This is a genomic window from Streptomyces sp. NPDC051183 (assembly GCF_040682455.1).
Classification (GTDB): domain Bacteria; phylum Actinomycetota; class Actinomycetes; order Streptomycetales; family Streptomycetaceae; genus Streptomyces.
Genome location: NZ_JBFBBA010000029.1, coordinates 56365 through 112149, shown reverse-complemented (window position 1 = coordinate 112149; position 55785 = coordinate 56365). Strand labels below are relative to the sequence as shown.

The window sequence follows — 55785 nt, the reverse complement described above, 5'->3', positions numbered from 1 at the left end:
AGCTGCCCCAGCGCGCGCTCGCCGTGCCGCAGCCACACCGCGGCCAGCAGCCCGACGCAGACGTGCCCGCCCAGCAGCAGCCACGGCGTCCACGGCCCGGGCGCCGCCAGCAGCGCCGCCGGATCGGCGACGGGCCCGGCCACCTCGGCCAGCGGGCCGCCCACCGGCGTGCCGCCGCACAGCTCCTCCAGCCCGAGCGCGCGCAGCGGACCCGATACGGGACCGCCCGCCGGGCCGTAGCAGACGTGCTGGCCGGCGGTGAAGACGGTGTCGGCCGCCAGCTCCAGCGGCACGAGCAGGCCGGCGATGGGGCCGAGGCCCCGCTCGCGGCCCGCGAGCGCGTAGGCGATCACGAACACGGCGGCGAAGGCGCCGCCCACCAGCAGGGGAGGCAGCGGTACCCGGGACATGAGGACGTGCGAGCCGGCCGAGAGCAGCACGACGAGCGCGCTGAACAGCGCGGCCCGCAGCGCCCTCGGTCCTGCCCCTGATATGTCCATCGCGGCGAGTCTGCCATGTGTCCCTGTGAAACCGGGTCCTGGGTCCCGGCGGACCAGGGACCTAAGGCATGATCCGGCCGTTGCGGAAGAGGTCCACGAAGATCTGGTGGTCGGCGCGGGCCCGGGCCCCGTAGGCGTGGGCGAAGTCCACCAGCAGGTCCGCGAAGCCCTCCTCATCGGCGGCGATGGCCGCGTCGATGGCCCGCTCCGTCGAGAAGGGCACCAGGGTCTGCCCGCTCTCGTCCGCGTCGGCGGCTCCGTGCATGGTCGCCGTGGCCCGGCCCAGGTCCGCCACGACGGCCGCTATCTCCTGCGGGTCGTCCAGGTCCGACCAGTCCAGGTCCACCGCGTACGGGGAGACCTCGGCGACCAGCTGACCGGCCCCGTCCAGCTCCGTCCAGCCCAGCCACGGGTCGGCGTGCGCCTGGAGGGCCCGCTGGGAGATCACCGTGCGGTGCCCCTCGTGCTGGAAGTAGTCCCGCACCGCCCGCTCGGTGATGTGCCGGGACACCGCCGGGGTCTGCGCCTGCTTGAGGTAGATCACGACGTCGTTCTCCAGAGCGTCGCTGTGCCCCTCCAGCAGGATGTTGTACGAGGGCAGGCCGGCCGAGCCGATCCCGACGCCCCGGCGTCCCACCACGTCCTTGACCCGGTAGGAGTCCGGCCGCACCAGCGACTCGTCGGGCAGGGTCTCCAGGTACCCGTCGAAGGCGGCCAGCACCTTGTAGCGGGTGGCCGCGTCCAGCTCGATCGTCCCCGCGCCGGGCGCGAAGCGGCGCTCGAAGTCCCGTATCTCCGTCATCGAGTCCAGCAGCGAGAAGCGGGTGCGCGAGCGGGCCGAGCGCAGGGCGTCCAGCAGCGGGCCCTCGGCGGTGTCCAGGGTGAAGGAGAGCACCTCCTCCAGCTTGGCCCCGGTGGCCAGGCGATGGATCCGCTCCCGGTAGGCGCCGGCGTAGGTCCGCACCAGCTCGCTGATCTGCTCGTCGCTGAGCGCCTTGGTGTAGCCGATCAGGGCGACGGAGGCGGCGAACCGCTTCAGGTCCCAGGTGAAGGGGCCGACGTAGGCCTCGTCGAAGTCGTTGACGTTGAAGATCAGCCGGCCGTTGGAGTCCATGTAGGTGCCGAAGTTCTCGGCGTGCAGATCGCCGTGGATCCACACCCGCCCGGTGCGCTCGTCCAGATACGGGCCGCCGTGCCGGTCGCGCTCCAGGTCCGCGTAGAAGAGGCAGGCCGTGCCCCGGTAGAAGGCGAACGCGGAGGCCGCCATCTTGCGGAATTTGACCTGGAAGGCAGCGGGGTCGGCGGCGAGCAGCTCGCCGAAGGCGGTATCGAAAACATCGAGGATCTGCTCGGCGCGCTGCTCGTCGGTCGTCTCGGTAACCGCCATGGCGGATGCCTCCTGGTGGTGCGGTGGATCGGCGCTTTTGATCGGGCGCTGCGGACAGGCGTCCTTGGCTCTGCAACGGATGAAGGTACCCGTCGGTGCCCCGGATGTGTCACCCGGGAGACGTAGGATTCGTAGCTGCCGCCCCTCTCTCCCCACCGGAGGACCCCCACCGTGACCAAGCCGCCGTTCACGCACCTGCACGTCCACACCCAGTACTCCCTGCTGGACGGTGCCGCGCGGCTGAAGGACATGTTCAACGCGTGCAACGAGATGGGCATGACGCACATCGCCATGTCCGACCACGGCAACCTGCACGGCGCCTATGACTTCTTCCACACCGCGAAGAAGGCCGGTGTGACCCCGATCATCGGCATCGAGGCGTACGTCGCCCCGGAGTCCCGGCGCAACAAGCGGCGCATCCAGTGGGGCCAGCCGCACCAGAAGCGGGACGACGTCTCCGGCTCCGGCGGTTACACCCACAAGACGATCTGGGCGGCGAACGCCACCGGCCTGAACAACCTCTTCCGGCTGTCGTCCGACGCCTACGCCGAGGGCTGGCTCACCAAGTGGCCGCGCATGGACAAGGAGACGATCTCCAAGTGGTCGGAGGGCCTGATCGCCTCCACCGGCTGCCCCTCCGGCGAGCTGCAGACCCGGCTGCGCCTCGGCCAGTTCGACGAGGCCCTGAAGGCCGCCTCCGAGTACCAGGACATCTTCGGCAAGGACCGGTACTTCCTGGAGCTGATGGACCACGGCATCGAGATCGAGCGCCGGGTCCGCGACGGCCTGCTGGATATCGGCAAGAAGCTCGGCATCCCGCCCCTGGTGACCAACGACTCGCACTACACCTACGCGAGCGAGGCCGGCGCCCACGACGCCCTGCTGTGCATCCAGACCGGCAAGAACCTCTCGGACCCCGACCGCTTCCGCTTCGACGGCACCGGCTACTACCTGAAGTCCACGGACGAGATGTACGCCATCGACTCCTCGGACGCCTGGCAGGAGGGCTGCGCCAACACGAGGCTGGTCGCGGACCAGATCGACACCGAGGGCATGTTCAAGTTCCGGAACCTGATGCCGAAGTTCGACATCCCGGACGGCTACACCGAGGTCACCTGGTTCCGCGAGGAGACCATGCGCGGCATGCACCGCCGCTACCCCGCGGGCATCCCGGACGACCGGATGAAGCAGGCCGAGTACGAGATGGACACGATCATCTCGATGGGCTTCCCCGGCTACTTCCTCGTGGTCGCCGACTTCATCATGTGGGCCAAGAACCAGGGCATCGCTGTGGGCCCCGGCCGAGGCTCCGCGGCCGGCTCGATCGTCGCGTACGCCATGGGCATCACCGACCTCGACCCCCTCACCCACGGTCTGATCTTCGAGCGCTTCCTGAACCCCGAGCGCGTCTCCATGCCCGATGTCGACATCGACTTCGACGAGCGCAGGCGCGTCGAGGTGATCCGGTACGTGACCGAGAAGTACGGCGCCGACAAGGTCGCCATGATCGGCACCTACGGCACCATCAAGGCCAAGAACGCGATCAAGGACTCCGCCCGGGTCCTGGGCTACCCGTACGCCATGGGCGACCGGCTCACCAAGGCCATGCCCGCCGACGTCCTCGGCAAGGGCATCCCGCTCTCCGGCATCCTCGACCCGCAGCACCCGCGCTACGGCGAGGCCGGCGAGATCCGCGGGATGTACGAGAACGAGCCGGACGTCAAGAAGGTCATCGACACCGCGCGCGGCGTGGAGGGCCTGGTCCGCCAGATGGGCGTGCACGCCGCCGGCGTCATCATGTCCAGCGAGACGATCACCGACCACGTGCCGGTCTGGGTCCGCCACTCCGACGGCGTCACCATCACCCAGTGGGACTACCCGAGCTGCGAGTCGCTCGGCCTGCTGAAGATGGACTTCCTCGGCCTGCGCAACCTCACGATCATGGACGACGCCGTCAAGATGGTGAAGGCCAACAAGGGGATCGACATCGATCTCCTGGCCCTCCCGCTCGACGACCCCAAGACCTTCGAACTGCTCGGCCGCGGTGACACCCTCGGCGTCTTCCAGTTCGACGGCGGGCCCATGCGCTCCCTGCTGCGCCTGATGAAGCCCGACAACTTCGAAGACATCTCCGCCGTGTCCGCCCTGTACCGGCCGGGCCCGATGGGCATGAACTCGCACACGAACTACGCCCTGCGAAAGAACAAGCAGCAGGAGATCACCCCGATCCACCCGGATCTGGAGAAGCCCCTCGAAGAGGTGCTCGCGGTCACCTACGGCCTGATCGTCTACCAGGAGCAGGTGCAGAAGGCCGCCCAGATCATCGCCGGGTACTCGCTCGGCGAGGCCGACATCCTGCGCCGCGTGATGGGCAAGAAGAAGCCCGAGGAGCTGGCGAAGAACTTCACCATCTTCCAGGAGGGCGCCCGGAAGAACGGCTACAACGACAAGGCCATCCAGGCCCTGTGGGACGTACTGGTCCCCTTCGCCGGCTACGCCTTCAACAAGGCCCACTCGGCCGCGTACGGCCTGGTCTCCTACTGGACCGCCTACCTCAAGGCGAACTTCCCGGCCGAGTACATGGCCGGCCTGCTCACCTCGGTCAAGGACGACAAGGACAAGTCCGCGATCTACCTGAACGAGTGCCGCCGGATGGGCATCAAGGTGCTCCCGCCGAACGTCAACGAGTCGGAGCCGAACTTCGCCGCCCAGGGCGACGACGTGATCCTCTTCGGCCTCACCGCGGTCCGCAACGTCGGCCAGAACGTCGTCGAGTCGATCATCAAGACCAGGAAGGCCAAGGGGAAGTACTCCACCTTCCCCGACTTCCTGGACAAGGTCGAAGCCGTCGTCTGCAACAAGCGGACCATCGAGTCGCTGATCAAGGCCGGCGCCTTCGACGAGATGGGCCACACCCGCAAGGGCCTGGTCGCGCACCACGAACCGATGATCGACAACGTCGTCGCGGTCAAGCGCAAGGAAGCCGAGGGACAGTTCGACCTGTTCGGCGGAATGGGCGACGAGGGCGCGAGCGACGAGCCGGGATTCGGCCTCGACGTCGAGTTCTCCGACATCGAGTGGGAGAAGTCCTACCTGCTCGCCCAGGAGCGCGAGATGCTCGGCCTCTACGTCTCCGACCACCCGCTCTTCGGCCTGGAGCACGTGCTCTCCGACAAGACCGACGCCGGAATCTCCCAGCTCACCGGCGGCGAGCACTCCGACGGCGCCGTCGTCACCATCGGCGGCATCATCTCCGGCCTCCAGCGCAAGATGACCAAGCAGGGCAACGCCTGGGCCATCGCCACCGTCGAGGACCTCGCCGGCTCCATCGAGTGCATGTTCTTCCCGGCCACCTACCAGCTCGTCTCCACCCAGCTGGTCGAGGACACCGTCGTCTTCGTCAAGGGCCGCCTCGACAAGCGCGAGGACGTCCCCCGCCTGGTCGCCATGGAGATGATGGTCCCCGACCTGACCTCCGCCGGGACCAACGCCCCGGTCGTCCTCACCATCCCGACCGTCAAGGTCACCCCGCCGATGGTGACCCGTCTGGGGGAGATCCTGCGCCACCACAAGGGCAACACCGAGGTGCGGATCAAGCTCCAGGGGCCGCGCACCACCACCGTGCTGCGCCTCGACAAGCACCGGGTCCAGCCCGACCCGGCGCTCTTCGGCGACCTCAAGGTGCTGCTCGGCCCGTCCTGCCTGGCCGGCTAGCGCGCAGACGCGAACGCGGAGCCGCGAACGCGGAGACGAAGAGCCGCGAACGCGAGACGTGAAGAGGGGCGCGCCCGGGATCCGGGCGCGCCCCTCTTCGTGCCGCTCGCGGAGGCGCGTCAGTTGTGGCCGAACCGCTTCGACTTGCCCTTGCGGGCCATGTCCATCGGGGTCGGTGCCGAGGACGCCGACTCGGGCGAGGACTCCGTCGAGCCCTTCTGGAGATCCTGCTGCGGCGAACGGCTCTGCTGCTTCTGCGGCTGCTTCTGGTTCTTGTTCTTGGCCATGGTGGAGCCTCCGTGAGGGTCTAGGGGCCAGGACCGCCTTCACACTCACACAGCGGCAGAAAGTGCGCATTTTGGATCATTACTGCGCGTAGTCGGCGGTCCTTTCCCCTCCCGCGCGAGATCCGCCACGCCGATGATCGAGTTCCGGCCTTCAACCCCCTTGCGGTCGGGCAGACTCGGGGAAACTCCAAGGACCCCCAGGGAAGAGGGTGGTACGCGTGGACCGCTGCGTCGTCCTGGTGGACGCCGGCTATCTGCTGGGCGCCGCCGCGAGCCTTCTCGCAGGGGAGCCCTCCCGCTCCCGGATCACCGTCGACCATGCCGCACTGATCCAGGGCCTGCGCGAGCGCGCCGAGGCCGACACCGAGCAGCCGCTGCTACGGATCTACTGGTTCGACGGTGCACCCGACCGGGTGCCGCAGCCCGAGCACCGCCGGCTGCGCGTCATGTCCCGGGTCACCGTCCGGCTGGGCGCCCTGACCCGCAGCGACGGGCGCTGGGCCCAGAAGGGCGTCGACGCCGCCATGCACGCCGAGCTCACCGAGCTGGCCCGCAACCGCGCCTGCTCCGACGTCGTCCTGGTCACCGGCGACGGAGACCTCCTGCCCGGCCTGATGTCCGCCAAGGAACACGGGGTCGCCGTACACCTCTGGGCCGTCCAGGCGGCCGACGGCGACTACAACCAGTCCGAGGACCTCGTCGCCGAAGCGGACGAGCGCCGCGTCCTGGACCGCACCTGGATCACCCGGGCCGTCCGCGCCCGCGACCTCGCCGGACTGTGCGCCCCGGCACCCGCCCCCCGGCCCGAGATCGCCGCCATCCTCTCGGCCCCGCTGCCCGAGGCGGCCCTGGCCGAGGCCGCGCGCAACGGCAACGGCGCCGCGGCCCCCGCCGCGCCCGAGGAGCACGGCACCCCCGTACCGGCACCCGCCGGCGCCGGCGGCAAGAGCGTCCCCACGCCCAAGGACCTCGCGGGCTCGCTGCGCGCCCCCGCACAGGGCGCCCCCGTGGGCGGCCAGAACAACGGCCCGCAGGCCGCCCCGGCCGGCAGCGCCCTGCGCTGGTCCTCCGACAAGGGCTGGATCGACCGGGCCGGACCGCTCGGCGAGCCCGCCGAGACGGCCTCCCTGCCCACCCTCGCCCAGCTCACCTCCGCCGAACAGCGCTGGGCGGACCGCGAGGAGGACATCACCACCGTCGGCGGCGACCCCTTCGAGGTCGGCCAGGTCTTCGCCCGCCGCTGGATGGAACGGCTGCCCGAGACCGTGCACCTGCAGAAGCTCGCCACCATGTACCCGCGGATCCCGCACCGGATCGACGGGGAGCTGCTGCGCTACGCCGCCCGGTTCGGCCTCCTGGCCCACAAGGACGACCAGATCGACGAGCACGACCGGTACGCCATCCGGGCCGGGTTCTGGCGCGAGATCGACGTACGGGCCGCCGCCGAGCACCTGTCCGCGACACCGGGCCAGGCCGCCCAGGCCCCCGTCCCGGCCGCCCCGGCAGCCGAGTAGGGGCGGGAACCCCGTAGGCTGCTCCCTCGTGAGTACGGGCACAGCACAGGCGGAAAACGGCGTGGCGGCGGCCGGGGGGTCCACCTCCGACGTGGTCTGCGCGGTGCGTGACCTGGTCAAGACCTATCCGGCGGTACGGGGACGGCGCGGGGCTCCCGCCCTGCCCGAGACCCGCGCCACCGACGGGATCTCCCTGGACGTCCGGCGCGGCGAGATCTTCGGTCTGCTCGGCCCCAACGGCGCCGGCAAGTCGACGCTGGTCCGGCAGCTGACCGGGCTCATGCGGCCCGACTCCGGCGCCGTGACCCTGCTCGGCCACGACCTCGTACGCCACCCCGAGCGCGCGGCCCGGCTGCTCGCCTACCTGGGGCAGGAGTCCACCGCCCTCGACGAGCTCACGGTGGCACTGGCCGCCGAGACCACCGCGCGGCTGCGCGGGCTCGGCGTACGGGAGGCACGGGCCGAGCGGGACTCCGTACTGGAGGAACTCGGGCTGACCGACATCGCCGGGCGGCCCCTGAAGAAACTTTCCGGCGGGCAGCGGCGCCTCGCGTGCGTCGCCGCCGCGCTGGTGGGGGAGCGTCCGGTGCTGGTCCTCGACGAACCCACGACCGGCATGGACCCGGTGGCCCGGCGGGCCGTCTGGGCGGCCGTCGACCGGCGGCGCGCCGAGGCCGGGGCCACCGTGCTGCTGGTCACCCACAACGTCATCGAGGCCGAGACCGTCCTCGACCGGGTCGCCGTCATCGACCAGGGCCGGGTCATCGCCTGCGACACCCCGGCCGGGCTCAAGGCGGAGGTCTCCGACGAGGTCCGCCTGGAGCTGGTGTGGCGGACCGCGCCGCCGCTGGAGGTGCCGGAGGTCGCGGCGCTCGCGCCGGCGGCCGCCGAGTCCGGGCGGCGCTGGGTGCTGCGGCTCGGCCAGGACGAGGCCCGGGCCGCGGTCGCCGCGGTGACCGGGGGGCCGGCCTTCGCCGCCCTCGACGATTTCACTCTGGCGACGCCGAGCCTGGAGGACGTGTACCTCGCGCTGGGCGGGCGTACCTCGAAGGGACTGGTGAAGGCGTGACGACCGCCCTTCCCGCTGTGGGTGTGCTCGCGCCGCGGGCGCGGTTCTTCCCAGCGCTGGCCGCGGTGTACCGGGCGCAGCTCTCGCGGGCCCGCGTGTCGCGGATCCCGCTGCTGTTCGTGGCCACCTTCCAGTCCGTCGGGATCATGATCCTGATGCGCGGGGTCGTCGACGGCGGCTCCGAGGCGCGCGCCGTGGTCGCCGGGTCCTCGGTACTGGTCGTCGCCTTCGTCGCGCTGAACCTGCTCGCGCAGTACTTCGGACAGCTGCGGGCCAGCGGGGGGCTCGACCACTACGCCACCCTGCCCGTGCCGCCCGCCTCGGTGGTGCTGGGCGCGGCCGCCGCGTACGCCTCCTTCACGCTGCCGGGGACGCTGGTGACGGCCGTCTTCGGGTGCGTGCTGTTCGGGCTGCCGATGGGCGGGCTGTGGATCCTGGCCGCGGTGGTACCGCTGGCCGGGGCCGCGCTGGCCGGCCTCGGGGCGGCGCTGGGGCTGCTCGCGCCGCGCCAGGAGCTGGCCACGCTGGCCGGGCAGCTGGGCATGTCGGCGGCGCTGCTGCTGGGGGTGCTGCCGCCGGAGCGGATGCCCGACGTGATCGTGTGGGCGCGGGACCTGCTCCCGTCGACGTACGGGGTCGAGGCGTTCGCGCGGACCTTCGCGCCGCACCCGGACTGGGCCGCGGTCGTCCTCGACCTCGGCGTGTGCGCGGCCGTCGGGGTGCTCTCGCTGGCCGTCGCGACGTGGGCGTACCGGCGGGCGTCGGTCCGCTGACGCGGGTACGGGCGCGGGTGTCGGGCACGCTGCCGGTGCCGGGCGGCGTCCGCCGTGCAGGACCTGGCACGATGTGGGGGTGACCGAAGCCGTGACCCCTCATGACCTGCCGCCGTCGCCGCTCCCGCCGGAGTCCGACGCGGCCATCACCCCGGCGGACATCCGCGACGGGGCCGCCGTCGCCCTGACGGTGGGAGTGGCCGGCGTACTGCTCGGGATGCTGTGGGCCTGGCTCGCGCCGCGGGTGCAGTACGTCTCGAACGGTGAGGCCGTCTTCCTGCGGAACACCGAGAGCGAGGCGCGGATCGGGTCCGACGGGACGTTCCTGCTGCTGTCGGCCGGGCTGGGCGTGCTGAGCGCGGTGCTCGTGTTCCTGTGGCGCAGGCGGGGCGGTGTCCCGCTGGTGATCGGGCTGGTGGTCGGGTCCTGCTTCGCCTCGCTCGTGGGGTGGCGGCTGGGGCTGTGGCTCGGGCCGACGTCGGACCTGGTCGAGGCGGCGAAGCGGGCGGGCAAGGGGGTTCCCTTCGACGCGCCGCTGGAGCTGTTGGCGCACGGGGTGCTGCTGGGGTGGCCGATGGTGGCCGTCGTGGTCCACCTGGGCCTGACGGCCCTGTGGGGCCCGCGGGATCCGGAGCCGCTGCCGGAGTGGCACGACGCCGTTTATCCGCCGGTGCACGTGCATGCCCCGGGCGCGGATGCCGCGCCGGAGCCGCCGCGCGGAGCCGCCTCTTAACGCGCCCCTCGCGCCGCTGCGCGGGCTTCGGCGCGCTGCGCCGGACTCCGTCCGTCGGGGTGCGGGGCGGGGCCGGGGGCGCGGGTTGCCGCTGCGCGGAGCGGTCCCCTACCCGCCCTTCCACCGTTCCCCGGGCTCTGCCCGGACCCGCGCCTCAAACGCCGGCGGGGCTGGATTTGGCTGATGCCGCCGGCCTGGCGGGCTGGATGCTACGGGCGGGCGATGGGGGCGAGCAGGGCGCCGGTCAGGGCGGTGAGGGCGGTCGGGGGGAGTTCGACCTCCAGGCCGCGGCGGCCCGCCGAGACGCAGATCGTGGCGTGCCCAGAGGCGGACGCGTCGACCACCGTGCGCAGGCGCTTGCGCTGCCCCAGGGGGGAGATGCCGCCGCGGACGTAGCCGGTGGTGCGCTCCGCCAGCGCCGGGTCGGCCATCGCCGCCCGCTTGCCGGAGACGGCCGTCGCCAGCGCCTTCAGGTCCAGCGAGCCCGAGACCGGGACCACCGCCACCGTGAGGACCCCGTCCACCTCCGCGACCAGGGTCTTGAAGACCCGGTCCGGGGAGACCCCCATGGCCTGCGCCGCCTCCTCGCCGTACGAGGGGTGCGCCGGGTCGTGCTCGTACGCGTGCACCGAGAACTCCGCACCGGCCGCCGTGAGGGCCGCGATCGCCGGGGTTCCGGCCGGCGGCTTCTTCTTCGCCATCAGTTCGGGCTCGTCGGGGTGCGCGTCAGGTCCACCGCCGGGAGCGACGGCAGGTGGCGGATCACCGCGGTCTCCGCGCGCAGCAGCTTCAGTTCCTCCGCGAGCCGGGTCGCGGTGTCCGGGGCCTGGAGCAGGCGCTGCTTCGCCGGGATGTCCAGCACCGCCGCCGCGGCCACCAGGTACGAGACCACCGATGGCTCGTCGGGCAGCTCCGTCCCCGTCAGGGAGCGTTCGCGGGCTCCGGCCAGTCGCTTCTGGTAGTTGCGGAAGGCCCGCAGCACCCCCTCGGCCAGCGCTCCCGCGCCGTCGCCGGAGTCCTCCGGGAGTTCCTCCAGCTCCGCCGTCAGGAACGGGCCCGAGGGGTCCACGGAGAGCAGCCGCACCCGCGTGGTGCCCGTCGCGAGGACTTCGAAGCTGCCGTCCTCCCGCTCCCGGATCGTCGCCGCGTCCGCGATGCAGCCGACGCGGTGGAAGGCCTGGATCGGATCGGCGCCGAAACCGGCGGCCGGACCGCGCTCGGGCACCGCGGTCTGGTCCGGCAGGCCCGGGGCGGTCGGCGCGACCTCGCGGCCGTCGCGGATGGCGACGACCGCGAAACGGCGCGGCTCTTCCTCGCCCGTCTTCAGCAACTCGCGCATCATGGCGCGATAACGCTCCTCGAAGATGTTCAGCGGGAGGACGAGTCCCGGGAACAGCACCGAGTTCAGGGGGAAGAGGGGCAGGCGAACGGTGGTCACGACGCACAGGGTAGTGGCCCGTGCCCTGGACCGTCTCTCCCGCCGGTCACCCCCGCCTCAGCAGCCGGGAGGCGCCCGCCGCCACGGTCGTGGCCAGGATCCACCCCAGGACGACCAGCGTCGCCGCCCCCCACTGCCATCCGCCCGACAACTTCCACTGGCCGTCCTGGCCGAGATCGATCACGGGCAGCAGGAGATCCAGGGCGAAGAGGGCGGCGTCCCACTGCGGATGCTCGTCCTCCTTGATCGCCGTGGGCTCGCCGTGCCAGGAGAAGAGCAGGGTGCCCGCCGCCCACAGGACGGCCATCCACAGCGCGGCCCGGCCCGGACGGTAGCCGTAGACCACCGTCCAGTCCTGGAGGTACCCCCACGCCTTCACCCCCGGCGGCAGCGTCGCCCGGCGTCTGCGCTGCTTGGCGAGGAGCACCTCGCGGGCCTCCGCGTCCTCCCCGGACGCGCGCAGGACCGCGGCGAGGCGCTCGTACGGTTCCGGCGAGTACTCGGGCGTGGCCGCCGCCACCCAGGCCAGCCGGCGGGAGAGGGGGAAGTGGCCGCGGGGCGCGAGGTTCTCGTAGACGAAGCCCTCGATGGACACCCCGCCCGGTCCCGGCCAGCTCGTGGCGGTGTCGACCAGCTTGACCACCTTGGCCCCGGACACCACCACGCGCCCGCGCTCCGGCCGCTCGCCCACGAAGCGGAACTCCGGGGTCTGGATCCGGCGCAGCGATATCTCCTGCTCGTCGGTCAGCACGAACCGCGCGCCGTAGAAGTCGATGGCGTCGCCGAAGCGCCCGTCGTCCACCCGCAGCCCGCCCCGGCACTCGAAGCGCTGCGCCCGCTGGCCGCGCGTCGGCGTCAGCCCCAGCCCGTACGGGGGAGTGGAGGAGTTCGTGCCGGGCACGTGGTCCAGGGCGATCGAGGTCAGGTACAGGGTCCGCTCGACGGTCAGCTGGGGCGCGTTGAGCGCGAACCGCCCGTACGGATTGCGCAGCCGGGCCCCGCGCAGGTTCATCGACACGCCGACCTTGGCGCCGCGCAGGCTCACCTCCCCGTACGTCTCCAGCAGCTCGCCCTGGAAGTCCTGCGCGACCGATATCCCGTCGGCGGTGATCGCCCGCCCCTTGTTGTCGCGCTGCACCACGGCCTGGCTGATCAGCAGGTCGGTGCCGATCTGCGCGTCGGTCAGCCGGATCCCGCGGGCCACCCGGCACCGCGGCAGGTGTAAGTCGCCCTCGGTGTGCAGCCGCGCCGCCTCCAGCCGGGGTACGGCGCAGTTCATCAGCCGCAGCGTGCCGAAGCGGGCCTCCGAGAGCTGGACCTCGCTGTCGAAGCGGCAGGACTGGAGTTCGACGTACGGGGAGACCGTGCCGCCGGAGAGGTCGAGGCGGCCGGTGATGCGCACGCCGCGCAGCTTCAGCGAGGCGACCCGGCCCGGGACCGGCGGCGGTCCGTGGAGCAGCAGCAGTGCCACCACCCGGGCGCGGACGGTGCGCTCGGGGCCCCAGACCCGGTCGCCGTGCGGATCGTCCTCAGCGGCTGCCCGAGTGCTGAGATCGCAGACGCTGCCCGTTCGGTACGCGCTCCACATGCGGCGTTCCGGTCCGGTCAGATCGGCCGGCTCCTCGTCCGCGCGTGTTTCGGCCATGGCGGCCCCCCTCCGCTGGTCAAACCCTTCGCAGCCGCTGCCCGCGCACTGCGTGTACACGAACGCTAACGGCCGCCGGTGACATCCGGGGCGTGTATCAACCAGTGATACGGGCGAACGGTGCCGTGAGGCGGTCTGAGAGAATCGGGGGGTGATCTCTCGTATCGACCTGCGCGGTGACGCCCTCCCCGAGGGTGGCGCCCTGCGCGATCTGCTGCCCCGTGCCGAGTTCGACGTGGAAGCCGCCCTGGACAAGGTGCGGCCCATCTGCGAGGACGTCCATCATCGTGGCACGGCGGCGCTGATCGAGTACGCGCAGAAGTTCGACGGAGTGAAGCTGGAGCAGGTCAGGGTGCCCGCCGAGGCCCTCAAGACCGCTCTCGACGAGCTCGACCCCGCCGTCCGCGCCGCCCTGGAGGAGTCCATCCGGCGCGCCCGGATCGTGCACCGGGGCCAGCGCCGCACCGAACACACCACCCACGTGGTCCCCGGCGGAACCGTGACCGAGAAGTGGGTTCCGGTGGAACGCGTGGGGCTGTACGCCCCGGGCGGCCGCTCGGTGTACCCGTCCTCCGTCGTCATGAACGTCGTACCGGCCCAGGAGGCGGGCGTCGAGTCGATCGCGCTCGCGTCCCCGCCGCAGGCCGACTTCGACGGCCTGCCGCACCCGACGATCCTCGCCGCGTGCGCGCTGCTCGGCGTGGACGAGGTGTACGCGGCCGGCGGCGCCCAGGCCGTCGCGATGTTCGCGTACGGCACCGACGAGTGCGCCCCGGCGAACATGGTGACCGGCCCCGGCAACATCTGGGTCGCCGCCGCCAAGCGCTACTTCACCGGGAAGATCGGCATCGACACCGAGGCCGGCCCGACCGAGATCGCCGTCCTCGCCGACTCCACGGCCGACCCGGTGCACGTCGCCGCCGACCTGATCAGCCAGGCCGAGCACGACCCGCTGGCCGCCGCCGTGCTCGTCACGGACTCCGCGGAGCTCGCGGAAGCCGTGGAGAAGGAACTGGAGCCGCAGGTCGCGGCCACCAAGCACGTCGAGGACCGGATCAAGCCGGCCCTCGCGGGCAAGCAGTCCGCGATCGTGCTGGTCGACAGCCTGGAGGACGGCCTCAAGGTCGTCGACGCGTACGGCGCCGAGCACCTGGAGATCCAGACCGCCGACGCGCCCGCCTGGGCCGCCCGGGTGCGCAACGCCGGCGCGATCTTCGTCGGCCCCTGGGCCCCGGTCTCGCTCGGCGACTACTGCGCCGGATCCAACCACGTGCTGCCCACCGGCGGCTGCGCCTGCCACTCCTCGGGCCTGTCCGTGCAGTCCTTCCTGCGCGGCATCCACATCGTCGACTACACGCGCGACGCCCTCGCCGAGGTCACCCACCACGTGGTGACGCTCGCCGAGGCCGAGGACCTCCCCGCGCACGGCGCGGCCCTCAAGGCCCGCTTCGGATGGAAGGTGCCGACCCAGTGACCGCCATCGGAATCGACGACCTCCCCATCCGGGACGAGCTGCGCGGCAAGACCCCGTACGGCGCCCCGCAGCTCGACGTGCCCGTCCAGCTGAACACCAACGAGAACCCCTACGAGCTCCCCGAGGAGCTCGTCGCGCGGATCGCCGAGCGCGTCACGGAAGCCGCCCGCACCCTCAACCGCTACCCCGACCGGGACGCGGTCGAGCTGCGCACCGAGCTGGCCGCCTACCTCACCCGTACGGCCAAGCACCCGGTCGCGCGGGAGAACGTATGGGCCGCCAACGGCTCCAACGAGGTCATCCAGCAGCTGCTGCAGGCCTTCGGCGGGCCCGGCCGCACCGCGATCGGCTTCGAGCCCTCGTACTCGATGCACGCGCTGATCTCCCGCGGCACCGGCACCGGCTGGATCTCAGGCCCGCGCCGGGACGACTTCACCATCGACGTGGAGGCGGCCGAGCAGGCCATCGCGGAGCACGCCCCCGACGTCGTCTTCATCACCTCGCCCAACAACCCCACGGGTACCGCGGTCGAGGCGGAGACCGTCCTCGCCCTCTACGACGCCGCCCAGGCGGCCAAGCCCTCGCTGGTCGTCGTGGACGAGGCGTACGTGGAGTTCAGCCACCGCGACTCGCTGCTGCCCCTCATCGAGGGCCGCCCGAACATGGTGGTCTCCCGGACCATGTCCAAGGCCTTCGGCGCGGCCGGCCTGCGCCTGGGCTACCTGGCCGCGCACCCCGCGGTCGTGGACGCCGTACAGCTGGTGCGCCTGCCGTACCACCTGTCGGCCGTCACCCAGGCGACCGCGCTGGCCGCCCTGGAGCACACCGACACCCTCCTCGGCTACGTCGAGCAGCTCAAGGTCGAGCGGGACCGCCTGGCCGTCGAACTGCGGGGACTGGGCTACGAGGTCACCGAGTCCGACGCGAACTTCATCCAGTTCGGGAAGTTCGAGGACTCCCACACCGCCTGGCAGAAGATCCTCGACCAGGGCGTCCTGGTCCGGGACAACGGCGTACCGGGCCGGCTGCGGGTCACCGCGGGCACCCCGGCCGAGAACGACGCGTTCCTGGAAGCGGTTCGCGCACTGAAGAAGGAGCAGCACGCATGAGCCGCATCGGACGGGTCGAACGGACCACGAAGGAGACCTCGGTCCTCGTCGAGATAAACCTCGACGGCACCGGCCAGGTCGACGTCTCGACGGGCGTGGGCTTCTACGACCACATGCTCGACCAGCTCGGCCGCCACGGCCTCTTCGACCTCACGGTCAAGACCGAGGGCGACCTGCACATCGACACCCACCACACCATCGAGGACACCGCCCTCGCGCTCGGCGCCGCCTTCCGGCAGGCCCTCGGCGACAAGGTGGGCATCTACCGCTTCGGTAACTGCACCGTGCCGCTCGACGAGTCCCTCGCGCAGGTGACCGTTGACCTCTCCGGCCGCCCGTACCTCGTGCACACCGAGCCCGAGAACATGGCGCCGATGATCGGCACCTACGACACGACGATGACCCGGCACATCTTCGAGTCCTTCGTCGCGCAGGCCCAGATCGCCCTGCACATCCACGTCCCGTACGGCCGCAACGCCCACCACATCGTGGAGTGCCAGTTCAAGGCCCTCGCCCGCGCCCTGCGCTACGCCGCCGAGTTCGACACGCGCGCGGCCGGCATCCTGCCCTCCACGAAGGGCGCGCTCTAGCCGTGAACGGCCTCAACACCATCCTGATCGTCATCGGCCTGTTCCTGGCCGGTGGCGTGTACTCCTTCCAGAAGCAGCAGATGCCCAAGTCGGTCGTCGTTCTGCTCGCCATCGCCTCCGCGATGTGTCTCGTCGCCGGAGTCCTGCGAATCCAAGGAATCTGGGAATGAGCGCTGCTGCCCCTACCAAGAAGGTCGTGGTCTTCGACTACGGCTTCGGCAACGTCCGCTCCGCCGAGCGCGCCCTCGCGCGCGCCGGCGCGGACGTGGAGATCACCCGCGACTACGACAAGGCCATGGACGCCGACGGACTCCTCGTCCCCGGCGTCGGCGCCTTCTCCGCCTGCATGCAGGGCCTGCGGTCCGTCCGAGGCGACTGGATCATCGGCCGCCGGCTCTCCGGCGGACGCCCGGTCATGGGCATCTGCGTCGGCATGCAGATCCTCTTCGAACGCGGTATCGAGCACGGCGTCGAGACCGAGGGCCTGGACGAGTGGCCCGGCACGGTCGGCCCGCTCAGGGCCCCGATCGTCCCCCACATGGGCTGGAACACCGTCGAGGCCCCGGCCGACAGCCAGGCCTTCGCCGGACTCGACGCCGACGCCCGGTTCTACTTCGTGCACTCCTACGCGGCGCACGACTGGTCCCTGGAAGTCACCAACCCGCTGATCCGCGCCCCCAAGGTCACCTGGGCCACCCACGGCGAACCCTTCGTCGCGGCGGTGGAGAACGGGGCCCTGTGGGCCACCCAGTTCCACCCCGAGAAGTCGGGCGACGCCGGAGCCCAGCTCCTCACCAACTGGATCGAGACCCTGTGATGACTGTGCCCTCAGCGAAGCTGGAACTGCTCCCCGCGGTCGACGTCCGCGACGGCCAGGCCGTACGCCTCGTGCACGGCGTGTCCGGCAGCGAGACCTCCTACGGCTCCCCGCTGGAGGCGGCCCTCGCCTGGCAGGCCGCGGGCGCCGAATGGCTGCACCTGGTCGACCTCGACGCCGCCTTCGGCACCGGTGACAACCGCGACCTGGTCGCCGGGATCACCGGCGCCATGGACATCAAGGTCGAGCTGTCCGGCGGCATCCGCGACGACGCCTCGCTCGCCGCCGCCCTGGCCACCGGCTGCACCCGCGTCAACCTCGGCACCGCCGCCCTGGAGACCCCCGAGTGGGCCGCCAAGGCCATCGCCGAGCACGGCGACCGGATCGCGATCGGCCTCGACGTACGCGGCACCACCCTCAAGGGCCGCGGCTGGACCAGCGAGGGCGGGGACCTCTACGAGACCCTCGCCCGCCTGGACTCCGAGGGCTGCGCCCGCTACGTCGTCACCGACATCGGCAAGGACGGCACCCTGACCGGCCCCAACCTGGAGCTGCTCCGCAACGTCTGCGCCGCCACCGACCGGCCCGTCGTCGCCTCCGGCGGCGTCTCCTCCCTGGACGACCTGCGCGCGCTGTCCGAGCTGGTGCCGCTGGGCGTCGAGGGCGCGATCGTCGGCAAGGCCCTGTACGCCAAGGCCTTCACCCTGGAAGAAGCCCTGAAGGTGGTCTCCGCATGAGCAGCACTCCCGATGTCCGCCGCATCTCCTCCGGCGGCGCCTACGAGGACGTCATCGGCTACTCCCGCGCCGTCCAGCTCCCCAACGGCCTCGTCCTGGTCTCCGGCTGCACCGCCGCCGCCGCCAACGGCCCGTACGACCAGGCCGTCGGCGCCTTCGGCGTCGCCTTCAAGGCGCTGGCGCAGGCGGGCCTCGGCCCCGAGCACGTGGTGCGCACCCGGATGTACCTCACGCACGCCCGGGACGTGGACGAGGTCGGCCGCGCCCACAAGACGCTGTTCGACGAGGTCCGCCCCGCCGCCTCCATGATCATCGTCTCCGGCTTCGTCGACCCCAGCATGGTCGTCGAGGTCGAGGTCGAGGCGTACAAGGAGGTGTCCCCGTGACCCTCGCCGTACGGGTGATCCCCTGCCTGGACGTGGACAACGGCCGGGTCGTCAAGGGCATCAACTTCCAGAACCTGCGCGACGCGGGCGACCCGGTGGAGATGGCCAAGCTGTACGACGCCGAAGGCGCCGACGAGCTGACCTTCCTCGACATCACCGCGTCCTCCGGGAACCGCGAGACCACCTACGACGTGGTGCGCCGCACCGCCGAGCAGGTCTTCATCCCGCTGACCGTGGGCGGCGGGGTCCGCGCCGCGGACGACGTGGACAAGCTGCTGCGGGCGGGCGCGGACAAGGTCGGCGTGAACACCGCCGCCATCGCCCGGCCCGAGCTGATCAAGGAGATCGCGGAGCGCTTCGGCCGGCAGGTGCTCGTGCTGTCGGTGGACGCCCGCCGCACCGCCACCGGCTCCTTCGAGGTCACCACGCACGGCGGCCGCCGCGGCACCGGCATCGACGCCGTCGAGTGGGCGCACCGGGCGGCCGAACTGGGCGCCGGGGAAATCCTGTTGAACTCGATGGACGCGGACGGTACCAAGAACGGGTACGACACCGAGATGATCGCGGCCGTGCGCAAGCACGTCACGGTCCCGGTGATCGCCTCGGGCGGCGCGGGCGAGCTCGCGCACTTCCCGCCGGCGATCGAGGCGGGCGCCGACGCGGTGCTCGCGGCGTCGGTGTTCCACTTCGGCGACCTGCGGATCTCCGAGGTCAAGGCCGTTCTGCGCGAGGCGGGCCACCCGGTCCGCTGAACCGCGCAGCTCGATTCGCCCGGGGGCGGGGCTCGAACCGGAACGTGTGGCGCCGGTGCTGGTCCTCACCCTGGTCCCGCGCTTCCCCCGGGCGGGGGCGGTCCAGAACCTCACCCTGATCCTCGGCTCGGCCGGCATCGGAGCCCTGGCGCCACCGCCGACGATTGCCTCGGCGGTGGCGCTGGACCCGGTGTTCCTCGCCGGGGGCGCGCTGAGCATGGCGGGCGCCGTCGTCGGCACGTCGGCGCCCGCGGTCCGCCGCGCGGAACTGGCCTTCGCCCGAGCGGCCCGTCCCCGGCGGGGTCAGATGCCGAGCTTGGCCGTCGTCAGGGCGGCCACCGCCGACTTCTCGCCGTCGAGCTCCACCGCGGCGGCGTCCTGGCGGCCGAAGCAGAACAGCGTCAGCTCGCCCGGCTCGCCCGTCACCGTCACCACCGGCGCGCCCTTGTGCGCCACCGCCGTCTGGCCGTTGGGGCGGCGCAGCACCAGGCCCACCGGGGAGCGGCGGCCCGTCAGGCGGGCCAGCTTCTCCAGCCGGGACCACAGCGCGTCCGAGAACACCGGGTCCAGCGCCCGCGGCGACCAGTCCGGCTGCGCACGGCGCACGTCCTCCGCGTGCACGTAGAACTCCACCGCGTTCGCCGCCTCGTCGATCTGCTTCAGCGCGTACACCGAGAGCTTCGGCGGGCCGGTGCGGATCAGCTGGATGAGCTCCTCGTACGGCTTGGCCGTGTACTCGGCCATCGCCGCGTCCAGACGGCCCTTCAGCACGTTCAGCAGCAGACCGCCCGCCGCGTCCGGCCGGCGCTCCCGGACGACCACGTGCGCCGCCAGCTCCCGCGCGCTCCAGCCGTCGCACAGCGTCGGAGCCTCGGGACCGGCCGCTTCCAACAGGTCGGCCAACAGCAGTCGTTCACGCTTCGCATGGGTAGACATGCGGGCCAGCCTACGGCCGGAACCCGCCCCGTGCCTGCTCATCAGGCGGACAGTGATCCGTAACCGCGGTCTTCTCGCGGCACAATGGCACCCATGAGTACGTCTTCCCTCGACCCCGCCATCGCCGCGCGCCTCAAGCGCTCCGCGGACGGTCTGGTACCGGCCATCGCCCAGCAGTACGACACCGGCGAGGTGCTCATGCTCGGCTGGATGGACGACGAGGCCCTGCACCGCACCCTGACCACCGGACGCTGCACGTACTGGTCGCGCAGCCGCGGTGAGTACTGGGTGAAGGGGGATACTTCCGGCCACTTCCAGCACGTGAAGTCCGTCGCGCTCGACTGCGACGCCGACACCCTGCTCGTCAAGGTGGACCAGGTCGGGGCGGCCTGTCACACCGGTGCCCGCACTTGCTTCGATGCCGATGTCCTGCCCCTGGCCGACGCTTCCGGCCAGGCCGCCGAATAGGTAAGGAAAGGTCCCACCCGATGGATCTCGACACGTTCCGCAAGCTCGCGGCCGACCGCCGCGTCATCCCCGTGAGCCGCAAGCTGCTGGCCGACGGGGACACCCCCGTCGGGCTCTACCGGAAGCTGGCCGCCGAACGTCCGGGGACGTTTCTGCTGGAGTCCGCCGAGAACGGCCGGTCCTGGTCCCGCTACTCCTTCGTCGGCGTGCGCAGCGACTCGACCCTGACCGTCCGCGACGGCCGGGCGCACTGGATCGGCACCCCGCCCACCGGAGTCCCGACCGACGGCGACCCGCTGGAGGCGCTGCGGCAGACCGTCGAGGCCCTGCACACCCCCCGCGACCTCGCCTCCGGCATGCCCCCCTTCACCGGCGGCATGGTCGGCTACCTCGGCTACGACATCGTGCGCCGCCTGGAGCGCATCGGCGAGCACGGCACGGACGACCTCCAGCTGCCCGAGCTGACCATGCTGCTCACCTCCGACCTGGCGGTCCTGGACCACTGGGACGGCACGGTCCTGCTCATCGCCAACGCCATCAACCACAACGACCTCGACACGGGCGTGGACGAGGCGTACGCCGATGCCGTCGCGCGGCTCGACGCCATGGAGGCCGACCTCGCGCGGCCCGCGCCCTACACCCCGGCCCCGCTGCCGGAATCGGCGCTGCCGCCCTTCGACGCGCTGTGGGGCGGCGAGCAGTACCAGGCCGCCGTCGAGGACATCAAGGAGCGGATCCGGGCCGGCGAGGCCTTCCAGGTGGTGCCCTCGCAGCGGTTCGAGACCCCCTGCCACGCCTCCGCGCTGGACGTCTACCGGGTGCTGCGGGCCACGAACCCGTCCCCGTACATGTACCTGTTCCGCTTCGAGAACGGCTTCGACGTGGTCGGGTCCAGCCCCGAGGCCCTGGTCAAGGTCGAGGACGGCCACGCCATGGTGCACCCGATCGCCGGCACCCGGCACCGCGGCGCGACCCCGCAGGAGGACCACGACCTCGCGCAGGAGCTGCTGGCCGACCCCAAGGAGCGCGCCGAGCACCTCATGCTCGTCGACCTGGGCCGCAACGACCTCGGCCGGGTCTGCGAGCCGGGCTCCGTCGAGGTCGTCGACTTCATGACCATCGAGCGGTACTCGCACGTCATGCACATCGTCTCGACCGTGACGGGCCGCGTCGCCGAGGGCCGGACCGCCTTCGACGTGCTCACCGCCTGCTTCCCGGCCGGCACCCTGTCGGGCGCGCCCAAGCCGCGCGCCATGCAGATCATCGAGGAGCTCGAACCCTCCCGCCGCGGCCTGTACGGCGGCTGCGTCGGCTACCTCGACTTCGCCGGGGACTCCGACACCGCCATCGCCATCCGCACGGCGCTGCTGCGCGACGGCACGGCGTACGTCCAGGCCGGCGCGGGCGTCGTCGCGGACTCGGTGCCCGAGCTGGAGGACAACGAGTGCCGCAACAAGGCGGCTGCCGTGCTCCGCGCGGTGGGAGCGGCGAACCGCCTCCACAGGCGCTGAGGGCGTAGGGGATAGTGGGGTACGTGAGTGCCGTACCCCCGCCCCGAAACGATGCCGCCTCCGAGTCCGCCGAGGGCCCCGACATCGACGCCGACACCGCCGCGGACCCCGACACCGCGGCCGCCCGCAGCAGCCGCCGCAGCGTGGCCGTGGCCCTGCTGCTCGGCACGCTCGGCGCCACCGTGGTCCTGCTCGCCTCCGGGCGCGTCTGGGCCCGGGGCACCGCCGCGCTCGGCGACGGCTCGCTGCCGCTGACCGCGGACGGGCGGGCCGTCACCGGCCTTCCGGCCGCCCTGGCGATCGTGGGCCTGGCGGCCCTGGTCGCCGTCTTCGCCGTACGCGGCAAGAGCCGGCTGCTGGTGTCCGGGCTGCTCGCACTGAGCGGCCTGGGCGCGGCCCTGGCCGCGGTCTTCAACGCCGACGGGCGCCGGGCGCTGGACGCGGAGGCCGCCCGTACCGCCGCGGACACCGCGGCGCATGTGGCCGGGCTCACGCACACGGCGTGGCCCTACGTCACCGCAGCCGGCGCGGCCCTGATCCTGGTGGCGGGCCTGCTGGCGCTGCGCTACGGGCGGGGCTGGCCGGCCATGGGCGGCCGCTACGAGCGTGACGGCAGCCCGCGCACCCGCAAGGCGGCAGCGGTGGACCCGGACCGGCCCGAGGACCTGTGGAAGGCCCTGGACCGCGGCGAGGACCCGACCCGCTAGGGGCGCGACCGCGCCCCGACGGGGTCCCGGCAGGGCCCGTACCCCGCCCGGGCCGACCCGCTGGACGCGGACCCGCCCCGGTGCGGGACAATGACCACCGAGCGTTCGGCACAGCAGGTGCGACGTTCGACAGAGCAACCCAGACCAACGAGGAGCAACTCATGGCGGGCACTAGCCACGGACACACCCCGGCCGCCTGGACCGGTGTCATCATCGCCTTCATCGGTTTCTGCGTCTCCGGCGCCTTCATGGTGCTGGCGAACCCGTGGGGCTTCTGGGCCGGCCTCGTCGTCGTCGCGATCGGCGGTGTCGTGGGCATGGCGATGAGGGCCGCGGGCATGGGCGCGCCGAAGGCGACCCACCACGACCTCGCCGAGGTCATTGCCGCCAACGCCGCCAAGGTTCCGGCCAAGGTCTGAGCAGGCAGCGCCGGCCACCGAACCGTCGGCTTCGAAAGGCGCGGCCCCGTCGGGCTGCGCCTTTTGTCATGACCGGAGAGAATCAGCAGGTGGACGCCTTTCGCAGCTCCGACACGGTGCCGCCGCCGGCACCGGCCCCCGCACCGGACCCCTCCCGGGCCCGGCGGCTGGCCGCCCCGGCGCTCACACTGGCCGCGGCCGCCGCGGCGCTCGCGTACGTGGGCACCGTGGACCCCAACGAGCCGGGCCACTATCCGGTCTGCCCGCTGTTCAGGCTCACCGGAATTCTCTGTCCGGGCTGCGGCGGACTGCGCAGTGCGCACGCGTTCGCCCACGGCGATCTCGTCGTTGCTTTCGGGGCAAACGCCATGGCTGTCGTGGGCTATTTCGTCTTCGCCGGCTTCATGGCCCTGTGGCTGGTTCGCGCCGCTCGGGGCGGCCCGTCCGTACGGTTCGCCCTGAAACCACTGCACTGGTGGGTCATCGGCACCGTGGCCCTGGCCTTCTCGGTTGTCCGGAACCTGCCCTTCGGCTCGGCACTGGCGCCCTGAGGTATAGATGAAGTGCAGATTCCGAATGTCCACTTAATGGGACGCCGTCAACCGCGTGCGGAGGGCAAGGCGTCCTGCGGATACCATTTGAATTGCTGACCTTGCAGTTGTACGTGTCTGCAAGGCGGCCGACCGTCATCGACCCGGAAGGGGGCCGCTCGCGTGAGTGTGCTCGACGAGATCATCGAAGGGGTCCGCGAAGACCTTGCCGAACGGCAGGCTCGCGTCAGCCTCGACGAGCTCAAGGAGCGTGCCGCCAAGGCGCCCCAGGCCAAGGACGGCGTCGCGGCCCTGCGCGGCGACGGCGTCAAGGTGATCTGCGAGGTCAAGCGCTCCAGCCCGTCCAAGGGCGCGCTGGCAGCCATCGCCGATCCGGCAGGGCTCGCCGCCGACTACGAGGCGGGCGGTGCGGCGGTCATCTCCGTCCTCACCGAGCAGCGCCGTTTCGGCGGCTCGCTCGCCGACCTGGAGGCCGTCCGCGCCCGCGTGGACATCCCGATCCTGCGCAAGGACTTCATCGTCACGGCGTACCAGCTGTGGGAGGCCCGCGCCTACGGCGCCGACCTCGTGCTGCTGATCGTCGCGGCCCTGGAGCAGGAGGCCCTCGTCTCCCTCATCGAGCGGGCCGAGTCCATCGGCCTCACCCCGCTCGTCGAGGTCCACGACGAGGAGGAGATCGAGCGCGCGGTCGCCGCCGGTGCCAAGATCATCGGCGTGAACGCCCGCAATCTCAAGGACCTCAAGGTCGACCGCTCCACCTTCGAGCGCGTCGTCGGCGAGATCCCGGCCCACATCGTCAAGGTCGCCGAGTCCGGCATCCGCGGGCCGCACGACCTGATCGCCTACGCCAACGAGGGCGCCGACGCCGTCCTCGTGGGGGAGTCCCTGGTGACCGGCCGCGACCCGAAGGCGGCCGTGGCCGACCTCGTCGCCGCCGGCGCCCACCCCGCCCTGCGCCACGGGCGGAGCTGACCCGTACCCATGGCCCCCAACCGCCCCTCCGTCCGCACCCGACCGGGCTCCGGCCCGGCCGGCGTGCCGACGGCGCACGCGCCCCTGGCGCGCGGCTGCCGCCCTCGCGGCTGCCGCGCCCCGGCCCGGCGCGTGCACGGGCGGCGGGTCCGGTACGTGATCGGCTCCGAGCCCGGTCAGGTCAACGGCATGCGATGGCGCGGCGCAGTCGCGCCGTAACGAGGACCGCCCGCCCGGTGTAGCCGCACCGCGGGCGTCGGCGTCCCCGTACGTCCTGCCGCCCGAGCCGACCGGCTCCGGGGCGGGACGCTCCGTACCGTACGCACGGCATGCCCCAGCGGGGTGTGCGCGCGACGGGCGGACGGCGCAATACGGTGAAACCACCCGCGCCGCAATCCGTAGGAGCACTGGGCATGTCCAGCACCACGAGCGAGTTCTTCATTCCGGACCCGGAGGGTCACGTCCCGAACGCCGAGGGTTACTTCGGCGACTTCGGCGGCAAGTTCATCCCGGAGGCGCTCGTCGCCGCCGTGGACGAGGTCGCCGTCGAGTACGAGAAGGCCAAGGGCGACCCGGCCTTCGCGGCCGAGCTCAACGACCTGATGGTCAACTACACCGGCCGCCCCAGCTCCCTCACCGAGGTGCCCCGCTTCGCCGAGCACGCCGGCGGCGCGCGGATCTTCCTCAAGCGCGAGGACCTGAACCACACCGGCTCGCACAAGATCAACAACGTGCTGGGCCAGGCGCTGCTCACCAAGCGCATGGGCAAGACCCGCGTCATCGCCGAGACCGGCGCCGGCCAGCACGGCGTGGCCACGGCCACCGCCTGCGCCCTCTTCGGCCTCGAATGCACCGTCTACATGGGCGAGATCGACACCCAGCGCCAGGCGCTGAACGTCGCCCGCATGCGGATGCTCGGCGCCGAGGTCATCGCGGTGAAGTCTGGCTCCCGCACCCTCAAGGACGCCATCAACGAGGCGTTCCGCGACTGGGTCGCCAACGTGGACCGCACCCACTACCTCTTCGGCACGGTCGCCGGCCCGCACCCCTTCCCGGCCATGGTCCGGGACTTCCACCGGGTCATCGGCGTCGAGGCCCGCCGCCAGATCCTGGAGCGCACGGGCCGGCTGCCCGACGTCGTAGCGGCCTGCGTCGGCGGCGGCTCCAACGCCATCGGCCTCTTCCACGCCTTCATCCCGGACGCCGGCGTCCGCCTGGTCGGCTTCGAGCCCGCCGGACACGGCGTCGAGAGCGGCGAGCACGCGGCCACCCTGACCGCGGGCGAGCCCGGGATCCTGCACGGCTCCCGCAGCTACGTCCTCCAGGACGAGGAGGGCCAGATCACCGAGCCCTACTCGATCTCGGCCGGTCTGGACTACCCGGGCATCGGCCCGGAGCACTCCTACCTCAAGGACTCCGGCCGCGGCGAGTACCGCGCGGTCACCGACGACCAGGCGATGCAGGCCCTGCGCCTGCTCTCGCGCACCGAGGGCATCATCCCGGCGATCGAGTCCGCGCACGCCCTGGCGGGCGCCCTCGACCTGGGCAAGGAACTGGGCAAGGACGGCCTGATCGTGGTCAACCTGTCCGGCCGCGGTGACAAGGACATGGACACGGCCGCCCGCTACTTCGGGCTGTACGACGGCGCTGCCGAGGGGGAGTCGAAGTGAGCACGGGCAACATCGAGCTGCTGAGCACCACGCTCGCAAAGGCCAAGGCCGAGAACCGCGCGGCCCTCGTCGCCTATCTCCCGGCGGGCTTCCCGACCGTGGACGGGGCCATCGAGGCCGTCAAGGCCGTCATCGCGGGCGGTGCGGACGTGGTCGAGGTCGGCCTCCCGCACAGCGACCCCGTGCTGGACGGCGCGATCATCCAGACCGCCGACGACATCGCCCTGCGCGGCGGCGTCAAGATCGCCGACGTGATCCGCACCGTGCGCGAGGCGCACGAGGCGACCGGCGCCCCGATCCTGGTGATGACGTACTGGAACCCCATCGACCGCTACGGCGTCGAGCGGTTCACGGCCGAGCTGGCCGAGGCCGGCGGCGCGGGCTGCATCCTGCCCGACCTGCCGGTCCAGGAGTCCGCGCTGTGGCGCGAGCACGCGCAGAAGCACGGTCTGGCGACCGTCTTCGTCGTGGCCCCCAGCAGCAAGGACGAGCGTCTGGCCACCATCACGGCCGCCGGCTCGGGCTTCGTCTACGCCGCCTCGCTGATGGGTGTCACCGGCACCCGCGAATCGGTCGGCAACGAGGCCCAGGAGCTGGTGCGCCGCACCCGCGCCACCACCGAACTGCCGGTCTGCGTCGGCCTCGGCGTCTCCAACGCCGTCCAGGCCAAGGAGGTCGCGGGCTTCGCCGACGGCGTCATCGTCGGCTCGGCCTTCGTGAAGCTGCTGCTTGACGCGCCGGACCAGCCGGCCGGGCTGGCCGCCGTACGGGCTCTGGCGGGCGAGCTTGCGGAAGGCGTACGCAGGTCCTGACGCCGGGCGGGTCCCGATGGGGGTTCTGTAGCCCGATCGGGTGGAAGTGGGAGCGGGGAGGCACGCGAGTGCCTCCCCGTTTCGTTTGGCCGAGCGTGAGCGAGAAGAACGACGGTGCGAACCGCGATGCGACGAAACGATCGGCCAGGGAGCGACTCCTCGTGGAGCGCGAGCGGCAGAAGACCCGGGACAAGCGCCGGCGGACCCTCGTCGTGTCGGCGGCGGTGGTCGGCGTACTCGGCCTGGCGGCCGTCGTCGGCCTGATCGCGGCCAACACCGGCAAGGACGGATCCTCGGCCAAGGGCGGCCCGGTGGTGGCGCCCTCGGGGGCCACCGGCAAGGACGCCCTCGCCATCCGGGCGGGCAAGGACGAGGCCAAGTCCACCCTCACCGTGTGGGAGGACTTCCGCTGTCCCGCCTGCAAGGCCTTCGAGGACAACTACCGGGCCGTCACCCAGGAGCTGGTGGCCAAGGGCCGGCTCAAGGTCGACTACCACCTGGTGACCCTGATCGACGGGAACATGGGCGGCAGCGGATCGCTCAAGAGCGCCAATGCCGCCGCCTGCGCGCAGGACGCGGGCAAGTTCCCGGCGTACCACGACGTGCTCTTCCAGAACCAGCCGGAGGAGGTCAACGACGCGTTCGGGAAGAACGCGAAGCTGCTGGAGCTCGCGGGCAAGGTGGAGGGGCTGGACACCGCCGAGTTCCGCTCGTGCGTCGAGGAGGGCAAGCACGACGCGTGGGTGAAGAAGTCGTACGAGGCCTTCCGCGCCGGGAAGTTCCGCGGCACTCCGACCGTGCAGCTCGACGGCAAGGACATCTTCGCCGACCAGGCCGACCCGCTGACCCCGCAGAAGCTCAAGGAGAAGGTGGAGGCGGCGGCCAAGGGCACCGGCGGCGGGGCGGCCACCCCGAAGGCCTCCGGGTCGGCGTCCGCGTCGGCCTCCGCGACGCCTTCGGCATCGGCGTCCTCCCGGTCGAAGGCGGGTGCCAAGCCCACCCCCAGGGGGACTTCGCAGGAGTAGGCCGGGTCCGGGCCAGTCTCGATTCAGCAGCAGCTTGCCGGGCGGGTTGCGGTCCCTGCCGCCCGGCAGGGTAGCGTCGGGTCTGCCATGAACCTTGCCTTCATTCCCAGTCCGTCCACCGGCGTGATCCATCTCGGACCGATCCCGCTGCGCGGCTACGCGTTCTGCATCATCATCGGCGTCTTCGTCGCCGTCTGGCTCGGCAACAAGCGCTGGGTCGCCCGAGGCGGAAAGCCGGGCACGGTCGCGGACATCGCCGTGTGGGCGGTTCCGTTCGGCCTGGTCGGCGGTCGCCTCTACCACGTGATCACCGATTACCAGCTCTACTTCGGCGAGGGCCGCGACTGGGTCGACGCCTTCAAGATCTGGCAGGGCGGCCTCGGCATCTGGGGCGCCATCGCGCTGGGCGCGGTGGGTGCCTGGATCGGCTGCCGTCTGCGCGGCATCCCGCTGCCGGCCTGGGCCGACGCCCTGGCCCCCGGGATCGCGCTGGCCCAGGCCTGCGGCCGCTGGGGCAACTGGTTCAACCAGGAGCTGTACGGCCGCGCCACCGACCTGCCGTGGGCGGTGGAGATCTCCGACGGCCCGAACCGGGTCGCCGGGACCTACCACCCGACCTTCCTCTACGAGTCGCTGTGGTGCATCGGCGTCGCCGCGCTGGTCATCTGGGCCGACCGCCGCTTCAAGCTCGGGCACGGGCGGGCGTTCGCCCTGTACGTGGCCGCGTACTGCGTCGGCCGCGGCTGGATCGAGTACATGCGGGTCGACGAGGCCCACCACATCCTGGGCCTGCGGCTGAACGTCTGGACCTCGATCCTGGTGTTCGTGCTCGCCGTCACGTACTTCGTGCTGTCCGCGAAGCTGCGGCCGGGCCGCGAGGAGGTCGTCGAGCCGGTCGCCTCCGACGGTCCGGCGGAGGACGGCGCGACTCCGGCCGATGCCGAGGCGACTGCCGGCGCCGATGCCAGTGCCGATGCTTCGGCGGAGCCGAAGGACGGCGGGGCCGCGGAAGCGGCCCAGCCGCAGGGCGCCGTCAAGACCGACCTGAGCAAGGCTGAGCCGGGCGACGGCGAGGCGGCGGAGGCCGAGAAGCGCTGACGACCGAGCCGAAGGGGGGCGCCGCGTGTGACGCGGCGCCCCCCTTCGGCATGGGTGCGGTCCAGGGGGAGCTGTCACAGCCGCCTGGCATGATGCTGTACGTACGGGTCGGCGGCCAGTGGCTCTGGTCGGCCCTGAACAGCTGACCCGGCAGCCGCCCCGGCCGCCGGTCACCCCCGCCACACCTGGTCGGTGCGCCGGGACAGCGTCAGGGTGCGGTGCGCCGCCGCCACGACGGCCGGGTCCACGAACCGGCCGTCGGGCAGCGCCAGCGCCCCCGGCGCGGCCCGGGCGGCCGTGACGATCTCCTCGGCGGCGGTGACCTCCTCCGGACCCGGCAGGTAGGCCCGCTCGATCACCGGGAGCTGGCGCGGGTGGATCGCCGCGCGGCCGAGGAACCCGAGGGCCCGGCCGCGCGCGCAGGAGACGGCCAGCGCCTCCAGGTCCCGGATGTCGGGGAACACCGACTGGGCCGGCGGCGCCAGCCCCGCCGCGCGGGCCGCCAGCACCACGCGCGAGCGCGGCCAGTCCAGCCCCGCCTCGGCGCTGACGCCGAGGTCGGCCCGTAGATCGGCCTCGCCGAGGGAGAGCCCGCGCAGGGCGGGGTGCGCGCGGCCGATCTCGTACGCGCGCTCCACGCCCAGCGCGGACTCCAGCAGGGCGTACAGGGCCACCCCGCCGGTGCGTTCGGCGACGCGGGCGATCTGCGCGGGTGCGGAGATCTTGGGCAGGCGCAGTCCGGCCAGGCCCCGCAGGCCGCTGAGGGCGGTGAGGTCGGCGCCGGCCCAGGGGGACTCCAGGGCGTTGACCCGGACGTGGACCGGCACCTGGTGGCGTCCGGTGAGCAGTTCGGCGGTGGCGGCGCGGGCGTACTCCTTGCGGGAGGCCGACACGGCGTCCTCCAGGTCCACGATGACGGCGTCGGCGCCGGAGCGCAGGGCCTTGACGACCACCTCGGGGCGGTCGCCGGGTACGTAGAGCCAGGTCAGGATCACAGGGCCCCTTCACTGCGGAGAGCGCTGATCTCGGCCGGGCTCAGGCCGAGTTCGTCGAGGACGGCGTCGGTGTCGGCGCCGTGCGGGCGGCCGGCCCAGCGGATCCCGCCGGGGGTCTCGGAGAGGCGGAAGAGGATGTTCTGCATTCGGATGGGGCCGAGTTCCGGGTCCTCGACCTCCGTGACCGTGTCCAGGGCCGCGTACTGCGGATCGGCCATGACGTCCCGTACGTCGTAGACCTGCGCGACCGCGGCCTGGGCCTCCTCGAAGGCGGCCACGACCTCCTCGGCCTTGTGGCGGGCGATCCAGCCGCCGACCGCCTCGTCGAGCACGTGCGCGTGGGCCGCGCGCCCGGAGCCGGTCGCGAACCACGGCTCGGCGGTCAGCTCCGGCCGGCCGACCAGCCGTACGACGCGCTCGGCGATGGACTGGGCGGAGGTGGAAACCGCCAGCCAGCGGCCGTCCGCGCTGCGGTAGGTGTTGCGGGGGGCGTTGTTGGTGGAGCGGTTGCCGGTGCGCGGCTGGACGTAGCCGAGCTGGTCGTACCAGAGCGGGTGCGGGCCCAGCACCGTCAGGATCGGCTCGATGATCGCCAGGTCCACGACCTGCCCCTGCCCGGTGCGGTCGCGGCCGGCCAGCGCCGTCATCACGGCGTACGCGGTGGTCAGCGCGGCGATCGAGTCCGCGAGCCCGAACGGCGGCAGCGTCGGCGGCCCGTCGGGCTCGCCGGTGATCGCGGCGAACCCGCTCATCGCCTCCGCGAGGGTGCCGAAGCCAGGGCGGTGGGCGTACGGGCCCTCCTGGCCGAAGGCGGTGACGCGGGTCAGGATCAGCCGGGGGTTGGCGGCGGACAGCTCGGGCCAACCCAGTCCCCAGCGCTCCAGGGTGCCGGGCCGGAAGTTCTCGACGATCACGTCGGCGGTGGCGGCGAGGCGCAGCAGGGTGTCCCGGCCGCCCGGGGTGGAGAGGTCGAGGGTCATCGTCCGCTTGTTCCGCCCGAGGAGCTTCCACCAGAGCCCGACGCCGTCCTTGGCGGGGCCGTGACCGCGGGAGGGGTCGGGGCGGCGGGGGTGCTCGACCTTGACCACCTCGGCGCCGAAGTCGCCGAGCAGGGTGGCGGCGAGGGGCCCGGCGAAGAGGGTGGCCAGGTCGAGGACGCGCAGCCCTTGCAGGGGGCCTTGCCCCGGCCGGGCGCATGCGGCCGGGGAGTGCGGCCCGGGGCCCGGCACCGTACCGGGTACCGCGCGCCCGTCGCCCGCGGGACCCGGACGGGTTCCGGATCCGGGCGCGGGCGTCATGACGCCGCTCCGGGCGCGAGCCGCGGCCCGGCTCCTGCCTCGGGCCCGGGGGGCCCGGCATCCGAGTTCCGCCCGGCCAGGGCAAGGGCGTCGGTCTCGGCGCGGGTCGGCATCGAGTCCTGGGCGCCGGGGCGCTGGACCGAGAGCGCGGCGGCGGCCGAGGCCCAGCGCAGGGCCTCGGGCATGGCCCGGCCCTCGCCCAGGGCCACGGCGAGGGCGCCCACGAAGGTGTCCCCCGCGGCGGTGGTGTCCACGGCGCGGACCCGCGGCGCGGGCACGGAGAGCGGCTCCCGCCCGCGGGCGGCGTACAGCACCCCGGCCGCGCCGAGCGTGATGACCACCTCGGGCACGTCGTTCAGCAGGGCCTCGGCGGCCTGGCGGGGGTCGGTGAGCCCGGTGAGGGCGGCGGCCTCGTGCTCGTTGGGCACCAGCAGGTCGGTGGCGGCGAGGAGTTCGGCGGGCAGCGGCTGCGCGGGGGCCGGGGTGAGGACCGTACGCACGCCGTGGGCGCGGGCGGCCAGGGCTCCCGCCAGGACGGCGGACAGGGGGAGTTCGAGCTGGAGGAGGAGGGAGCCGACGGCGCCGATGCGGGACTCGTCGCCCGCCTCCAGGCCGGTGACGTGGGCGTTGGCGCCCGGGATGACGATGATGCTGTTGCCGCCCTCGTCGTCCACGGTGATGTGCGCGGTGCCGCTGGCGCCCTCGACGGTGCGCAGGGCGGCCGTCTCCACCCCCGCCGCGGCGAGCGCGGAGCGCAGCCGTACTCCGAACTCGTCGGCCCCGACCGCGCCGATCATCACCACCTCCCCGCCGGAGCGGGCGGCGGCGACGGCCTGGTTGGCGCCCTTGCCGCCGGGGACGGTGCGGAACGCGCGGCCGGTCACCGTCTCGCCGAGGCGGGGGGCCTTGGGGACGTAGGCGACGAGGTCCATGTTGGTACTGCCGAGCACGGCGATGGCCGTCATGAGCGGGCTGCCTCCTGAGCGGTGAGGTGGGCGAGGGTGTCGAAGCCGATGCCGTCGAAGCCGGCGACGCTGGTGGCGAGGCGGTTCTTGAGCGGGGCGGACCAGCGGTGCGGGACCTCGCCGGCGACCAGCGCGGCGAGGGCTCCGGCGGTGGCCCCGTTGGAGTCGGTGTCCCAACCGCCGGACACGGCACGGCAGACGGAGCGGCCGAAGTCGCCGTCGGCGTGGGTGAGGGCGGCGGCGATCAGGGCGGTGTTGGGGAGGGCGTGGACCCAGTGGTGGCGGCCGTAGCGGGCGTGCAGCCGGTCGACGACCCGGTCGAAGTCGGCCTCCCGCTCCGCCGCGGCGATCCCGAAGCGGACGGCCCCGGCGAGGCGGGAGCCGGGCGGTACGACGGCCAGCCCGGCTCGGAGCGCGGTGTGGACGTCGGCCCGGCCGGTGGCGGCCTCGGCGGTCGCGGCGGCGACGAAGAGCGCGGCGTAGACCCCGTTGGCGGTGTGGGTGAGGACGGCGTCCCGGTAGGCCTGGGCCGCGGCGGCGGCTGGATCGCCGGGGTTGGTCCAGCCGTGCACGTCGGCGCGGATGAGCGCGCCGATCCATTCGCGGAAGGGGTTGTGGCGGGTGGCGGTCGCCGGGGGTTCCAGCCCCTGGAGGAGGTTGCGGTAGGCGACGCGCTCGGCGGTGAAGGTGCGGCCGGCGGGGAGTTCGTCGAGCCAGAGGCGACCGACGTCGGCGGTGGTGAAGCCCTTGCCGTGGCGCTGGAGGAGGAGGAGCCCGAGGAGCGGGTAGTTGAGGTCGTCGTCCTCGGGCATGCCGTCGATGTTCTCGGCGAGCGAGGTGCGGGCGGAGCGGCGGTTCCACGGGTGGGCGGCGAGCAGCCCGGGCGGTACGCCCTTGGCCGTGAACCAGTCGTTCAGCGGCCAGTTCCCGGTGGCCCGGGCCAGGGCCCGGATCCCGTGGAGCGGCAGCTTCTCGACGGGCTTGCCGAGCAGACACCCGACGGCCCGCCCCACCCAAGCCGCCCCGAGCCGCCCCACCAGCCCGCCTCCGCCCCCTCCGGCGGCCACGGCCCCGGCTCCGGCGGGTGCCCCGGCCCAGGGCGGGCCGGGGTGGCTCGGCGCGGCCCGGCCATCCGGTCCGTGCGCTGCTCCGGTCTCGGGCGCTGTCCGGGTTCCGGCTGCTGCCTCGGTCCCGGGCGGTGTCCCGGGTCCGGCGGGCGCGGTGGTGGCTGGCTCGGTCCGGGTGTGGGCGGGTGTTGGGGTGGGCCAGGTGGCGGTGATGGCCGGCCAGGACTCCGGCTCGGCGGGGGCCAGGGGGAGCGGGAGGTCGGCGAGGGCGGTCAGGAGGTCGGACGCCAGGGCGCGCAGCGCCGGGGAGGCGGAGGTGGGGGAGGAGCCCGCCCGCTCGGGAGCCGGGTGTCCGCCCGCCGCCAGCCAGGTGCGGAGCAGCGGCCCGGCGGCCGCCTCCCGCCCGTCCTCGGCCGCCTGGCGGAACTCGTGCCCGACCAGGTCCTCCGGCTGCGCCCAGGTCAGCCGGACCAGTCCGGCGCCGCCGTCGACGGGCCCGGGGCCGAGCCCCTGAGCCCGGCCCGCACCAGGACCTGTCGCCCCGGCGGGGTTCCCGCTTCGGGGCGGGGCAGTGGGTGTGGCCGGGCCGACTGCCCCGGCGGGGCCGCGCTCCTGGCCGGGGGCGGGCGCGGGGGCGGGGCTGCCGGGTCGGGGGGTGGTGGGGGTCATCGGGGGGTCGTCAGGGCGGTGAAGGCCGACTCGTGGGCGCGGCGGCGGGTGCGGTCGCGGGTGAAGACCTCCCGGGCCACGGCGGCCAGGGACGCGGCCGGGGCGTGCAGGTCCAGGCGGCTGGCCTCGGCGACCTGCTTCGCCCAGGCGGCGGGGACCACGGCCTCACCGCCCAGGGCCCCGGCGAGGGCCCCGGCCATGGTGGCGATCGAGTCGCAGTCCCGCCCGTAGTTGACGGCGCCGAGGACCGAGGTCTCGTACCCCCCGTCCGCGACGAGCAGCATCCCGAGGGCGACCGGGAGTTCCTCGATGGCGTGGAGCCGGGAGGGGCGGCGCGCGCCGAGGGAGGGCGCGCGGTAGTCCGGGCCGACCGAGTCGTACGGGGCCACCGCCGCCCGGAGGGGAGCGAGCGCCGACTCGAAGTCCCGGTGGCGCCGGGCCGCTTCGCAGACGGCCGCGATGGCGGCGCGGGTGCCGTCCTTGGCCAGCGACAGCGCGGTGTCCACCACCGACGAGGCCGTGGCCCCGGGGGCGCACGCCGCCGCGACCGCCGCCGCGAACACCCCGGCGGCCTCCCGCCCGTACGAGGACTGGTGGGCCCCCGCGATGTCCAGCGCCTCGGCGTACGCCCCGGCGGGATTGCCCGCGTTGACGATGCCGACCGGCGCCATGTACATCGCCGCCCCGCAGTTGACGATGTTGCCGTCCCCGGCCTCGCGCGGGTCGACGTGGGCGTAGTGGATCCGCGCGACGATCCACTTCTCCGCGAGGAACACCCGCTGGAGCGGCAGGGCGTGCGCCTCCAGCTCCGGGATCCAGCGCGGTGCCGACATCAGGTCCGGGACCAGGTGCTCGGCCACCGCGTACGCGTCGAGGTGGTCCCGGACGGCCTCGTAGACCCGTACCAGCGCGTGCGTCATGAGGGTGTCGTCGGTGACGTGCCCGTCGCCCTTGTGGTACGGCGCGATGGGCCTGGCCGTACGCCAGTCCTCGTGCCACGGGCCGACGATGCCGTGGACGCGGCCGCCGTGCCGTTCCACGATCTGCTCCGGGGTCCAGCCTTCGACCGGGCCGCCGAGGGCGTCGCCGACGGCGGCTCCGACGAGGGCGCCTGCGGCCCGGTCCTCCAGTGTGAGCGTCATGTCCGAATCATCATTCCTTGGTGCTGGGTCTTGGGTGAAGTGAGTTCCGTACGCGTGAGCAGCGCGGCCAGTTCGACGAGATCGGTGCCGGCGAGGCGGGGGAGGGCGCAGCCGGACAGGGTCCGGCACGCGTCGCGCCACGCGGCGGGGATCGAGTCGCCGCCGCCGAGCGCGCCGGTGAGCGCGCCGGCGAGGGCCGGAGCGGAGTCCGCGACGCGGGACAGGCAGGCGGCGGCCGGGACCGCCTCGACGACCTTGCCGCGGGCGGCGGTTGCGAGGGCGAGGGCGACCGGGACGGTCTCGGCGGCGGCGATTCCGTAGCTGTAGACGTGGTCCACGATCTCGTGCTCAAGGGTGGGGACGATGGCGAACGCGCCGCCACCGCCCGTATGGGTACGGGCGAGTTCGACGGCGTGGCGCGCGTTGCGGCCGATCTCGGTGGACGCGGGCAGCTGTTCGAGGGCCGCGTCGACCGCGGCGTCCACCGCGTGTTCGGTGTCCCCGCAGCCGAGGGCGGTGGCGATGGCGGCGGCCATCGCGCGGGCGCCGTGGACGCCGTCGCCGTCCTGGGTGTAGCGGGCGTCGAACTCGGCGAGGTCGGCGGCCGCGACCGGGTCACCGGGGTGGACGACGGCGAGGACGCAGGCCCGGATGCAGGCGGCGTCGTCGAAGTAGTGCGGGTTGTCGTGGCCGGTGGCGGGCGGGCGCAGGCCGGTGGCGAGGTTGCCGAGCCCGGCCCGTACGGAGATCCGGGCGCGCAGCGGCAGCACCGCCGACTCGACCTCGGGGGCCCGCTCGGCCGCGGCCGCCACCTCGCTGGCCAGGGCGTTCCAGGCGAGGTCGATGGCGGCGCGCATCCGGCGCGACCGGCTCAGGTCGCTGAGCAGGACCCCGGCCGCCGTCAGTACGGACTCGGCGGCGAAGGCGGCCCACTCGGCGTCGTCGGAGGGGCCGAGGCGCAGCGGCTCCGGGGGCTGGTTCAGGGCGATCGGTACGGGCAGGGTCGTGGTCGCGTTCTGCTCGGCGAAGGTGTCGAGCTCGCGGGTGAGGCGGCGGGTCCACTCGGGCATGCGGCTGGCGCGGTGGCGGGCCGCGGGCCAGCCGGCGGCGTCGCCTGCGGCGAGCCCGAGGAGGAGCCCCTCGATCCGGCGCGCGGGTGCCGAGGGCGCCGCCGGCGCCGCGGGTGCGGCGGGCCGGGGTTCGAGCGCGCTCGAAGCGGAGCCCGGGACGACGGTACGGATCCGCCCGCGCGGCCCGCCGTCGACGCCGGCCGGCGCAGGCGCCACCGCGGGCGCGAGCCCGGCCGGGGCCCCGGTGAGTGCCGCGGAAGCCTCGGAAGGCGCGGCCGGGCGCGGCGTGCCGCCGGGCGGGTCGGTCAGGGGGTCCGGGGTGAAGGGGGCGGGGGCCGGGGAGGGCGTCATCGGGGGGTCTCGTATTCCGGGGTGAGGAGGTCCGCGATGTCCAGGACGTGGTAGCCGCGCATCGAGGGGAGGCAGCTGCCCCGGACCGGGCCGATCGCCGAGGACCAGGAGGACGGGATCGCGGAGGTGCCGGACATCGCACCGGACAGCGCGCCCGCCACGGCCGCCGTGGTGTCCGCGTCCCGGCCCATGTTCACCGCCATCAGCACCGAGCCCGGGAAGTCGCCCGCGCACGCGGCGAACGCGCCGAAGGCGAGGCCGACTGCCTCGGGGGCCAGGTCCGTCCACGGGTAGCCGCCGATCACGACGGCCGAGCGGACCGCCCGCTCGCCGCGCGGGGCGGCCGTGACCGCCCGCCGCAGGGAGCGGGCCGTCCAGGAGTCGGAGGGGATGACCGACAGCGCCGCCGAGATCACCGAGGCCGCGCTGCCGCCCGCCATCGCCGCCGCGACGCCCGCGGCCACCGCCTGGCCGCCGTAGATGCCCTCGCCGTCGTGGCTCACGCGGCCGTCGATCGCGACCAGGCGCGCCGCTTCCGCCGGGCGGCCCGCCGCGAAGACCCCGAAGGGCGCCGCCCGCATGGCCAGGCCGTCCGACCAGGCGTGGCGGTGCTGGGCCGAGATCGGGGCCGCGAGCCCGCGCCGGAGGTTCTCCAGGGTGCCCCGCTCGGAGAAGCCGGCCCCGCGGAACGGCCCCTCGTCGAGGTCCGCGATCCAGTGGTGCCAGGCCCGCTCCACGTGCGAGACGGTGAGGGCCGAGCCGTGGCGGGCCAGCAGCAGCCCGGAGAAGATCGCGTACTCGGTGTCGTCCGTACCCGCCGGGTCCTCCGACACGAAGCCCTCGATACGGCCCCACTTCGCCCGGATCTCCGACGGCTTCATGTTCTCCGCGGGGGCGCCCAGCGCGTCACCCACCGCGAGTCCCAGAAGAGCGCCCCTGGCCCGTTCGAGGAGGACCTGCGGATTGCATGCAATCAGCTCCATGGCGCGCCTCTCCACTTGATGGGACTCATCTTGAGCCCTTGGGGGATTTGTGCCACGGCATGCGGTTTGTCGCTCGTCGCAAAACGCCCCGCCCGCACTGCCGTCACCCGGTCGCCGACCCGCAAAACCCCAGGTAAGTACGGCCTTCCTTGCTGGCGGGCGATTGAAATCGTGCGTAGTTTCGAGGTGTTCAGGGGGAGTGGGTGCCTGCGTGTCGTGCGCGGAGCCGCCTTCGCGTACCCACTCGTACAAAAGGGGAGATATTCGGTATGTCCATCATCGACATCGAAGCGCCGCTGCACACCGCCCACCGCGACAACCACACCCACCGTGACGTCAACGGCGGATGGCTGCGGCCGGCTGTTTTCGGCGCCATGGACGGACTCGTCTCGAACCTCGCCCTGATGACCGGTGTGGCCGGCGGCGCGGTCGCCCCGCACACCATCGTGATCACGGGCCTGGCGGGGCTCGCCGCGGGCGCCTTCTCGATGGCGGCCGGAGAGTACACCTCGGTCGCCTCGCAGCGTGAGCTCGTCCTCGCCGAACTCGACATAGAGCGGCAGCAGTTGCGCAAGCACCCGATCGACGAGATGGAGGAGCTCGCCGAGCTCTACGTCTCGCGCGGCGTCGAGCCGGCGCTGGCCCGCGAGGTGGCCATGCAGCTCTCCCGCGACCCCGAGCAGGCCCTGGAGATCCACGCCCGCGAGGAGCTCGGGATCGACCCCGACGACCTGCCGTCGCCGCTGGTCGCGGCCGTGTCCTCCTTCGGGTCGTTCGCGCTGGGCGCGCTGCTCCCCGTACTGCCGTACCTGCTCGGTGCCACCAGCCTGTGGCCCGCGGTGCTGCTGGCCCTGGTGGGGCTCTTCGCCTGCGGGGCGGTCGTCTCCCGGGTCACCGCCCGGTCCTGGTGGTACAGCGGTCTGCGGCAGCTCGGCCTGGGTGGCGCGGCCGCCGGTGTGACGTACATCCTGGGAACCTGGATCGGTGGAGCCGTAGGCTGACCGCGCTGGGAGTGAGACACTATGCAGTAGGCAACATATTTAGTCAGTTACTCGGCGGTTTCGATCCCAAGTCCGCCGGGCATCAGACCAGGGCGCTGCGGGCAATGAGGCCCACCCGCGTCGGGACCTTCGCCCCGTGACCGGTTCGCCCCACACCTGCGAAAGTCCCCTCTTCCCGCTTCGGGCAGTGTCCGCATGTTGGAATGACATATCCGCTTCTCGGGATAGTCGTCATCATGTAATCTGCACGAAATTTCGCAGAGGGCCAACGTCGTCCCTCGGCTATGCACATATGCCACGACGACGACGGGAGAGCCGATGCGTTCCGCATCCACGCACTCCGCGACCGGCCTCAGCACCACCGCCTGGTCGCCCATGGACGGTCGCCCCGCCCAGCAGGGCATGTACGACCCGCGCAACGAGAAGGACGCCTGTGGCGTCGGTTTCGTGGCGAACCTCACCGGCGAGGCGACCCACACGCTGGTCGAGCAGGCACTGACCGTATTGCGGAACCTTGAGCACCGAGGCGCCACCGGCTCCGAGCCCGACTCGGGCGACGGCGCCGGAATCCTCTCCCAGGTGCCGGACGCCTTCCTGCGCGAGGTCGCCGGCTTCGAGCTCCCCGAGGCCGGCGCGTACGCCGTCGGCATCGCCTTCCTGCCCGCCGACGACTCCGCACAGGCCGTCGCGCAGATCGAGGCCATCGCCGCCGAGGAGAACCTGACGGTCCTCGGCTGGCGCGAGGTCCCGGTCACCCCGGACCTGCTCGGCAACGGCGCCCGCGCCACCATGCCGGCCTTCTCCCAGCTCTTCGTCACCGGGGGCACCTCCCAGACGGAGTCTGGGGGAGGGACGACCGGCATCGAGCTGGACCGCAAGGCCTTCGTGCTGCGCAAGCGCGCCGAGCGCGAGGCCGGGGTCTACTTCCCGTCGCTCTCCGCCCGCACCATCGTCTACAAGGGCATGCTGACCACCGGCCAGCTGGAGCCCTTCTTCCCGGACCTCTCCGACCGCCGCTTCGCGTCGACGCTGGCCCTGGTCCACTCGCGGTTCTCGACGAACACCTTCCCGTCCTGGCCGCTCGCCCACCCGTACCGCTTCGTCGCGCACAACGGCGAGATCAACACGGTCAAGGGCAACCGCAACTGGATGAAGGCCCGCGAGTCCCAGCTGGCGTCGGAGGCCTTCGGCGAGGGCGCACTGGACCGGATCTTCCCGATCTGCACCCCGGACGCCTCCGACTCCGCGTCCTTCGACGAGGTCCTGGAGCTGCTCCACCTCGGCGGCCGCTCCCTGCCGCACAGCGTGCTGATGATGATCCCCGAGGCGTGGGAGAACCACACCTCGATGGACCCGGCCCGCCGCGCGTTCTACAAGTACCACTCCACGCAGATGGAGCCCTGGGACGGCCCGGCCTGCGTCACCTTCACCGACGGCACCCAGGTCGGCGCGGTCCTCGACCGCAACGGTCTGCGCCCCGGCCGCTACTGGGTCACCGACGACGGCCTCGTCGTCCTCGGCTCCGAGGTCGGCGTGCTCGACATCGACCCGGCCAAGGTCGTCCGCAAGGGCCGCCTGCAGCCCGGCAAGATGTTCCTCGTCGACACCGCCCAGAAGCGGATCATCGAGGACGACGAGATCAAGAACGAGCTGGCCGCCGCCGCCCCGTACGCGGAGTGGCTGGAGACCGGCGAGATCGAGCTGTCGGACCTGCCCGAGCGCGAGCACATCGTCCACACCCACGCCTCGGTCACCCGCCGCCAGCAGACCTTCGGCTACACCGAGGAAGAGCTGCGCATCATCCTCGCGCCGATGGCCCGTACCGCGGGCGAGCCGCTCGGCTCCATGGGTACGGACTCCCCGATCGCGGCGCTGTCCGAGCGCCCGCGACTGCTTTTCGACTACTTCACCCAGCTCTTCGCGCAGGTCACCAACCCGCCGCTGGACGCCATCCGCGAGGAGCTCGTCACCTCGCTGCTGTCCTCGCTCGGCCCCCAGGGCAACCTGCTGGAGTCGACCGCCGCGTCCTGCCGCAGCGTCACGCTGCCCTTCCCGGTGATCGACAACGACGAGCTCGCGAAGCTGATACACGTCAACGCCGACGGCGACATGCCGGGCATGAAGGCGGCCACCCTCTCGGGCCTCTACCGGGTCTCGGGCGGCGGCGACGCGCTGGCCGCTCGGATCGAGGAGATCCGCGCAGAGGCCGATGCGGCCATCGAGAACGGCGCCCGCCTGATCGTCCTCTCGGACCGCCACTCGGACGCCGAGCACGCGCCGATCCCGTCGCTGCTGCTCACCTCCGCCGTGCACCACCACCTCATCGCCACCAAGCAGCGCACCCAGGTGGGTCTGCTGGTCGAGGCCGGCGACGTGCGCGAGGTCCACCACGTCGCGCTGCTCATCGGCTACGGCGCGGCCGCGGTCAACCCGTACCTCGCCATGGAGTCCGTCGAGGACCTGCTGCGCGCGGGCACCTTCCTGTCCGGCCTGGAGCCGGAGCAGGCCATCAAGAACCTGATCTACGCGCTCGGCAAGGGCGTCCTGAAGGTCATGTCCAAGATGGGCATCTCCACCGTCGCCTCCTACCGCGGCGCCCAGGTCTTCGAGGCCGTCGGCCTGAACGAGGAGTTCGTCGAGACCTACTTCAACGGCACCGCCACCAAGATCGGCGGCGCCGGCCTGGACGTCGTCGCCAAGGAGGTGGCCGCCCGCCACGCCAAGGCGTACCCGGCCTCCGGCATCGCGGCCACGCACCGCGCGCTGGAGATCGGCGGCGAGTACCAGTGGCGCCGCGAGGGCGAGCCGCACCTGTTCGACCCGGAGACGGTCTTCCGCCTCCAGCACGCCACCCGCAACCGCCGGTACGACATCTTCAAGCAGTACACGGACCGGGTGAACGAGCAGTCCGAGCGCCTGATGACGCTCCGCGGCCTCTTCGGCTTCAACACCGAGGCCCGGCCGGCCGTCTCCATCGACGAGGTCGAGTCGGTCGCCGACATCGTCAAGCGCTTCTCCACCGGCGCCATGTCGTACGGCTCCATCTCCAAGGAGGCGCACGAGACCCTCGCCATCGCCATGAACCAGCTGGGCGCCAAGTCCAACACCGGTGAGGGCGGCGAGGACCCGGACCGCCTGTACGACCCGGCGCGCCGCTCCTCCATCAAGCAGGTCGCCTCCGGCCGCTTCGGCGTCACGAGCGAGTACCTGGTCAACGCGGACGACATCCAGATCAAGATGGCGCAGGGCGCCAAGCCCGGCGAGGGCGGCCAGCTGCCCGGCCACAAGGTCTACCCGTGGGTCGCCAAGACCCGGCACTCCACCCCGGGCGTCGGCCTGATCTCCCCGCCGCCGCACCACGACATCTACTCCATCGAGGACCTGGCTCAGCTGATCCACGACCTCAAGAACGCCAACCCGGTCGCCCGCATCCACGTGAAGCTGGTCTCCGAGGTCGGCGTCGGCACGGTCGCGGCGGGCGTCTCCAAGGCCCACGCGGACGTCGTCCTCATCTCCGGCCACGACGGCGGTACGGGCGCCTCCCCGCTCACCTCCCTCAAGCACGCGGGCGGCCCCTGGGAGCTCGGCCTCGCCGAGACCCAGCAGACCCTGCTGCTCAACGGGCTGCGCGACCGCATCGTGGTCCAGACGGACGGCCAGCTCAAGACCGGCCGCGACGTCGTCATCGCCGCGCTGCTCGGCGCCGAGGAGTTCGGTTTCGCGACCGCGCCGCTCGTCGTCTCCGGCTGCGTCATGATGCGCGTCTGCCACCTGGACACCTGCCCGGTCGGCATCGCCACGCAGAACCCGGTCCTGCGCGACCGCTTCTCCGGCAAGCCGGAGTTCGTCGTCAACTTCTTCGAGTTCATCGCGGAGGAGGTGCGCGAGCTCCTCGCCGAGCTGGGCTTCCGCTCGATCGAGGAGGCCGTCGGCCACGCCGAGCTGCTCGACACCAGCAAGGCCGTCACGCACTGGAAGGCGCAGGGCCTCGACCTGGAGCCGCTCTTCTACGTGCCGGAGCTGCCCGAGGGCGCGGTCCGCCACGCCCTGATCGAGCAGGACCACGGTCTGGCCAAGGCCCTCGACAACGAGCTCATCGAGCTCGCCGCCGACGCGCTGAGCGCCGACTCCGCCGAGACCGCCCAGCCGGTCCGCGCGCAGGTCGCGATCCGCAACATCAACCGGACCGTCGGCACCATGCTCGGCCACCAGGTCACCAAGAAGTTCGGTGGCGCGGGCCTGCCCGACAACACCATCGACCTGACCTTCACGGGCAGCGCCGGCCAGTCCTTCGGCGCCTTCCTGCCGAGCGGCATCACCCTGCGCCTGGAGGGCGACGCCAACGACTACGTCGGCAAGGGCCTCTCCGGCGGCCGGATCGTGGTCCGCCCGGACCGCGGCGCCGACCACCTCGCCGAGTACTCCACCATCGCCGGCAACACCATCGGCTACGGAGCCACCGGCGGCGAGATGTTCCTGCGCGGCCGCACCGGCGAGCGCTTCTGCGTCCGCAACTCCGGCGCGCTGGTCGTCTCGGAAGGCGTGGGCGACCACGGCTGCGAGTACATGACCGGTGGCCACGCGGTCGTCCTCGGCGAGACGGGCCGCAACTTCGCGGCCGGCATGTCGGGCGGCGTCGCGTACGTCATCGACCTCGACCCGAACAACGTCAACGTCGGCAACGCCGGTGCCGTCGAGACCGGGCTGTCCGACACGGACAAGCAGTGGCTGCACGATGTGGTGCGCCGCCACGAGGAGGAGACCGGCTCGACCGTGGCCGCGAAGCTCCTGGCTGACTGGTCCGTCGCGGTGGACCGCTTCAGCAAGATCATCCCGACCACGTACAAGGCAGTGCTCGCCGCCAAGGACGCCGCTGAGCTGGCCGGACTCTCGGAGTCCGAGACCACCGAGAAGATGATGGAGGCGGCGACCAATGGCTGACCCGAAGGGCTTCCTCACCACCCCGCGCGAGACCGCCTGCACCCGTCCCGTGGCCGACAGGCTGAAGGACTGGAACGAGGTCTACGTTCCGGGCTCGCTGCTCCCGATCATCAGCAAGCAGGCCGGCCGCTGCATGGACTGCGGCATCCCGTTCTGCCACAACGGCTGTCCGCTCGGGAACCTGATCCCGGAGTGGAACGACTTCGCGTACCGCGAGGACTGGTCGGCGGCGTCGGAGCGGCTGCACGCGACGAACAACTTCCCGGAGTTCACGGGACGCCTCTGCCCCGCACCGTGCGAGTCGGCGTGCGTCCTCGGCATCAACCAGCCGGCCGTCACGATCAAGAACGTCGAAGTCTCGATCATCGACAAGGCGTGGGACAACGGCAACGTCACCCCGCAGCCGCCGGAGCGCCTGTCCGGCAAGACCGTCGCCGTCATCGGCTCCGGTCCGGCGGGCCTGGCGGCCGCGCAGCAGCTGACGCGGGCCGGCCACACGGTCGCCGTGTACGAGCGGGCCGACCGCATCGGCGGCCTCCTGCGGTACGGCATCCCCGAGTTCAAGATGGAGAAGGTGCACATCAACCGCCGCATCGAGCAGATGCGCGCGGAGGGCACCAAGTTCCGTACGGGCGTGGAGATCGGCCGCGACCTGGACGCCGTACAGCTGCGCAAGCGCTACGACGCCGTCGTGATCGCGGCGGGCGCCACCGTCTCCCGCGACCTGCCGGTCCCGGGACGCGACCTGCGCGGGATCCACTTCGCGATGGAGTACCTCCCCCTCGCGAACAAGGTCCAGGAGGGCGACTTCGTGGCGCCCCCCATCACGGCCGAGGGCAAGCACGTGGTCGTCATCGGCGGTGGCGACACCGGCGCGGACTGCGTGGGCACCGCCCACCGCCAGGGCGCGGCCTCGGTCACGCAGCTGGAGATCATGCCGAAGCCGTCCGAGGACCGTCCCACGGGACAGCCCTGGCCGACGTTCCCCATGCTGTACAAGGTCACCTCGGCGCACGAGGAGGGCGGCGAGCGGGTCTACTCCGTCTCCACCACCCACTTCGAGGGCGACGAGGACGGCAACGTCCAGGCCCTGCACCTGGTCGAGGTCGAGTTCGTCGACGGCAAGCTCGTCCAGAAGCCCGGCACCGAGCGCGTCCTCCCCGCGCAACTGGTCACCCTGGCGATGGGCTTCACCGGCACGGACCAGGAGAACGGTCTGGTCCAGCAGTTCGGCCTGGCCCTGGACGCGCGCGGCAACATCGAGCGCGACGCCTCCTACGCGACCAACGTCGACGGCGTCTTCGTCGCCGGTGACGCGGGCCGCGGCCAGTCGCTCATCGTGTGGGCCATCGCGGAGGGCCGCTCGGCCGCCCGCGGCGTGGACCGCTTCCTGACCGGCACCAGCGCCCTGCCGTACCCCGTCAAGCCGACGGACCGCTCGCTGACGGTCTGACGACCGCCGCCCCCTCCCCGCGCCCGGCGCGGGGAGGACCCCTCATACGGTCCGCACAACGACGTGCGGAATTCTGACACCGCGCCCGCCATGTCCCCGACCAGGGATGGCGGGCGCGGTGGCGTTCCGGGGCCCAGCTACTCGGCGGCGAACCCGTACCGCAGCTCGTACAGGTGCCCCGCCTTCACCATGACGGTGACCTCGACGGGGAGTTCACCGTCGCCGTACACAGTGCGCAGAGTCCGCAGCACCGGAAGGTCTCCGGGCAGCCGCAGCGCCGTGTACTGCTCCTGCGTCGCGACCCGAGCGGAGACCCGGTCCACGCTGCGGCGGGGCGGAAAGCCGAGTTCCGCCAGCAGCGTCGGGGTCCCGCCGCGGATCCGGCGCGGCTCGGCCAGGGCGGTGCCGCGAGCGATGTCCGGCGGGTAGTACGAGCACACCAGCTCGGCGGGCTCGTCGTCGATGCTGATCAGCTGACGGCGGCACACGGCCGGGCTCCCTTCCGGGCGGCCGAGCGCGAAGGCGACGTCGCCGACGACCGGCGCCTCTCCGACCGCCAGCAGCGTGGTGCGAGCGGGCGACTGCCGGTCGGCGGCACCGGCGAGCCAGGGGTAAGCGCCCCCGTCCGGCGCCGGCGCGAGGGAACCCGATGGACGGACGGTCCGCTGCCGGTTCTCCCGTACGGTCACTGCCGACCCGGCGCGGCCGAGCGCCAAGCCCTCGTCCTTCAGGAGCTGAACGGCCTTCTGGATCGTGGCGTTGGAGGCGTCGAAACGGGACTTCAGCCGGGCGGTTGAGGGGAGCTTGGCTCCCGGCGCGAGGCCGCCGCTCATGATCTCGTCGCGCAGATCGGCGGCGATGCGGGCGTGCAGCGGCCGTGGATCGAGCCCCTCGGCTTCGGAACTGGGCAAGGTCATCCGATCCTGATCTCGTACCGCAACTGCTGGCGTCCGGCCGGCATGACCATCAGGTCCGCCTGGAGCGCGCGGTCCACCGAGTCGTAGGTCGTGCGGGCGAGTTGAAGTACCGGTTCACCCGACCCGAGGCGCAGTCGCTCGCACTCCTCGACGCCGGGCATCCTCGCCGTCACGTTCTCGACGACCCGTACGCCGACGTGCCCGAGGGCGGCGAGCAGTGTCACGGCGCCACCGCGGATCTTCGCCGTGCCGGCCAGCGGTGTGCCGGCGGCGATGTCCGCGGGGTAGTAGGTGTCGGTCAATTCGGTCGGCTCACCGTCGAGTTCGATGACCCTGCGACGCACCACCACAGTGCTCGACTCGGCCAAGCCGAGCATCCCGGCCACCTCGGGTGGGGCCGTGACCTCTGCCGCGTGCAGGATGCGCTGCCCGCCCCGGCGCCCAGCGGCCGCGGCCTCCTCGGTCCACGCGTCACTGTCGCCGGCGGCGCGGGGCGCCAGGTACGGCATCGACGTACTGGTCCACCCGCTGCCGCTCACGATGCCTCCTGCGCGTCCGATTCCCCTTGCGGTCCTCCACGTTAAGCGACTCCCTCGCCTGAACCTACTCTGAAAACCTTGCTGCTTTTCGCGAATAGCGATACGTTCTGTAAGGCCTTGGAGACTCAGCGTCAAGGCGGTGGGGTGACTGTGACCTTGTGTCGGCAGCAGCGATTCCAGCGGGCGCGCACCTCGGTGCGTGCGGCCCGCCAGTTCGTGGGTGACGTGCTTGCTGAATGGGGTGTGTTCGAGCGGCGGGATGACATCCGGCTCTGCGTCTCCGAGCTTGCTGCGAACGCCGTACTGCACGGCGTCCCACTCGGGCGCGAGTTCTTGGTGCGGATGGTTTGGGAAGGGCAGATCCTCTGGATCGAGGTGCGCGACAGCGGGCCGGGCTGCCCCGTCGTGCAGCGGCCCGGGGCGGATGTGCAGGGTGGCCGAGGGTTGTGGCTGGTGACCGAGCTCGCGGACGAGTTCGAGATCCGCGATGAGGGCGTGGGCAAGTCGGCGTGCGCTGCTTTCAAGTTGGCGTGAGTGCGAGCCGGGGTGTCGGTGCGGGCTGCCGTCGTACCCGGTCGGCGGGGCGGCGGGGGGTGAGGGGATAGTGGGGCCGTGGACATAGAGGTGAGAGCTGCGCGGGGCGGGGATGTTGATGTCGTCGCCGAGTTGAGGGCCGTTGTCATGCGGGACGATCTGGAGCGGCTCGGGCGGTATGACGAGGTGCGGGTGCGGCAGCGGCTGCGGGAGGGGTTCTCGGCGGCGCACTCGTCGGTCATCGTGATCGACGGGGCGGTCGCGGGGTCCGTGACCGTGCGGCCCGCCGGGGGCGGGCTGGTGGTGGAGCACCTGTACCTGGATCCGCGCCACCAGGGGCGGGGCGTAGGGTCCCGGGTGCTGCGCGGGGTGTTGGAGCGGGCCGACGCCGAGGGGGTGGACGTACGCCTGACCGTGCTGCGTGGGAGCGCGGCGCGGGGGCTCTACGAGCGGCACGGGTTCGTCGTGGAGGACGAGGACGCCGTCGACGTGCACATGGTGCGGGCCGCGGTACCGCTACCCGCGAGTATTGACTAATAGTCAATACAGGACCACGCTCAGGGCGAGCCGAAGTCGTCGTCTCTCGTGTGGGAGGTCATCCCGTGGGTGTCGATCAGGAACTGGGCCGGTTGCAAGCGGAGTTGGGCGGTGCCACGCCTCCCGGGTCTTTCGTCGGGCTGCCCGCCGGGGAGTTGGCGCGGCTCGCCCGGGCGCTGAAGGCCGAGCGCGCCCGGCAGGCCGACGGCCTGAACGAGGCCGCCGAGGAAGCGCTCAAGCTGGTGCCCGCCCTCGCGCGCGGCGCCGTACGCAAGGTGCTGTTCCGGTGAGCCGGGCCGAAGTGGAGAAGGTCGCCAGGCTGCTCGGCGCGGCCCCCGCCGAGCTCGCCTTCCTGGGCGGGCTGCCCGAGGCGGACGTACGGGCCTTCCGGGAGCAGGTCACCGCCGTGCTGAGCGACCGGGCGCCCGAGATGCTCGACCGGATCGCCGCCGCGACCAAACTGGTGCCGGCCGGGGTCGCGGCCGCCATCTCGCAGAAGGCACTGGGCCCCGGACTGGCGGCCGCGGTCGCCGGCCGGCTGGAGGCCGCCCGCGCCGCCGACATCATCGCCAAGCTGCCCGTCTCCTTCACCGCGGAATCGTGCGCCCACCTCGACCCGAGGAGGATCGCCGGGATCGTGGACCGGCTCGACGACGGGCTCGTCGTACGGATCGCCGTCGTCCTGGCGGAACGGGGCGACCACCTCACCATGGGGCGGTTCGTCGGCCACCTGCGCGACCAGGTCCTCGGCCGGATCCTTGAACAGGTCAGCGACACCGCCGTCCTGCGCGCCGGGTTCTACGTGGACCTGCCCGAGCGGCTGCCGCGGATCCTGGAACTCATGGGCGACGACCGGCTCGGCTCGGTCGTCCGGGCCGCCGCCGCAGGCGGCCTCTGGGAGGAGGCCCTCGCCGTCGCGGCCATGGTCGGCGGCGCCCAGCGGCTGCGGATCGCCCAGCTCACCGCCCGCCTCGACGGGGCCGAGCTCGATTCGCTCGTGCGGGTGACGCACGCCGAGGGGCTGTGGGAGACGCTGCTGCCGCTCGTCGCCCTGCTCGGCGAGGAGGACCGGCTCGCCGTCGCCCGCCTCGACTCGCTTCGCGACCCGGAGGTGCTGGCCGGGGTCGTACGGGCCGTCGTGGCGACCGCGCTGTGGGGGGAGTTCCTCCCGCTGGTCGGCGTACTGCCCGAAGACGCGCGGAAGGTGGTGGCGGACGCCGCCGCCGGACTGGGCGACACCGAGCTGGACGCCCTCGTCCGCGAGGTCGACAAACAGGACCTGTGGGAACTGGTCCTGCCCCTCGTCGAACTCATGGAGGAGTCGGGCAAGGAGCGGATCTTCGCCCTCCCCGCCTTCGCCGACCAGCACGGCGGCTAGGCCGGACGGCTAGGCCGGACGGGCCATCCGCGGGGCTCCTCACCGCAGTTGAGGGGCCCCGCCGTCTGGTAACAGTGGGTCACATGCCCTCCCGTACGCTGCTCCGCTGCCTGCTGGGCGCCGCCCTGCTGGTCCCCTCCGCGGCCGCCGTCGCCGCCGTCCCGGCCCGCACCGCCCCCGACGACGAAGGCCGCACCGTCGACTACCGCGGCCTGCGCCTCTCCGTCCCCGCCGACTGGCGCATCGTCGACCTCGACCGCAACCCCGGCGCCTGCCTGCGCCTCGACCTGCCCACCCTGTACCTCGGGCACGCCGGCGCCCAGAGCGAGTGCGCCACCGGGCGCGCCGTCGCCGACCGCGCCGACACCCTGCACCTGGAGCCCCTCGACGGCGCCCCGCCGCGCGCCGACGTCCCCACCCTCGGCGTCGACGGCGGGGACGCACTGCCCCCGGCCCGGGGCGACAGCCACGAGCTGAGGTACGCCCTGCACCGCTCCGGGGTGATGGCCACCGTCTCGTACGGGGTCGCGCCCGACGCGGTACGAGCGGTCCTGGAGCGGGGCCGCGCGGCATGGGCCGCCGCCCCGGGCCCGCGCCCGGGCCCGCGCCCCGGCCCGCGCCCGGCACCGCGCCCCGTCGTCGCCGAGCCGGCCGTCGCCGCCGGACCGGGCCCCCGTACCGCCCAGGAGCCCTTCCTCGGCGAGGGCTTCGACGCCTGCACCGCCCCCACTCAGCGCTCGATGGACACCTGGCGGGCCGAGTCGCCCTTCGGAGCGATCGGTGTCTACATCGGCGGCCGCGCCCGGGCCTGCGCCCAGCCGCAGCTCACCGCCGGCTGGGTCAGCCGCCAGACCGCGGCGGGCTGGCACCAGATGCCGATCTGGGTCGGCCCGCAGCCCTGGCGCAGCAGCAGCACCGGCCTGCCCTCCGACCCCTCCCGGGCCAACGACCAGGGCCGGGCCGAGGCCGAGGGCGCCGTGGACGCGGCCCGGAACCTGGGCCTGGCGGAGGGCACGGTCCTCTACAACGACCTGGAGAACTACACGGACCGCGCGACCTGGGACGCCCCCGTCGTCGCCTACCTCACGGCCTGGACGGTCCGGCTGCACGAGCTGGGCTACCGCGCGGCGGCCTCCGTCTCGGCGAGCTCGGGCGCCAAGGCGCTGAGCGCCCACTACGAGCAGGCCCCCGAGGCCATGCCGGACGTGCTCTGGGTGGCCCGCTGGAACGGCTCGGCCTCCGTCAGCGACGCCGACATGGGCCTGCCCGGGGGCACCCGGCAATGGGCCGGCCCGCGCCGCGCCCACCAGTTCCGCGGAGACCACGACGCCTCCTACGGCGGGGTCACGATCAACATCGACCGCAACTGGGTCGACGTCACCCCCGCCGCGTTCGGCGCCGCCGGCCCCCTCAGCTGACGGGTCCCGCGGGAGCGGGGTCCTCCCGCGGCGGCTCGTCGTCATCGCCCCGGCGGACGGTGCGCATCCCGTGCGCCGGGGTCCACGAGGTGACCACCAGGTCGTCGCCCTCGACGCCGACGCGGACCACCTCCGTCAGGTCCGCGTGGAAGAGGTGGAACGGATGCGGGGAATCCGTCTCCTCCGCGTAGCGGTGCAGTTCGGGCGGGTCGACGATCTCCACCGCGAGCCCGGAGATCCGTACGTCCCCGTCCGGCATGGTCTCGCCCTCGCCGGGGTTGCTGTGCAGCGCGAAGCGCGGGTCGCGCTGCAGGTCCTTGGCCTTCATCGACCCCTGCATCATGCCGAGCCACAGTTCACCGCCACGGATGTCGACGTTCAGCCCGGTCACCCGCGGGGAGCCGTCCTTGCGCAGGGTGGCGAGCACGTGGTGGGGGTACTGCGCGAAGCGGGCCCGGACCGCCGCCGCGAACTCCGGCTCCGCCTTCTCGAAGGACGCCCAGTTGTTCTTCGTCATGCCCCCATGAAAGCGCCTGGCCCCGGCGTCGGCCGCTCAGGCGCGCGTCACGCGGGCACGATCCCCGCCGCCCGCCCGCCCGCCCGCCCGCCCGCCCGCGCCGCCGCCGGCCAGGACGGGAACTCCGCGACCAGTCGGTCGTACAGCACCGTGTCCGGAACGGTCCGCGGGTCGGCGCCCGCGTGGAAGTAGCCCGCGTTGTCCACCGGGCGCCTGGCGGGGACGGGCAGTTCGTCCAGCCGGCGCAGGAAGTCGAACTGGGTGCTGCGCGTGTTGCCGAAGCCGATGAACTGCCAGAACAGCGGCAGCCGGGCCGCCTTGCACAGGTACTTCTCCGCGGCGAGCTTGTTGACGGGTCTCTTGGATCTTGCGGAGATCTGTCGCGCTGCCCGTCATGGACCCCCGAGCGTACGAGGAAGCGCGGGTTCAGGGGCGTTCTTCGCCCGGCTCGGTGGGCTCGGCAGCCGTCAGGGCCTCGATGTCCTCCAGCATGGCGGCCGCGAGGTCGCGCTCGGAGGCGTAGTGGCGCTCGGCCCACTTGAGGGTGAGCGCCGAGTACGCCCACGCCGCCTCGCCCTTCGCGCTCTCCGCGTCGGCCACCGCCCGGCGGCGCATGTCCTCCGCGTACTCCTGGTGCCGTACGAGGACCTCGCGCATCTGCTCCGGCTCCAGCAGGTGGCCGAGCCACAGCCGAAGCATCGGCCCGTGCTTGAGCACCGGCGGGTCGACTGGCGCCCCGCGCGCCCATTCCCGTACGGCTGCCATGCCCTCGTCCGTGATCCGGTAGACGCGCTTGTCGCGGGTGCCGGACTCCTGGGCGACCGTCCGGGAGGAGGCGTAGCCGGCCTGCTCCAGGCGCTTGAGCTCGCTGTAGATCTGGCTGAAGGACGGGCTCCAGTAGAAGAAGCGCAGCGATCCATCCGCCCACTTCTTCAGGTCGTAGCCGGAGAGCTCCTCACCGAAGGAGAGCAGTCCGAGCACCGCCCAGCCGGTCGCGGGGAGCGTGCGCCTGTTCGTCTCGTCTGCCACGCAGCGCAGTCTATGGCCGGTGTGAGCAATGCCCCTTCCTCCGAAGAGATATGACTGCTAGAAATATTTCTAATCAGAATATCCGGGAGGGTGGAGCCGTGATCTCACTGGCGGGCAAGGTCGTCGTCATCACCGGCGCCGGTCGCGGCCAGGGCGCGGCGGAGGCCCGGCTGTGCGCGCAGGCCGGCGCACGGGTGGTGGTCACCGACGTACGGGAGGACGAGGGCCGGGCGGTCGCGGCCGAACTCGGCGACCAGGGGCTGTTCGTACGGCACGACGTGGCCGACGGGGCGAGCTGGGCGGAGGTCGTACGGGAGGCCGTGCGCGCCTTCGGCACGGTCTCGGCGCTGGTCAACAACGCGGCGCTGTGGCGCACGGCCCACGTCGAGCAGCAGCGGCTCGCGGACTTCGAGGAACTGCTGCGGGTCAACCTGCTCGGACCGTTCCTCGGCATCCAGGCGGTGGCTCCGCTGCTGCGGGCGGCCGGCGGCGGCTCGATCGTGAACATCTCCAGCACGGCGGGGCTCGTCGGCATCCCGGGCCACGCGGCGTACGGGTCGGCCAAGTTCGGGCTCCGCGGGCTGACCCGGTCGGCGGCGCTGGACCTGGCGGGCGACCGGATCCGGGTCAACTCGGTGCACCCGGGGGCGGTCGACACCCCCATGGTGGCCGCGGCGGTCGCGGGCCGGGACTGGTCGCACGTCCCGCTGGGCCGGATGGGACGGCCGGAGGAGGTCGGGGAACTGGTCCTCTTCCTCTGCTCGGACGCGTCCTCGTACGTGACGGGCGCGGAGTTCGCGGTGGACGGCGGCATGACGACCGGCTGACGACGGGCAGGCGACCGCGGCACTGCCCGTCCCGTCCTCGCCCTCGCCATATCCGCTGGCCAGGGCCCCTCCCCACGCCGTAGCGTCCTGCGCATGTCCACGACCCCGACCCCGACCACCACCCTCTGGCGCCCGACGGGCCCCGTCGAGCTCGACCTCGTCCGCGCCCTCGACTTCCGGGCCTGGCCGCCGCGGCTGCCCGAGCAGCCGATCTTCTATCCCGTCCTCAACGAGGACTACGCGATCCGCATCGCCCGCGACTGGAACGTCAAGCACGACGGCGCGGGTTTCGTGACGCGCTTCGAGGTCGACACCGCCTTCCTGTCGCGCTACCCGGTCCAGCAGGCCGGCGGCGAGACGATCCTGGAGCTGTGGGTCCCGGCGGAGGAGCTGGACGAGCTCAACGCGCACATCGTGGGCCGGATCGAGGTCGTGCGCGAGTTCCGCTGAAACCGGCGGGCGCGGCGCGAACAATGGGGCCATGACCGCAGCCTCCCGCGCCCCGGCAGCCGCCCGAGCCCGCTCCTTCGACCGTGCCGCCGCCCTGTACGGGGCCAGCCGGCCCGGGTATCCCGAGGCGTTGTACGACGCCGTCGAGGAGTTGGCCGGGCTGCCGCTCGCCGGGGCGCGGGTGGCCGACGTGGGGGCCGGGACCGGCATCGCGACCGGGCCGATGCGTGCCCGAGGGGCCCGGGTGATCGCCGTGGAGCCCGGGGACGGCATGGCCGCCGAGTTCCGCCGCGCGCATCCCGGGATCCCGGTCGTGCGCGGGGACGGGGACCGGCTGCCGCTCGCCGACCACGGCTTCGACCTCCTGACCTACGCCCAGTCCTGGCACTGGACGCACCCGGAGCACTCCGTCCCCGAGGTCCGCCGCGTGCTGCGCCCCGGCGGCGCACTGGCGCTCTGGTGGAACGACCTGGACGGCGCCGTGCCGTGGATCGCCGAGCAGGACGCCCGGATCCGGGAGCTCTTCTCGGCCATGGAAGCCACCGTCCGCGCACTGCCCGTGGGGCTCGAATTCACCACCCGCGAGGTCCGCTGGTCCCGCCGGATCCCGCTGGAGGCGCACCTGGCCAACCACTCCAGCCACTCCGCGTTCCTGCTCCTCGGCGAGCCCGGGACCTCGGCGTTCATGGACGCCGAGCGGGAGCGGCTGAGGCCGCTCTTCCCCGACGGCACGGTCGAGGAGCAGTACGTCGTCACCCTCTCCGTGGCGTGCCCGTGAGCTGAACCGGCACGCCCGCGCCACCGCGCCCGGGCCGCCACGCCCGCGCTACCGCACCCGCGCCCGGAGGACCGCCGCCCGGCACTGTGCGGGCGTGCCCCAAGCGTCGCGCAGCGGGCGGGCCTTGCGCAGCCACAGGGAGAGGTCCAGCTCCTGCGTGTAGCCGACCGCGCCGTGCAGTTGGAGCGCCGTCATGGCCGAGGCGTACGCCGCCTCGCCGGCGGTGAGCTTCGCCGCCGCGACGTCGCCCGCCTCCAGGGAGAGGGCCGCCGCCCACAGCAGCGGCCGGGCGAACTCCAGCCCGAGCAGGGTGTCCGCCAGCCGGTGCTTGACCGCCTGGAAACCGCCGATCGGCGTGCCGAACTGGGTGCGCTGCTTCGCGTACCCCACCGTGCGGGCCAGGAGCGACTCGCCGACGCCGAGGCACTGGGCGGCCGTGAGCAGCCGCGCCCAGCGGCCGGCCGACTCCGCCGCCGCCACCACCCGCGGGCCCGACGCGAGGAGTTCACCCCCGGGGGCCGGGAGCGAGAGCCGTCGCGCCGGGTCCGTGGACGCCAGGAGCCCGCCCGGGCCGTCGCCCGCCAGCCGGAGCTCGCCCGCCTCCGACACCGCGAAGCGGTACGTCGCCGCGTCGGCGTCCAGGGCGTACGGGGATCCGCCCGGCAGGGTCAGCGTCGCCGAGGCCTCGCCCGCCACGAGACCCGGGAGGAACCGCTTCGCCAGCGCCCCGTCCCCGAGCCCGGACAGCAGGACCGAGGCGGCCGCCGTCTCCACCGCCGGCCCCGGCACCCCCGCCCGGCCCAACTCGACGAAGCCGAGCGACAGTTCCAGCGGCAGCAGCCCGGCCCCGTCGTACTCCTCGTCCGCGGCCAGGGCGAACAGCCCCGTCCGGGCCAGCCGCCCCCACAGCGCCCGCCCGGGGCCGTGGTCCCCGCAGCCCCAGGCCCGTACCGTCGCGGGGACGTCCGCGGCCCCGAGCAGGTCGTACAGCGTACGGGCGAAGTCCGACTGTTCCCCGGTCGGCAGGAAGTGCATCAGCGGCGGCCCTTCGGGAGGCCGAGCAGCCGCTCGGCGATGATGTCGCGCTGGATCTCGTTCGTCCCCGCGTAGATCGGGCCGGCCAGCGAGAAGATCCACGGCTCGGCCCATTCGCCTTCCGCGAGCTCCGCGTCCGGCCCCAGCAGGTCGAGTGCCGTCTCGTGCAGGGCGATGTCGTACTGCGACCAGAACACCTTGTTCAGGCTGGACTCGGCGCCGATCGCCGCGCCCGCCGCGAAGCGGGAGGCGCCCGCCCAGGTGAACAGCTCGTAGGCGCGCGCCCCGACCACCGCGTCCGCGACCCGGTCCCGCATTGCGGTGTCGGACGGATCGCCCGCCGTCCGCCACAGCGACACCAGCCGGTCCGCCGCCGCCAGGAACCGGCCGGGGGAGCGCAGGGTGAGCCCGCGCTCGTTGCCGGTGGTCGACATCGCGATCCGCCAGCCCTGGCCCGGCTCCCCGATCACGTCCGCGTCCGGTACGAACACCTCGTCCAGGAACAGCTCCGCGAAGGCCGGTTTGCCGTCGAGCCGCCCGATGGGCCGCACCGTCACCCCCGGCGCACGCAGGTCGAACATCAGATAGGTCAGCCCCTGGTGCGGCTTCGGGGCCTCGGGATCCGTGCGGAAGATGCCGAACGCCCGGTCGGCGAAGGCCGCCCGCGAGGACCAGGTCTTCTGCCCGGACAGCAGCCAGCCGCCCCGGGTGCGCACCGCCCGCGCCTTCAGCGAGGCCAGGTCGGAGCCCGACTCCGGCTCGGACCAGGCCTGTGCCCAGATCACCTCGCCGCTCGC

General features: G+C 72.8%; 55 protein-coding genes and 1 pseudogene (2 of these 56 cut by a window edge). 35 read left to right on the top strand and 21 right to left on the bottom strand.

The window, feature by feature from the left end; all coding sequences use genetic code 11:
• A protein-coding gene (locus AB0M99_RS24705; protein ID WP_365923896.1) for a hypothetical protein crosses the window boundary here: on the bottom strand, positions 1-500 show its 5' portion. It extends 190 nt beyond the left edge of the window; the window shows 500 of its 690 coding nt (coding positions 1-500); it begins with the start codon at positions 498-500; the stop codon falls past the left edge of the window.
• 61 nt (positions 501-561) lie between these two features.
• A complete protein-coding gene (locus AB0M99_RS24700; RefSeq protein ID WP_365923894.1) occupies positions 562-1887 on the bottom strand; it encodes a DUF2252 domain-containing protein in 1326 nt (441 codons plus the stop codon).
• A gap of 171 nt (positions 1888-2058) precedes the next feature.
• Between AB0M99_RS24700 and dnaE the strand changes: the two genes are divergently transcribed.
• On the top strand, positions 2059-5601 hold the full coding sequence (gene dnaE, locus AB0M99_RS24695; protein ID WP_365923892.1) for a DNA polymerase III subunit alpha: 3543 nt from the start codon (positions 2059-2061) through the stop codon (positions 5599-5601).
• Positions 5602-5720: 119 nt separating this feature from the next.
• Here dnaE and AB0M99_RS24690 read toward each other — a convergent pair whose 3' ends face one another.
• Positions 5721-5888: a hypothetical protein gene (locus AB0M99_RS24690; protein WP_365923890.1), complete on the bottom strand. Its 168-nt coding sequence runs from the start codon at positions 5886-5888 to the stop codon at positions 5721-5723.
• A 209-nt stretch (positions 5889-6097) separates the two neighbouring features.
• On the opposite strand from AB0M99_RS24690, the gene AB0M99_RS24685 reads away from it, so the two are divergent.
• The 4 genes from AB0M99_RS24685 (at position 6098) to AB0M99_RS24670 (ending at position 9977) form a co-directional block, all read left to right on the top strand.
• Positions 6098-7402 (top strand): NYN domain-containing protein, encoded by a 1305-nt coding sequence (locus AB0M99_RS24685; protein WP_365923888.1) that lies wholly within the window; start codon positions 6098-6100, stop codon positions 7400-7402.
• Between the two features lie 61 nt (positions 7403-7463).
• Positions 7464-8471: an ABC transporter ATP-binding protein gene (locus AB0M99_RS24680; RefSeq protein ID WP_365923912.1), complete on the top strand. Its 1008-nt coding sequence runs from the start codon at positions 7464-7466 to the stop codon at positions 8469-8471.
• Entirely contained in the window at positions 8468-9244 is a 777-nt protein-coding gene (locus tag AB0M99_RS24675; RefSeq protein ID WP_365923886.1) for an ABC transporter permease, read from the top strand. The genes AB0M99_RS24680 and AB0M99_RS24675 overlap by 4 nt, the downstream gene beginning before the upstream one ends.
• A 106-nt stretch (positions 9245-9350) precedes the next feature.
• Positions 9351-9977 carry a DUF2567 domain-containing protein gene (locus tag AB0M99_RS24670; protein WP_365923910.1) on the top strand — a complete coding sequence of 209 codons (627 nt, stop codon included), beginning with the start codon at positions 9351-9353 and terminating at the stop codon, positions 9975-9977.
• A gap of 209 nt (positions 9978-10186) precedes the next feature.
• On the opposite strand, the gene ybaK is transcribed toward AB0M99_RS24670, so the two are convergent.
• The 3 genes from ybaK to AB0M99_RS24655 are packed head-to-tail and all read right to left on the bottom strand — an operon-like array spanning position 10187 to position 13060.
• The gene (ybaK, locus tag AB0M99_RS24665) at positions 10187-10678 is read right to left on the bottom strand and encodes a Cys-tRNA(Pro) deacylase (protein WP_365923884.1); all 492 of its coding nucleotides are present in this window, start codon (positions 10676-10678) and stop codon (positions 10187-10189) included.
• The gene (locus tag AB0M99_RS24660; RefSeq protein WP_365923882.1) at positions 10678-11415 is read right to left on the bottom strand and encodes an LON peptidase substrate-binding domain-containing protein; all 738 of its coding nucleotides are present in this window, start codon (positions 11413-11415) and stop codon (positions 10678-10680) included. Before AB0M99_RS24660 ends, ybaK begins: the two co-directional genes overlap by 1 nt.
• A gap of 46 nt (positions 11416-11461) precedes the next feature.
• Positions 11462-13060 (bottom strand): oxidoreductase, encoded by a 1599-nt coding sequence (locus tag AB0M99_RS24655; RefSeq protein WP_365923880.1) that lies wholly within the window; start codon positions 13058-13060, stop codon positions 11462-11464.
• A 151-nt stretch (positions 13061-13211) separates the two neighbouring features.
• Here AB0M99_RS24655 and hisD point away from each other — a divergent pair, with 151 nt between their 5' ends.
• From hisD to hisF, 8 genes are read left to right on the top strand one after another with little or no spacing between them, the layout of a single operon-like run.
• Positions 13212-14534 (top strand): histidinol dehydrogenase, encoded by a 1323-nt coding sequence (gene hisD, locus AB0M99_RS24650; protein ID WP_365923878.1) that lies wholly within the window; start codon positions 13212-13214, stop codon positions 14532-14534.
• Positions 14531-15643: a histidinol-phosphate transaminase gene (locus AB0M99_RS24645; RefSeq protein WP_365923876.1), complete on the top strand. Its 1113-nt coding sequence runs from the start codon at positions 14531-14533 to the stop codon at positions 15641-15643. Before hisD ends, AB0M99_RS24645 begins: the two co-directional genes overlap by 4 nt.
• Complete coding sequence (gene hisB / locus AB0M99_RS24640) at positions 15640-16233, top strand: imidazoleglycerol-phosphate dehydratase HisB (RefSeq protein WP_365923874.1); 594 nt, start codon at positions 15640-15642, stop codon at positions 16231-16233. Before AB0M99_RS24645 ends, hisB begins: the two co-directional genes overlap by 4 nt.
• Positions 16234-16235: 2 nt before the next feature.
• On the top strand, positions 16236-16403 hold the full coding sequence (locus AB0M99_RS24635; protein WP_365923872.1) for a hypothetical protein: 168 nt from the start codon (positions 16236-16238) through the stop codon (positions 16401-16403).
• Positions 16400-17050 (top strand): imidazole glycerol phosphate synthase subunit HisH, encoded by a 651-nt coding sequence (gene hisH, locus AB0M99_RS24630; protein WP_365923870.1) that lies wholly within the window; start codon positions 16400-16402, stop codon positions 17048-17050. Before AB0M99_RS24635 ends, hisH begins: the two co-directional genes overlap by 4 nt.
• Entirely contained in the window at positions 17050-17787 is a 738-nt protein-coding gene (gene priA / locus AB0M99_RS24625) for a bifunctional 1-(5-phosphoribosyl)-5-((5-phosphoribosylamino)methylideneamino)imidazole-4-carboxamide isomerase/phosphoribosylanthranilate isomerase PriA (protein WP_365923868.1), read from the top strand. The genes hisH and priA overlap by 1 nt, the downstream gene beginning before the upstream one ends.
• Positions 17784-18173 (top strand): RidA family protein, encoded by a 390-nt coding sequence (locus tag AB0M99_RS24620; protein WP_365923866.1) that lies wholly within the window; start codon positions 17784-17786, stop codon positions 18171-18173. Before priA ends, AB0M99_RS24620 begins: the two co-directional genes overlap by 4 nt.
• Positions 18170-18925, top strand: coding sequence for an imidazole glycerol phosphate synthase subunit HisF (hisF, locus tag AB0M99_RS24615; RefSeq protein WP_365923864.1), 756 nt, complete (start codon positions 18170-18172; stop codon positions 18923-18925). The genes AB0M99_RS24620 and hisF overlap by 4 nt, the downstream gene beginning before the upstream one ends.
• A 303-nt stretch (positions 18926-19228) precedes the next feature.
• Here hisF and AB0M99_RS24610 read toward each other — a convergent pair whose 3' ends face one another.
• Complete coding sequence (locus AB0M99_RS24610; RefSeq protein ID WP_365923862.1) at positions 19229-19861, bottom strand: TIGR03085 family metal-binding protein; 633 nt, start codon at positions 19859-19861, stop codon at positions 19229-19231.
• 84 nt (positions 19862-19945) lie between these two features.
• Here AB0M99_RS24610 and hisI point away from each other — a divergent pair, with 84 nt between their 5' ends.
• The 11 genes from hisI to lgt all read left to right on the top strand — a co-directional run bounded on the left by hisI (position 19946) and on the right by lgt (position 29094).
• A complete protein-coding gene (gene hisI / locus AB0M99_RS24605; protein WP_365923860.1) occupies positions 19946-20329 on the top strand; it encodes a phosphoribosyl-AMP cyclohydrolase in 384 nt (127 codons plus the stop codon).
• 20 nt (positions 20330-20349) lie between these two features.
• Positions 20350-21840 carry an anthranilate synthase component I gene (locus AB0M99_RS24600; protein WP_365923858.1) on the top strand — a complete coding sequence of 497 codons (1491 nt, stop codon included), beginning with the start codon at positions 20350-20352 and terminating at the stop codon, positions 21838-21840.
• Between the two features lie 14 nt (positions 21841-21854).
• Positions 21855-22547: a TIGR02234 family membrane protein gene (locus tag AB0M99_RS24595; protein ID WP_365923856.1), complete on the top strand. Its 693-nt coding sequence runs from the start codon at positions 21855-21857 to the stop codon at positions 22545-22547.
• Between the two features lie 161 nt (positions 22548-22708).
• Positions 22709-22966, top strand: a complete 258-nt coding sequence (locus tag AB0M99_RS24590) for an HGxxPAAW family protein (RefSeq protein ID WP_365923854.1) — start codon at positions 22709-22711, stop codon at positions 22964-22966.
• 68 nt (positions 22967-23034) lie between these two features.
• Entirely contained in the window at positions 23035-23517 is a 483-nt protein-coding gene (locus AB0M99_RS24585) for a DUF2752 domain-containing protein (protein WP_365923852.1), read from the top strand.
• 162 nt (positions 23518-23679) lie between these two features.
• Positions 23680-24489, top strand: a complete 810-nt coding sequence (trpC, locus tag AB0M99_RS24580; protein ID WP_125816880.1) for an indole-3-glycerol phosphate synthase TrpC — start codon at positions 23680-23682, stop codon at positions 24487-24489.
• Between the two features lie 9 nt (positions 24490-24498).
• Positions 24499-24708 carry a tryptophan synthase subunit(beta) gene (locus AB0M99_RS24575; RefSeq protein ID WP_365923850.1) on the top strand — a complete coding sequence of 70 codons (210 nt, stop codon included), beginning with the start codon at positions 24499-24501 and terminating at the stop codon, positions 24706-24708.
• Between the two features lie 194 nt (positions 24709-24902).
• Positions 24903-26159, top strand: coding sequence for a tryptophan synthase subunit beta (gene trpB / locus AB0M99_RS24570; RefSeq protein WP_365923848.1), 1257 nt, complete (start codon positions 24903-24905; stop codon positions 26157-26159).
• The gene (trpA, locus tag AB0M99_RS24565) at positions 26156-26971 is read left to right on the top strand and encodes a tryptophan synthase subunit alpha (protein WP_365923846.1); all 816 of its coding nucleotides are present in this window, start codon (positions 26156-26158) and stop codon (positions 26969-26971) included. The genes trpB and trpA overlap by 4 nt, the downstream gene beginning before the upstream one ends.
• A gap of 95 nt (positions 26972-27066) precedes the next feature.
• On the top strand, positions 27067-27996 hold the full coding sequence (locus AB0M99_RS24560) for a thioredoxin domain-containing protein (protein WP_365923844.1): 930 nt from the start codon (positions 27067-27069) through the stop codon (positions 27994-27996).
• Between the two features lie 87 nt (positions 27997-28083).
• On the top strand, positions 28084-29094 hold the full coding sequence (gene lgt, locus AB0M99_RS24555; protein ID WP_365923842.1) for a prolipoprotein diacylglyceryl transferase: 1011 nt from the start codon (positions 28084-28086) through the stop codon (positions 29092-29094).
• Between the two features lie 170 nt (positions 29095-29264).
• Here lgt and AB0M99_RS24550 read toward each other — a convergent pair whose 3' ends face one another.
• From AB0M99_RS24550 to AB0M99_RS24520, 7 genes are read right to left on the bottom strand one after another with little or no spacing between them, the layout of a single operon-like run.
• Positions 29265-30089 carry a CoA ester lyase gene (locus AB0M99_RS24550; RefSeq protein ID WP_365923840.1) on the bottom strand — a complete coding sequence of 275 codons (825 nt, stop codon included), beginning with the start codon at positions 30087-30089 and terminating at the stop codon, positions 29265-29267.
• A complete protein-coding gene (locus AB0M99_RS24545) occupies positions 30086-31387 on the bottom strand; it encodes a CoA transferase (protein ID WP_365923838.1) in 1302 nt (433 codons plus the stop codon). Before AB0M99_RS24545 ends, AB0M99_RS24550 begins: the two co-directional genes overlap by 4 nt.
• Entirely contained in the window at positions 31384-32352 is a 969-nt protein-coding gene (rbsK, locus tag AB0M99_RS24540) for a ribokinase (RefSeq protein ID WP_365923836.1), read from the bottom strand. Before rbsK ends, AB0M99_RS24545 begins: the two co-directional genes overlap by 4 nt.
• The gene (locus tag AB0M99_RS24535) at positions 32349-34088 is read right to left on the bottom strand and encodes an ADP-ribosylglycohydrolase family protein (protein WP_365923834.1); all 1740 of its coding nucleotides are present in this window, start codon (positions 34086-34088) and stop codon (positions 32349-32351) included. Before AB0M99_RS24535 ends, rbsK begins: the two co-directional genes overlap by 4 nt.
• Positions 34085-35230, bottom strand: coding sequence for an ADP-ribosylglycohydrolase family protein (locus AB0M99_RS24530; protein ID WP_365923832.1), 1146 nt, complete (start codon positions 35228-35230; stop codon positions 34085-34087). The genes AB0M99_RS24535 and AB0M99_RS24530 overlap by 4 nt, the downstream gene beginning before the upstream one ends.
• Positions 35227-36651 carry an ADP-ribosylglycohydrolase family protein gene (locus tag AB0M99_RS24525; protein ID WP_365923830.1) on the bottom strand — a complete coding sequence of 475 codons (1425 nt, stop codon included), beginning with the start codon at positions 36649-36651 and terminating at the stop codon, positions 35227-35229. The genes AB0M99_RS24530 and AB0M99_RS24525 overlap by 4 nt, the downstream gene beginning before the upstream one ends.
• A complete protein-coding gene (locus AB0M99_RS24520; RefSeq protein ID WP_365923828.1) occupies positions 36648-37634 on the bottom strand; it encodes an ADP-ribosylglycohydrolase family protein in 987 nt (328 codons plus the stop codon). Before AB0M99_RS24520 ends, AB0M99_RS24525 begins: the two co-directional genes overlap by 4 nt.
• Positions 37635-37903: 269 nt before the next feature.
• Between AB0M99_RS24520 and AB0M99_RS24515 the strand changes: the two genes are divergently transcribed.
• The 3 genes from AB0M99_RS24515 (at position 37904) to AB0M99_RS24505 (ending at position 45029) form a co-directional block, all read left to right on the top strand.
• On the top strand, positions 37904-38635 hold the full coding sequence (locus tag AB0M99_RS24515) for a VIT1/CCC1 transporter family protein (RefSeq protein WP_365923826.1): 732 nt from the start codon (positions 37904-37906) through the stop codon (positions 38633-38635).
• A 375-nt stretch (positions 38636-39010) separates the two neighbouring features.
• The gene (gltB, locus tag AB0M99_RS24510; RefSeq protein WP_365923908.1) at positions 39011-43576 is read left to right on the top strand and encodes a glutamate synthase large subunit; all 4566 of its coding nucleotides are present in this window, start codon (positions 39011-39013) and stop codon (positions 43574-43576) included.
• Positions 43569-45029 (top strand): glutamate synthase subunit beta, encoded by a 1461-nt coding sequence (locus AB0M99_RS24505; RefSeq protein ID WP_365923824.1) that lies wholly within the window; start codon positions 43569-43571, stop codon positions 45027-45029. Before gltB ends, AB0M99_RS24505 begins: the two co-directional genes overlap by 8 nt.
• Positions 45030-45166: 137 nt before the next feature.
• Here the strand turns inward: AB0M99_RS24505 and AB0M99_RS24500 are convergent, their stop codons facing one another.
• Both AB0M99_RS24500 and AB0M99_RS24495 read right to left on the bottom strand, forming a co-directional pair.
• Positions 45167-45946, bottom strand: coding sequence for a GntR family transcriptional regulator (locus tag AB0M99_RS24500; protein WP_365923822.1), 780 nt, complete (start codon positions 45944-45946; stop codon positions 45167-45169).
• Entirely contained in the window at positions 45943-46485 is a 543-nt protein-coding gene (locus AB0M99_RS24495; RefSeq protein WP_365923820.1) for a UTRA domain-containing protein, read from the bottom strand. Before AB0M99_RS24495 ends, AB0M99_RS24500 begins: the two co-directional genes overlap by 4 nt.
• Positions 46486-46563: 78 nt before the next feature.
• Between AB0M99_RS24495 and AB0M99_RS24490 the strand changes: the two genes are divergently transcribed.
• The 5 genes from AB0M99_RS24490 (at position 46564) to AB0M99_RS24470 (ending at position 50352) form a co-directional block, all read left to right on the top strand.
• Positions 46564-47019: an ATP-binding protein gene (locus tag AB0M99_RS24490; RefSeq protein ID WP_365923818.1), complete on the top strand. Its 456-nt coding sequence runs from the start codon at positions 46564-46566 to the stop codon at positions 47017-47019.
• 147 nt (positions 47020-47166) lie between these two features.
• Positions 47167-47556 (top strand): GNAT family N-acetyltransferase, encoded by a 390-nt coding sequence (locus AB0M99_RS24485; protein ID WP_365923816.1) that lies wholly within the window; start codon positions 47167-47169, stop codon positions 47554-47556.
• A 65-nt stretch (positions 47557-47621) separates the two neighbouring features.
• The gene (locus tag AB0M99_RS24480) at positions 47622-47846 is read left to right on the top strand and encodes a hypothetical protein (protein WP_365923814.1); all 225 of its coding nucleotides are present in this window, start codon (positions 47622-47624) and stop codon (positions 47844-47846) included.
• Positions 47843-48934: a hypothetical protein gene (locus AB0M99_RS24475; protein ID WP_365923812.1), complete on the top strand. Its 1092-nt coding sequence runs from the start codon at positions 47843-47845 to the stop codon at positions 48932-48934. Before AB0M99_RS24480 ends, AB0M99_RS24475 begins: the two co-directional genes overlap by 4 nt.
• A gap of 83 nt (positions 48935-49017) precedes the next feature.
• Positions 49018-50352 carry a DUF1906 domain-containing protein gene (locus AB0M99_RS24470; RefSeq protein ID WP_365923810.1) on the top strand — a complete coding sequence of 445 codons (1335 nt, stop codon included), beginning with the start codon at positions 49018-49020 and terminating at the stop codon, positions 50350-50352.
• On the opposite strand, the gene AB0M99_RS24465 is transcribed toward AB0M99_RS24470, so the two are convergent.
• From AB0M99_RS24465 to AB0M99_RS24455, 3 genes and pseudogenes are all read right to left on the bottom strand, one after another.
• Entirely contained in the window at positions 50345-50869 is a 525-nt protein-coding gene (locus AB0M99_RS24465; protein ID WP_365923808.1) for a pyridoxamine 5'-phosphate oxidase family protein, read from the bottom strand. The genes AB0M99_RS24470 and AB0M99_RS24465 overlap by 8 nt on opposite strands.
• Before the next feature lie 47 nt (positions 50870-50916).
• A pseudogene (locus AB0M99_RS24460) lies at positions 50917-51225 on the bottom strand (VWA domain-containing protein); the annotation flags it as partial.
• Positions 51226-51295: 70 nt separating this feature from the next.
• Positions 51296-51898 (bottom strand): PadR family transcriptional regulator, encoded by a 603-nt coding sequence (locus tag AB0M99_RS24455; RefSeq protein WP_365923806.1) that lies wholly within the window; start codon positions 51896-51898, stop codon positions 51296-51298.
• Positions 51899-51996: 98 nt separating this feature from the next.
• On the opposite strand from AB0M99_RS24455, the gene AB0M99_RS24450 reads away from it, so the two are divergent.
• The 3 genes from AB0M99_RS24450 to AB0M99_RS24440 all read left to right on the top strand — a co-directional run bounded on the left by AB0M99_RS24450 (position 51997) and on the right by AB0M99_RS24440 (position 53953).
• Positions 51997-52725 carry a glucose 1-dehydrogenase gene (locus tag AB0M99_RS24450; RefSeq protein WP_365923804.1) on the top strand — a complete coding sequence of 243 codons (729 nt, stop codon included), beginning with the start codon at positions 51997-51999 and terminating at the stop codon, positions 52723-52725.
• Positions 52726-52818: 93 nt separating this feature from the next.
• Positions 52819-53175 (top strand): hypothetical protein, encoded by a 357-nt coding sequence (locus AB0M99_RS24445; RefSeq protein WP_365923802.1) that lies wholly within the window; start codon positions 52819-52821, stop codon positions 53173-53175.
• Positions 53176-53206: 31 nt separating this feature from the next.
• Entirely contained in the window at positions 53207-53953 is a 747-nt protein-coding gene (locus tag AB0M99_RS24440; protein WP_365923800.1) for a class I SAM-dependent methyltransferase, read from the top strand.
• A 48-nt stretch (positions 53954-54001) separates the two neighbouring features.
• Here the strand turns inward: AB0M99_RS24440 and AB0M99_RS24435 are convergent, their stop codons facing one another.
• Together AB0M99_RS24435 and AB0M99_RS24430 are read right to left on the bottom strand one after the other, a co-directional pair.
• On the bottom strand, positions 54002-54988 hold the full coding sequence (locus AB0M99_RS24435; protein ID WP_365923798.1) for an acyl-CoA dehydrogenase family protein: 987 nt from the start codon (positions 54986-54988) through the stop codon (positions 54002-54004).
• Positions 54988-55785 carry the 3' portion of an acyl-CoA dehydrogenase family protein gene (locus tag AB0M99_RS24430; RefSeq protein ID WP_365923796.1) on the bottom strand. The gene runs 348 nt beyond the window's last position, so the window shows 798 of its 1146 coding nt (coding positions 349-1146); its start codon lies beyond the right edge, outside the window; its stop codon occupies positions 54988-54990. Before AB0M99_RS24430 ends, AB0M99_RS24435 begins: the two co-directional genes overlap by 1 nt.

Bases quoted from the DNA above. Each gene is read 5' to 3' on its own strand.
- lgt (WP_365923842.1), top strand. From the start codon at position 28,084: ATGAACCTTGCCTTCATTCCCAGTCCGTCCACCGGCGTGATCCATCTC.
- AB0M99_RS24575 (WP_365923850.1), top strand. From the start codon at position 24,499: ATGGCCCCCAACCGCCCCTCCGTCCGCACCCGACCGGGCTCCGGCCCG.
- AB0M99_RS24500 (WP_365923822.1), bottom strand. From the start codon at position 45,946: ATGACCTTGCCCAGTTCCGAAGCCGAGGGGCTCGATCCACGGCCGCTG.
- rbsK (WP_365923836.1), bottom strand. From the start codon at position 32,352: ATGACGGCCATCGCCGTGCTCGGCAGTACCAACATGGACCTCGTCGCC.
- AB0M99_RS24440 (WP_365923800.1), top strand. From the start codon at position 53,207: ATGACCGCAGCCTCCCGCGCCCCGGCAGCCGCCCGAGCCCGCTCCTTC.
- hisI (WP_365923860.1), top strand. From the start codon at position 19,946: ATGGCACCCATGAGTACGTCTTCCCTCGACCCCGCCATCGCCGCGCGC.
- AB0M99_RS24525 (WP_365923830.1), bottom strand. From the start codon at position 36,651: ATGACGCCCTCCCCGGCCCCCGCCCCCTTCACCCCGGACCCCCTGACC.
- AB0M99_RS24465 (WP_365923808.1), bottom strand. From the start codon at position 50,869: ATGACGAAGAACAACTGGGCGTCCTTCGAGAAGGCGGAGCCGGAGTTC.
- priA (WP_365923868.1), top strand. From the start codon at position 17,050: ATGACTGTGCCCTCAGCGAAGCTGGAACTGCTCCCCGCGGTCGACGTC.
- AB0M99_RS24545 (WP_365923838.1), bottom strand. From the start codon at position 31,387: ATGACGCCCGCGCCCGGATCCGGAACCCGTCCGGGTCCCGCGGGCGAC.
- ybaK (WP_365923884.1), bottom strand. From the start codon at position 10,678: ATGGCGAAGAAGAAGCCGCCGGCCGGAACCCCGGCGATCGCGGCCCTC.
- AB0M99_RS24700 (WP_365923894.1), bottom strand. From the start codon at position 1,887: ATGGCGGTTACCGAGACGACCGACGAGCAGCGCGCCGAGCAGATCCTC.
- AB0M99_RS24515 (WP_365923826.1), top strand. From the start codon at position 37,904: ATGTCCATCATCGACATCGAAGCGCCGCTGCACACCGCCCACCGCGAC.
- AB0M99_RS24620 (WP_365923866.1), top strand. From the start codon at position 17,784: ATGAGCAGCACTCCCGATGTCCGCCGCATCTCCTCCGGCGGCGCCTAC.
- hisH (WP_365923870.1), top strand. From the start codon at position 16,400: ATGAGCGCTGCTGCCCCTACCAAGAAGGTCGTGGTCTTCGACTACGGC.
- AB0M99_RS24590 (WP_365923854.1), top strand. From the start codon at position 22,709: ATGGCGGGCACTAGCCACGGACACACCCCGGCCGCCTGGACCGGTGTC.
- AB0M99_RS24445 (WP_365923802.1), top strand. From the start codon at position 52,819: ATGTCCACGACCCCGACCCCGACCACCACCCTCTGGCGCCCGACGGGC.
- AB0M99_RS24655 (WP_365923880.1), bottom strand. From the start codon at position 13,060: ATGGCCGAAACACGCGCGGACGAGGAGCCGGCCGATCTGACCGGACCG.
- AB0M99_RS24690 (WP_365923890.1), bottom strand. From the start codon at position 5,888: ATGGCCAAGAACAAGAACCAGAAGCAGCCGCAGAAGCAGCAGAGCCGT.
- hisB (WP_365923874.1), top strand. From the start codon at position 15,640: ATGAGCCGCATCGGACGGGTCGAACGGACCACGAAGGAGACCTCGGTC.
- AB0M99_RS24520 (WP_365923828.1), bottom strand. From the start codon at position 37,634: ATGGAGCTGATTGCATGCAATCCGCAGGTCCTCCTCGAACGGGCCAGG.
- AB0M99_RS24505 (WP_365923824.1), top strand. From the start codon at position 43,569: ATGGCTGACCCGAAGGGCTTCCTCACCACCCCGCGCGAGACCGCCTGC.
- gltB (WP_365923908.1), top strand. From the start codon at position 39,011: ATGGACGGTCGCCCCGCCCAGCAGGGCATGTACGACCCGCGCAACGAG.
- AB0M99_RS24470 (WP_365923810.1), top strand. From the start codon at position 49,018: ATGCCCTCCCGTACGCTGCTCCGCTGCCTGCTGGGCGCCGCCCTGCTG.
- AB0M99_RS24530 (WP_365923832.1), bottom strand. From the start codon at position 35,230: ATGACGCTCACACTGGAGGACCGGGCCGCAGGCGCCCTCGTCGGAGCC.
- AB0M99_RS24435 (WP_365923798.1), bottom strand. From the start codon at position 54,988: ATGCACTTCCTGCCGACCGGGGAACAGTCGGACTTCGCCCGTACGCTG.
- AB0M99_RS24585 (WP_365923852.1), top strand. From the start codon at position 23,035: ATGACCGGAGAGAATCAGCAGGTGGACGCCTTTCGCAGCTCCGACACG.
- AB0M99_RS24535 (WP_365923834.1), bottom strand. From the start codon at position 34,088: ATGACCCCCACCACCCCCCGACCCGGCAGCCCCGCCCCCGCGCCCGCC.
- AB0M99_RS24485 (WP_365923816.1), top strand. From the start codon at position 47,167: ATGCGGGACGATCTGGAGCGGCTCGGGCGGTATGACGAGGTGCGGGTG.
- AB0M99_RS24600 (WP_365923858.1), top strand. From the start codon at position 20,350: ATGGATCTCGACACGTTCCGCAAGCTCGCGGCCGACCGCCGCGTCATC.
- trpB (WP_365923848.1), top strand. From the start codon at position 24,903: ATGTCCAGCACCACGAGCGAGTTCTTCATTCCGGACCCGGAGGGTCAC.
- AB0M99_RS24610 (WP_365923862.1), bottom strand. From the start codon at position 19,861: ATGTCTACCCATGCGAAGCGTGAACGACTGCTGTTGGCCGACCTGTTG.